At 64.1% G+C, this 57,671-nt stretch carries 50 protein-coding genes, 1 tRNA gene and 6 pseudogenes (2 of these 57 only partly in view); 42 read left to right on the forward strand and 15 right to left on the reverse strand.

Features of this window, described 5'->3' with window-relative positions; translation table 11 throughout:
* On the forward strand, positions 1-2,873 hold the 3' portion of the coding sequence (locus AU194_RS00540) for a bifunctional nitrate reductase/sulfite reductase flavoprotein subunit alpha (RefSeq protein WP_059087501.1). 943 nt of this gene lie to the left of the window's left edge; 2,873 of the gene's 3,816 nt are visible here — the last part of the coding sequence; the start codon falls outside the window, past its left edge; it ends in the stop codon at positions 2,871-2,873.
* Here the strand turns inward: AU194_RS00540 and AU194_RS00545 are convergent.
* A complete protein-coding gene (locus AU194_RS00545; RefSeq protein ID WP_059087299.1) occupies positions 2,870-4,066 on the reverse strand; it encodes a TerC family protein in 1,197 nt (398 codons plus the stop codon). The two genes, AU194_RS00540 and AU194_RS00545, sit on opposite strands and share 4 nt — an antisense overlap.
* Positions 4,067-4,124: 58 nt before the next feature.
* Here AU194_RS00545 and AU194_RS31580 point away from each other — a divergent pair, with 58 nt between their 5' ends.
* Together AU194_RS31580 and AU194_RS00550 are read left to right on the forward strand one after the other, a co-directional pair.
* Positions 4,125-4,397, forward strand: coding sequence for a hypothetical protein (locus AU194_RS31580; RefSeq protein ID WP_157575837.1), 273 nt, complete (start codon positions 4,125-4,127; stop codon positions 4,395-4,397).
* A 94-nt stretch (positions 4,398-4,491) separates the two neighbouring features.
* Positions 4,492-5,742 (forward strand): hypothetical protein, encoded by a 1,251-nt coding sequence (locus tag AU194_RS00550; RefSeq protein ID WP_059087300.1) that lies wholly within the window; start codon positions 4,492-4,494, stop codon positions 5,740-5,742.
* 155 nt (positions 5,743-5,897) lie between these two features.
* Here the strand turns inward: AU194_RS00550 and AU194_RS00555 are convergent, their stop codons facing one another.
* Both AU194_RS00555 and AU194_RS32360 read right to left on the reverse strand, forming a co-directional pair.
* Entirely contained in the window at positions 5,898-6,332 is a 435-nt protein-coding gene (locus AU194_RS00555) for a type II toxin-antitoxin system VapC family toxin (RefSeq protein WP_059087301.1), read from the reverse strand.
* A 3-nt stretch (positions 6,333-6,335) separates the two neighbouring features.
* A pseudogene (locus tag AU194_RS32360) lies at positions 6,336-6,790 on the reverse strand (type II toxin-antitoxin system Phd/YefM family antitoxin).
* A 408-nt stretch (positions 6,791-7,198) separates the two neighbouring features.
* Between AU194_RS32360 and AU194_RS00565 the strand changes: the two are divergent.
* The gene (locus AU194_RS00565) at positions 7,199-8,455 is read left to right on the forward strand and encodes a DDE-type integrase/transposase/recombinase (protein WP_176215952.1); all 1,257 of its coding nucleotides are present in this window, start codon (positions 7,199-7,201) and stop codon (positions 8,453-8,455) included.
* Between the two features lie 260 nt (positions 8,456-8,715).
* Here AU194_RS00565 and AU194_RS00570 read toward each other — a convergent pair whose 3' ends face one another.
* From AU194_RS00570 to AU194_RS00580, 3 genes and pseudogenes are all read right to left on the reverse strand, one after another.
* Positions 8,716-9,294 carry a carboxymuconolactone decarboxylase family protein gene (locus tag AU194_RS00570; RefSeq protein ID WP_036428816.1) on the reverse strand — a complete coding sequence of 193 codons (579 nt, stop codon included), beginning with the start codon at positions 9,292-9,294 and terminating at the stop codon, positions 8,716-8,718.
* Positions 9,291-10,427: a zinc-binding dehydrogenase gene (locus AU194_RS00575; protein ID WP_059087302.1), complete on the reverse strand. Its 1,137-nt coding sequence runs from the start codon at positions 10,425-10,427 to the stop codon at positions 9,291-9,293. The genes AU194_RS00570 and AU194_RS00575 overlap by 4 nt, the downstream gene beginning before the upstream one ends.
* A pseudogene (locus tag AU194_RS00580) lies at positions 10,424-10,792 on the reverse strand (acetyl-CoA acetyltransferase); the annotation flags it as partial. The gene AU194_RS00575 and the pseudogene AU194_RS00580, both read right to left, overlap by 4 nt.
* Before the next feature lie 275 nt (positions 10,793-11,067).
* Here AU194_RS00580 and AU194_RS00585 point away from each other — a divergent pair.
* The 5 genes and pseudogenes from AU194_RS00585 to AU194_RS32365 all read left to right on the forward strand — a co-directional run.
* Positions 11,068-11,592, forward strand: coding sequence for a TetR/AcrR family transcriptional regulator (locus AU194_RS00585; RefSeq protein WP_008256180.1), 525 nt, complete (start codon positions 11,068-11,070; stop codon positions 11,590-11,592).
* Positions 11,593-11,645: 53 nt separating this feature from the next.
* Positions 11,646-12,083, forward strand: a complete 438-nt coding sequence (locus tag AU194_RS00590) for a PaaI family thioesterase (protein WP_046286743.1) — start codon at positions 11,646-11,648, stop codon at positions 12,081-12,083.
* Positions 12,083-12,994: an alpha/beta fold hydrolase gene (locus AU194_RS00595; RefSeq protein WP_046286740.1), complete on the forward strand. Its 912-nt coding sequence runs from the start codon at positions 12,083-12,085 to the stop codon at positions 12,992-12,994. The genes AU194_RS00590 and AU194_RS00595 overlap by 1 nt, the downstream gene beginning before the upstream one ends.
* Before the next feature lie 92 nt (positions 12,995-13,086).
* Positions 13,087-13,665: a TetR/AcrR family transcriptional regulator gene (locus AU194_RS00600; RefSeq protein ID WP_174682934.1), complete on the forward strand. Its 579-nt coding sequence runs from the start codon at positions 13,087-13,089 to the stop codon at positions 13,663-13,665.
* 147 nt (positions 13,666-13,812) lie between these two features.
* Positions 13,813-14,237 (forward strand): annotated as a pseudogene (locus AU194_RS32365) (IS1380 family transposase); the annotation flags it as partial.
* 68 nt (positions 14,238-14,305) lie between these two features.
* On the opposite strand, the gene AU194_RS00605 reads toward AU194_RS32365, so the two are convergent.
* Positions 14,306-15,271 carry a helix-turn-helix transcriptional regulator gene (locus tag AU194_RS00605; RefSeq protein WP_059087303.1) on the reverse strand — a complete coding sequence of 322 codons (966 nt, stop codon included), beginning with the start codon at positions 15,269-15,271 and terminating at the stop codon, positions 14,306-14,308.
* Between the two features lie 162 nt (positions 15,272-15,433).
* Here AU194_RS00605 and AU194_RS00610 point away from each other — a divergent pair, with 162 nt between their 5' ends.
* The 7 genes from AU194_RS00610 (at position 15,434) to AU194_RS00640 (ending at position 23,233) form a co-directional block, all read left to right on the forward strand.
* Positions 15,434-15,754 (forward strand): 2Fe-2S iron-sulfur cluster-binding protein, encoded by a 321-nt coding sequence (locus AU194_RS00610; protein ID WP_012394830.1) that lies wholly within the window; start codon positions 15,434-15,436, stop codon positions 15,752-15,754.
* Between the two features lie 71 nt (positions 15,755-15,825).
* Positions 15,826-17,166: a cytochrome P450 gene (locus AU194_RS00615; RefSeq protein WP_046285458.1), complete on the forward strand. Its 1,341-nt coding sequence runs from the start codon at positions 15,826-15,828 to the stop codon at positions 17,164-17,166.
* A complete protein-coding gene (locus AU194_RS00620; RefSeq protein WP_046285459.1) occupies positions 17,163-18,365 on the forward strand; it encodes an NAD(P)/FAD-dependent oxidoreductase in 1,203 nt (400 codons plus the stop codon). The genes AU194_RS00615 and AU194_RS00620 overlap by 4 nt, the downstream gene beginning before the upstream one ends.
* A gap of 261 nt (positions 18,366-18,626) precedes the next feature.
* Complete coding sequence (locus AU194_RS00625) at positions 18,627-19,037, forward strand: SCP2 sterol-binding domain-containing protein (protein ID WP_016889191.1); 411 nt, start codon at positions 18,627-18,629, stop codon at positions 19,035-19,037.
* Between the two features lie 48 nt (positions 19,038-19,085).
* Complete coding sequence (locus tag AU194_RS00630; RefSeq protein ID WP_081288818.1) at positions 19,086-20,702, forward strand: fatty acid--CoA ligase; 1,617 nt, start codon at positions 19,086-19,088, stop codon at positions 20,700-20,702.
* 46 nt (positions 20,703-20,748) lie between these two features.
* On the forward strand, positions 20,749-21,855 hold the full coding sequence (locus AU194_RS00635; RefSeq protein ID WP_046188899.1) for an NDMA-dependent alcohol dehydrogenase: 1,107 nt from the start codon (positions 20,749-20,751) through the stop codon (positions 21,853-21,855).
* A gap of 277 nt (positions 21,856-22,132) precedes the next feature.
* Positions 22,133-23,233, forward strand: a complete 1,101-nt coding sequence (locus AU194_RS00640) for a BtrH N-terminal domain-containing protein (RefSeq protein ID WP_046188921.1) — start codon at positions 22,133-22,135, stop codon at positions 23,231-23,233.
* Between the two features lie 333 nt (positions 23,234-23,566).
* Here AU194_RS00640 and AU194_RS32930 read toward each other — a convergent pair whose 3' ends face one another.
* Entirely contained in the window at positions 23,567-23,851 is a 285-nt protein-coding gene (locus AU194_RS32930) for a hypothetical protein (RefSeq protein ID WP_012394823.1), read from the reverse strand.
* Here AU194_RS32930 and AU194_RS32815 point away from each other — a divergent pair.
* Positions 23,819-24,196 (forward strand): PaaI family thioesterase, encoded by a 378-nt coding sequence (locus AU194_RS32815; RefSeq protein WP_016889187.1) that lies wholly within the window; start codon positions 23,819-23,821, stop codon positions 24,194-24,196. The two genes, AU194_RS32930 and AU194_RS32815, sit on opposite strands and share 33 nt — an antisense overlap.
* A 162-nt stretch (positions 24,197-24,358) precedes the next feature.
* On the opposite strand, the gene AU194_RS00655 is transcribed toward AU194_RS32815, so the two are convergent.
* Entirely contained in the window at positions 24,359-25,048 is a 690-nt protein-coding gene (locus AU194_RS00655; RefSeq protein ID WP_012394821.1) for a TetR/AcrR family transcriptional regulator, read from the reverse strand.
* A 73-nt stretch (positions 25,049-25,121) separates the two neighbouring features.
* Between AU194_RS00655 and AU194_RS00660 the strand changes: the two genes are divergently transcribed.
* Positions 25,122-25,991: a metal-dependent hydrolase gene (locus AU194_RS00660; protein WP_012394820.1), complete on the forward strand. Its 870-nt coding sequence runs from the start codon at positions 25,122-25,124 to the stop codon at positions 25,989-25,991.
* A gap of 166 nt (positions 25,992-26,157) precedes the next feature.
* Here AU194_RS00660 and AU194_RS00665 read toward each other — a convergent pair whose 3' ends face one another.
* The gene (locus AU194_RS00665; RefSeq protein ID WP_046188895.1) at positions 26,158-26,721 is read right to left on the reverse strand and encodes a TetR/AcrR family transcriptional regulator; all 564 of its coding nucleotides are present in this window, start codon (positions 26,719-26,721) and stop codon (positions 26,158-26,160) included.
* Positions 26,722-26,919: 198 nt separating this feature from the next.
* Here AU194_RS00665 and AU194_RS00670 point away from each other — a divergent pair, with 198 nt between their 5' ends.
* The 10 genes from AU194_RS00670 (at position 26,920) to AU194_RS00710 (ending at position 39,384) form a co-directional block, all read left to right on the forward strand.
* The gene (locus AU194_RS00670) at positions 26,920-27,786 is read left to right on the forward strand and encodes an SDR family NAD(P)-dependent oxidoreductase (protein ID WP_012394818.1); all 867 of its coding nucleotides are present in this window, start codon (positions 26,920-26,922) and stop codon (positions 27,784-27,786) included.
* A 1-nt stretch (position 27,787) separates the two neighbouring features.
* Positions 27,788-28,711 carry a hypothetical protein gene (locus AU194_RS00675; protein WP_012394817.1) on the forward strand — a complete coding sequence of 308 codons (924 nt, stop codon included), beginning with the start codon at positions 27,788-27,790 and terminating at the stop codon, positions 28,709-28,711.
* On the forward strand, positions 28,708-30,207 hold the full coding sequence (locus AU194_RS00680) for an NAD(P)/FAD-dependent oxidoreductase (RefSeq protein WP_046189498.1): 1,500 nt from the start codon (positions 28,708-28,710) through the stop codon (positions 30,205-30,207). Before AU194_RS00675 ends, AU194_RS00680 begins: the two co-directional genes overlap by 4 nt.
* A 49-nt stretch (positions 30,208-30,256) precedes the next feature.
* Entirely contained in the window at positions 30,257-31,774 is a 1,518-nt protein-coding gene (locus AU194_RS30830; protein WP_046189499.1) for an NAD(P)/FAD-dependent oxidoreductase, read from the forward strand.
* Positions 31,771-32,736, forward strand: a complete 966-nt coding sequence (locus AU194_RS00685) for an alpha/beta hydrolase (protein ID WP_059087304.1) — start codon at positions 31,771-31,773, stop codon at positions 32,734-32,736. Before AU194_RS30830 ends, AU194_RS00685 begins: the two co-directional genes overlap by 4 nt.
* A gap of 61 nt (positions 32,737-32,797) precedes the next feature.
* Positions 32,798-34,333: an NAD(P)/FAD-dependent oxidoreductase gene (locus tag AU194_RS00690; protein WP_046190475.1), complete on the forward strand. Its 1,536-nt coding sequence runs from the start codon at positions 32,798-32,800 to the stop codon at positions 34,331-34,333.
* 115 nt (positions 34,334-34,448) lie between these two features.
* Positions 34,449-35,906 (forward strand): cytochrome P450, encoded by a 1,458-nt coding sequence (locus AU194_RS00695; RefSeq protein WP_046190476.1) that lies wholly within the window; start codon positions 34,449-34,451, stop codon positions 35,904-35,906.
* Complete coding sequence (locus AU194_RS00700; protein WP_046190477.1) at positions 35,903-36,556, forward strand: transglutaminase-like domain-containing protein; 654 nt, start codon at positions 35,903-35,905, stop codon at positions 36,554-36,556. Before AU194_RS00695 ends, AU194_RS00700 begins: the two co-directional genes overlap by 4 nt.
* A 14-nt stretch (positions 36,557-36,570) precedes the next feature.
* On the forward strand, positions 36,571-38,196 hold the full coding sequence (locus AU194_RS00705; RefSeq protein WP_046190478.1) for a fatty acid--CoA ligase: 1,626 nt from the start codon (positions 36,571-36,573) through the stop codon (positions 38,194-38,196).
* Between the two features lie 66 nt (positions 38,197-38,262).
* Entirely contained in the window at positions 38,263-39,384 is a 1,122-nt protein-coding gene (locus AU194_RS00710) for an acyl-CoA dehydrogenase family protein (protein WP_016889182.1), read from the forward strand.
* A 139-nt stretch (positions 39,385-39,523) separates the two neighbouring features.
* Here the strand turns inward: AU194_RS00710 and AU194_RS32935 are convergent, their stop codons facing one another.
* Entirely contained in the window at positions 39,524-39,988 is a 465-nt protein-coding gene (locus AU194_RS32935; RefSeq protein WP_369804010.1) for a transposase, read from the reverse strand.
* Between the two features lie 354 nt (positions 39,989-40,342).
* On the opposite strand from AU194_RS32935, the gene AU194_RS00715 reads away from it, so the two are divergent.
* A complete protein-coding gene (locus AU194_RS00715; RefSeq protein WP_046190487.1) occupies positions 40,343-40,879 on the forward strand; it encodes an HD domain-containing protein in 537 nt (178 codons plus the stop codon).
* Between the two features lie 10 nt (positions 40,880-40,889).
* Here AU194_RS00715 and AU194_RS00720 read toward each other — a convergent pair whose 3' ends face one another.
* Together AU194_RS00720 and AU194_RS00725 are read right to left on the reverse strand one after the other, a co-directional pair.
* Positions 40,890-41,357 (reverse strand): NUDIX hydrolase, encoded by a 468-nt coding sequence (locus AU194_RS00720; protein WP_046190479.1) that lies wholly within the window; start codon positions 41,355-41,357, stop codon positions 40,890-40,892.
* 6 nt (positions 41,358-41,363) lie between these two features.
* Positions 41,364-42,167: an XRE family transcriptional regulator gene (locus AU194_RS00725; RefSeq protein WP_046190480.1), complete on the reverse strand. Its 804-nt coding sequence runs from the start codon at positions 42,165-42,167 to the stop codon at positions 41,364-41,366.
* 254 nt (positions 42,168-42,421) lie between these two features.
* Here AU194_RS00725 and AU194_RS30840 point away from each other — a divergent pair, with 254 nt between their 5' ends.
* The 4 genes from AU194_RS30840 to AU194_RS30845 all read left to right on the forward strand — a co-directional run bounded on the left by AU194_RS30840 (position 42,422) and on the right by AU194_RS30845 (position 47,624).
* Entirely contained in the window at positions 42,422-42,766 is a 345-nt protein-coding gene (locus tag AU194_RS30840; RefSeq protein ID WP_011893911.1) for a hypothetical protein, read from the forward strand.
* Positions 42,767-42,855: 89 nt separating this feature from the next.
* Positions 42,856-44,289, forward strand: a complete 1,434-nt coding sequence (locus AU194_RS00730) for an FtsK/SpoIIIE domain-containing protein (RefSeq protein WP_012394805.1) — start codon at positions 42,856-42,858, stop codon at positions 44,287-44,289.
* Positions 44,286-45,791 carry a replication initiator gene (locus AU194_RS00735; protein ID WP_012394804.1) on the forward strand — a complete coding sequence of 502 codons (1,506 nt, stop codon included), beginning with the start codon at positions 44,286-44,288 and terminating at the stop codon, positions 45,789-45,791. The genes AU194_RS00730 and AU194_RS00735 overlap by 4 nt, the downstream gene beginning before the upstream one ends.
* A 186-nt stretch (positions 45,792-45,977) precedes the next feature.
* Positions 45,978-47,624, forward strand: coding sequence for a recombinase family protein (locus tag AU194_RS30845; protein WP_082698416.1), 1,647 nt, complete (start codon positions 45,978-45,980; stop codon positions 47,622-47,624).
* Here the strand turns inward: AU194_RS30845 and AU194_RS00740 are convergent.
* Positions 47,606-47,691 (reverse strand) — tRNA-Leu (locus AU194_RS00740). The two genes, AU194_RS30845 and AU194_RS00740, sit on opposite strands and share 19 nt — an antisense overlap.
* Before the next feature lie 77 nt (positions 47,692-47,768).
* Here AU194_RS00740 and AU194_RS00745 point away from each other — a divergent pair.
* Positions 47,769-49,103: a M20/M25/M40 family metallo-hydrolase gene (locus AU194_RS00745; protein WP_059087305.1), complete on the forward strand. Its 1,335-nt coding sequence runs from the start codon at positions 47,769-47,771 to the stop codon at positions 49,101-49,103.
* A gap of 28 nt (positions 49,104-49,131) precedes the next feature.
* The gene (locus AU194_RS00750) at positions 49,132-49,668 is read left to right on the forward strand and encodes a YbhB/YbcL family Raf kinase inhibitor-like protein (RefSeq protein ID WP_059087306.1); all 537 of its coding nucleotides are present in this window, start codon (positions 49,132-49,134) and stop codon (positions 49,666-49,668) included.
* A gap of 87 nt (positions 49,669-49,755) precedes the next feature.
* Here the strand turns inward: AU194_RS00750 and AU194_RS00755 are convergent, their stop codons facing one another.
* A complete protein-coding gene (locus tag AU194_RS00755; RefSeq protein WP_157575838.1) occupies positions 49,756-50,529 on the reverse strand; it encodes a GntR family transcriptional regulator in 774 nt (257 codons plus the stop codon).
* 76 nt (positions 50,530-50,605) lie between these two features.
* Between AU194_RS00755 and AU194_RS00760 the strand changes: the two genes are divergently transcribed.
* The 7 genes and pseudogenes from AU194_RS00760 to AU194_RS00790 all read left to right on the forward strand — a co-directional run.
* Positions 50,606-51,436 (forward strand): inositol monophosphatase family protein, encoded by an 831-nt coding sequence (locus AU194_RS00760; RefSeq protein ID WP_059087308.1) that lies wholly within the window; start codon positions 50,606-50,608, stop codon positions 51,434-51,436.
* Positions 51,433-51,711 carry a hypothetical protein gene (locus AU194_RS00765; RefSeq protein WP_059087309.1) on the forward strand — a complete coding sequence of 93 codons (279 nt, stop codon included), beginning with the start codon at positions 51,433-51,435 and terminating at the stop codon, positions 51,709-51,711. The genes AU194_RS00760 and AU194_RS00765 overlap by 4 nt, the downstream gene beginning before the upstream one ends.
* Positions 51,712-51,850: 139 nt before the next feature.
* Positions 51,851-52,948, forward strand: a pseudogene (locus AU194_RS00770) (sodium:solute symporter); the annotation flags it as partial.
* A gap of 349 nt (positions 52,949-53,297) precedes the next feature.
* Positions 53,298-54,537 (forward strand): annotated as a pseudogene (locus AU194_RS32385) (M20 family metallo-hydrolase).
* A gap of 83 nt (positions 54,538-54,620) precedes the next feature.
* Positions 54,621-55,943, forward strand: a pseudogene (locus tag AU194_RS32090) (amidase family protein); the annotation flags it as partial.
* Positions 55,940-56,869 carry a phosphotransferase gene (locus AU194_RS00785; RefSeq protein WP_059087311.1) on the forward strand — a complete coding sequence of 310 codons (930 nt, stop codon included), beginning with the start codon at positions 55,940-55,942 and terminating at the stop codon, positions 56,867-56,869. The pseudogene AU194_RS32090 and the gene AU194_RS00785, both read left to right, overlap by 4 nt.
* A 2-nt stretch (positions 56,870-56,871) precedes the next feature.
* Positions 56,872-57,671, forward strand: partial view of a phosphotransferase gene (locus tag AU194_RS00790; RefSeq protein ID WP_059087502.1) — the 5' portion only. The gene runs 163 nt beyond the window's last position; the window shows 800 of its 963 coding nt (coding positions 1-800); its start codon is at positions 56,872-56,874; the stop codon falls past the right edge of the window.

The raw sequence follows: 57,671 nt of genomic DNA on the forward strand, positions 1-57,671 counted from the left end.
ACCTGCACCTGGCCACCGGCGCGATCTGCCGTCCAGGGGCGGGCCCGCTGTCGCTGACCGGGCAGCCCAACGCGATGGGCGGTCGCGAGATGGGGTACATGGGGCCCGGCCTGCCCGGACAGCGGGCGATCACCTCGGCCGGGGACCGGGCGTTCGTCGAACAGCGGTGGGGGCTGGCCCCGGGGACCATCCGCGACGACGCCGGCCCCGGCGCGGTCGACATGTTCGAACGCCTGGCCGCGGGCGCGATCAAGGCCTGCTGGATCATCTGCACCAACCCGGTGGCCACCATGCCCAACCGCGCGACGACGATCGCCGGTCTGGAGGCCGCCGAACTGGTGATCACCCAGGACGTCTACCGCGACACCGCCACCAACCGCTACGCCGACATCGTGCTGCCCGCGACGCTGTGGGCCGAATCCGACCAGGTGATGGTGAACTCCGACCGCACGCTCACGCTGCTGCAGCAGGCCGTGCCGCCACCCGGGCAGGCCCGCCCCGACTGGCGGCTGATCTGCGAGGTCGCCGCCGAACTGGGCTTCGGCGCCGACTTCGCCTACACCGACAGCGCGCAGATCTTCGACGAGATCCGCGAATTCAGCAATCCGCGAACGGGTTTCGACCTACGCGGTGCCGACTACGAGCGGCTGCGCCGGACCCCGCTGCAGTGGCCCGTGCCGCCCCGGGACGCGCCCGGTGGGCAGGACGCCCGGCATCCGATCCGCTACCTCAACGACGGGGTGAGCCAGGCACTCCACGTCGACGCCGACGGCCACCGGCCCCGGCTGGCGTTTCCCACCCCGTCGCGGCGCGCGGTGTTCCACGCCCGCCCGCACACCGACGCCGCCGAACTGCCCGACGCCGACTATCCGTTCGTGCTGAACACCGGCCGGCTGCAACACCAGTGGCACACCATGACCAAGACCGGCCGGGTCGACAAGCTCACCAGGCTCAACGGCCGCCCGTTCGTCGAAGTCCACCCGCACGACGCCGCCACGCTCGGCGTCGTCGACGGGCAGCCGGTCGAGATCGCCTCCCGCCGTGGACGCGCGGTGCTGCCCGCCGCGATCAGCGACCGGGTCATGCCGGGCAACTGTTTCGCCCCCTTCCACTGGAACGACGAACACGGCGAGTACCTCACCGTCAACGCCGTCACCAACGACGCCGTCGACCCCGACTCGCTGCAGCCGGAGTTCAAGGTCAGCGCGGTGGCGTTGCGCCCCGTGCAGACCGTGACCACACCCGTGTCGACGCGGCGCGCCCCGGTCCTCCAGGTCACCGACGGGCCGCTGGTGCTGTGGGCGTCGCAGACCGGCACCGCCGAGGAGTTCGCGACCGCGGTGGCCGCCCGGCTGCCCCGCGCGCAGCTGGTCACCATGGACGAGCTGCCGCTGCCCCGGTTGGCCGAGGCCCGCGAGGTCGTGGTCATCACCAGCACCTTCGGCGACGGCGGCCCACCCGACAACGGCGCGGACTTCTACGACCGGCTGCAGGGCCCGGACGCGCCGAAACTCGACCGGGTGCGGTTCGCGGTGCTGGGTATCGGCGACCGCGCCTACAGCGACTTCTGCGGACACGCGAGGTCCCTCGACGGGCGGCTGGCGGCGCTGGGGGCCACCCGCATGCTCGACCGCGTCGACTGCGAGGCCTACGACCGGGACCGGTTGGAGCGCTGGGCCCAGCAGATGAGCCACCTGCTCGACCCCGACGGCGACGGCGCCACCGGCGGGGGTGTGGCGACACTGACGCGCACGGTCGCCGCCCCGTTCACCCGGGCGCGGCCACTACTCGCGCCGCTGTCCCGCAACACCCTGCTCACTCCGACGCACGCGCGAAAAGAGGTGCGTCACTTCGGGTTCGACATCTCCGAACACGACGTCACCTACGCCGCAGGCGACTCGCTCGGCGTCCACGCCACCAACAGCGCCGCCGCCGTGGACGGCTGGCTGGCCGCGACCGGCCTCGACGGCGCCGAGACCGTCGACGTCGACGGTGCCGCGCTGGCGCTGCGGGAGGCGCTGACAGTCAGCTACGACTTCTGCCGCCTCACCCCGGATCTGCTGCGGTTCGTGGCCGAACAGTGCCGCGACCGGGCTTCGGTCAAGGCGCTGCGCGCGGCGCGCGAAGATCTCGACGCGTGGTCGGTCGGCCGCAACGGACTGGACGTGGTGCGCGAGTTCACCGTTCGAGCCGCACCGCAGCAGTGGCAGGAGGTGCTGGTGCGGCTCACGCCGCGGCAGTACTCGATCAGCAGTAGCCCGCTGGTCAGCCCGCACGAGGTGCAGTTGACGGTGTCGGTGGTCCGGTACCGCGGCCGCGACGGCGGGGCGCGCGGGGGAGTGGCGAGCTCGTTCCTGGCCGACCGCGCCACCGCGCCGGTGCCGGTGTTCCTGCAACGCTCCCCGCATTTCCGGCCGCCGCACGATGCGCGGACCCCGATGATCATGATCGGGCCCGGCACCGGGGTGGCGCCGTTCCGGGCGTTCCTGCAGGAGCGTCGCGCGCTCGGCCACACCGGCGACAACTGGCTGTTCTTCGGGGATCGCCACCGCGCCGAGAACTTCTACTACCGCGACGATCTCGAGGACATGGTCACCGACGGCTTCCTGCGTCTGGACCTCGCGTTCTCCCGCGATCAGCCCAAGCCGGTGTACGTCCAGCACCGGATGCGCGAACACGGTGCGCAGCTGTGGCGGTGGCTCGAGCGCGGGGCGCACCTGTACGTCTGCGGTGACGCCACCCGGATGGCCAGAGACGTCGACGACGCACTCACCGCGATCATCCGCAGGCACGGCGGGATGTCGGAATCGGCCGCGCGCGAATACAAGAAGGGCCTGGTCGCGGACAAGCGCTACGTGCGCGACGTGTACTAGTGCGCCTCTTCGGCGAGGTACCGGTCGTGTTCGGCGTGCGCGCGGCGCAACAGGTCCATCAGCTCGTCCTCGCGGCGGATCATGGCCCGGTACTTCGGCGGCATCTCCTTGATCTGCTGCTCCTCGGAACACAGCTTCGCGAACGCCTTCTCCCGTTCGGCCGCGTCCGCCCCGTAGTAGGCCTTGTCGAGGTAGCTCTTGGCGTGCCGCTGGGCGTTGCCGATCGCGTTCTTGACCTTGCCCTTCGGGGAGACCAGCGAGGCCACCGTCGTGAGCACCAGCAGGCCGATGATCACGCCCAGTGAGACGGGGGTGCTGACCTCGACGACGTCGACGGGTTCCCCGTTGTTGACGAACGGGACGTTGTTCTCGTGCAGGGCGTGCAGGAACAGTTTGACGCCGATGAACGCCAGGATCGCCGCCAGCCCGTAGTGCAGGTAGATGAGCCGGTCCAGCAGCCCGTCGATCAGGAAGTACAGCTGGCGCAGACCCAGCAGGCTGAACGCGGTGGCGGTGAAGACGATGTAGACATCCTGCGTGAGGCCGAAGATCGCCGGGATCGAATCGAGTGCGAACAGGATGTCGGTGCCGCCGATCGCGACCATCACCAGCAGCATCGGCGTCAGCATCCGCTTGCCGTCCTGGACGGTGAACAGCTTGTCGCCGTCGTACTCGTCGGTGGTGCGCAGGAAGCGGCGGGCCAGCCGGATCACGATGTTGTCGGCGCCGCGGTCGTCGTCGGAGGGTTTGATCAGCTGGCCGGCGGTCAGCAGCAGGATCAACCCGAACAGGTAGAAGATCCAGGCGAACGCGTTGATCAGCGCGGCGCCGACGAAGATGAGGCCGGTGCGGGCGATGAGCGCGAAGACGATCCCGAACAGCAGCACCTTCTGCTGATCCGCGCGCGGCACGGAGAAGCTGCCGATGATGACCAGGAAGACGAACAGGTTGTCCACCGAGAGCGCCTTCTCGGTCACGTAACCGGCGAAGTACTCGACGCCGGCGTCAGTGCCGCCGAAAACCAGTACGGCGAATCCGAACAGCACCGCGACGCCGATGTAGAACGCCGACCACACCGCGGCTTCCCGCAGCGTCGGGATGTGGGCCTTTCGGACGTGGAAGACGAAGTCGAACAGGACGAGCGCGGCGATGAGGGCGATCGTCAACGCCCACACCCACTGCGGGACGTTCACGGGACCGGGCAGTCGAGGGGCATGACCGCAGAGTGCCCACGATCAGTACGGGTCACGCATGTCCGTCGCTGACACCTGCTTGCCCGTGCGCATCACCGGACGACCAGAATTGAGGCGGGATGACGGCTGGCGTTATTTGCCGACGCGGAAATTTGCTGCTTGTTTGAATTTGCATATTCATTGGTCCGGCGAAGATGGGCGGACCACGGTTTGCGGACGTTACGCGCGCGTCTATTTGCTGCCTTCGGCGGTCTACGGTAAGTACCGTTTTGACGTCGTGCTATGCCAGGCTTTGCGGTCCAGCGACGGCATGCGGATGGTCTTCTCGTAGTGCGAATCGAGTTTCCTCGAACCGCACTGATGAAACCCTACCGGGCGGTAAGTTGACGTCCCGATCGAGCAATTTCGAGGAGAGGAAGTTTGCAATGAACACGGCTGCTCGTTCGTATCTGACCACCGGCGTGGCGTTGGTGGGAGCCGGCGCCATCGCGGTCAGTCCCGTGGCGCCACCGATTCCGGCCGCCGAGCCCGTCGCGGCGCCGGTCGTCGCGGCCGCGGATCTGCAGCTGTCCGCGTTGGCCAACCCGTTCGCCGTCTACGGCCAGGTTTTCGAGAACACGCTGGAGAACCTCGGGCTTCTCGGCGAACGCATCCTCGACGACCCGGCTCCGATCCTCGCCCAGATCCTGCGCAATCAGTGGAGCAGCGCGGAGACGTTGATGGGCGCGCTCGACCGGGCCGGCGAGAGCCTGGCCAACTCCTTCTCGGCCGACAACCCGTTCGGGGTGCCCGCTCTGCTGCGGGCGGCCGGTGACGACTTCGCGGCGGGTGACCTGGAAGGCGCGATCAACAATCTGTGGCAGGTCGCGATCACGCCACTGCTCGGCCCGGCCGTCGAGCTGATCCCGGCGATCAATGCGGTGATCCGGCAGCCGGTGCAGAACATGCTCAATGTCATCGATCAGACCCAGCTGCCGATCACGCTGTTCGCGATCGGCGTGTTGAGCCCGATCTACGCCGGTGCGGTCAAGGCCGGGGGCGCGTTCGTCCAGGACGTCTTCGACGCGGTGCGCACCGGCGACCTCGAAGGGCTCGCCAACGCGTTCATCACCGGACCCGCCGCGATGATCGACGGATTCCTCAACGGCGACGAAATCGACGCGGGCTTCCTCAGCCCCGGGCTGGGCACGATCAGCGGGTTGCTCAACATCCGCGACGCCATCGCCAACGCGCTGAAGCCGCCGTCGACGGCCGGGATCGCGGCCATCGACTCGACCACCACGGATACGACGGCCCGCACGGTGTCGGTGACCGTGGAGGCGCAGGCGGAGGAGAGCGAGGGCTCGGGTAAGGATCCCGAGCCTGTCGCGAAAGCCGCTGTGCTCGACGGTGATTCGACCAACGCCGACGTGTCCGAGGCCGCCGAGGAGCCGTCCGACGAGGTGACCGATGAGGAGGTGACCGATGAGGACGTCACCGACGAGGAGCCGTCCGACGAGGAGGTGACCGACGAGGAGGTGACCGATGACGAGGTGACCGATGAGGAGGTGACCGACGACGAGGCCGCCGCGGACGACGACTCCGATTCCGACTCCGCCGCAGATACCGGCGGTGACTCCGACCCCGGCTCGGACGCCAACTCGGACTCCGGCTCGGACTCCGGCACCACCGAATAGCAAGCGATGGGCCCCGGCTTCGTCGAAGCCGGGGCCCATCCGCTGGTGTCCGAGGGGGGACTTGGCCACTTACGACACGGGTTCTGACCTGGCGAATCGGTACCTGATCGTCATCCATGCCGGGGTCGACCCACCTCTGACGTCGAGCGGTCGGATTAGCGGTCGAGTTGGGCGGGGGCGAGTCGGCACCCGGCGGCTTGGGCTCCGGCGTGCAGGCGTCGGTCCCAAACGGCGACGATCAGGCCGGGGTCGCCGACTGCCAACGCGCTGGCCAGATGGACAGCGTCGGCTCCGCGCAAGGCATGGGCGCGGGCGAGGCGGCCGGCGTGCTGTTCAATTGTCGCGGTGAGTTCGACTGGGCGGGTGGCGGCCCAGAAGTCCTCCCAGTCACGCTCGGCAGCGGCGAGCTCGGATTCAGTTAGGTCGTGATTGCGGGCTGCTGCAGCGAGTGCGGCGCGGACTTCGGGGTAGGCCAGACGGCTGGACAATGCGGCGTCGCAGCCGTCCCATAGCGCGGACGCCAGCGAGCTCCCTGTCTCGGTGGTGAGAAGTTTGACGAGGGCGCTGGCGTCGAAGTAGACGAGCGGCACCGGTCAGCGCCGCTGGTCGCTGACCTGGTCAGACACCGGCCGCCGCGGCCTGGGCCGGGACCGTCCCGCAGCGACGGGCCGCTGCGCGGTGGCCCTGCCAATCACGCCTTCGGCCGTGAGACGCTCCAAGGTGCCTGCGCTGTCCAGCGCAGCGAGTCGCGCGACCGGAATCCCGCGGTCGGTGATGACGACCTCACCACCAGCCCGAACTCGATCGAGCCAATCGCTAAGGTGCGCGCGCAACTCGGTCACGGATACCTCCACACCGTGAACTGTACACTCGCTGAACCGTGATTTGTACATGTCACTCCTGAGTGTGGCAACGACGACCTGAGAGATTGACCTGCGCAAGCCGGAGGCGAGGTGGCAACGGGCCGGTACACCGATTCGTCCGCGGTGCTGGCGACGCCGAGACGGTCGATATCATGGTGGCTGGTGGCCTTCCGTCCAAGCTGCATCCGAAGGTGTTGCGGCGGAAGGTGTTTGCCGTTCCCGGTGGGACTTCGGCGCAGCTGGCGTTCGTGGTCAGCTGCATGGAGGCGGCAGCGCCTCGGTGTCGGACGCCGGGTCTAGCTTGCAGCAGCGGACTCTTGAATTCTCTGCTTGAGGTGCTGTGTGCGGTGACTGCTGGCGATCGCCTTCATTGGCGTTCTGTTGCCAGCGACCCGATTGAACGACTCTCCCAGTAGTAACAGTTGGCCTGAGTCGCGAAGAACCTCGACATGCCTTGGATCGTATTCGTATGACGGAGCGTGCTTCAGCTGGCGGCTTGACTCACGAAAAGTGCCCGCGAAACGCCCTCGGTGCCTCACGTAAGAATGCCCGCGAAATGGTGATCGTCGTGGAGCATGGGAAGTGGGTTGTCGATGGCGTCTCGTGCCGAGGTCACCGCCAGGTACGCCAAGGCGTATGTGAGGGCTTCGAAGAAGGACCGGGGCCGGATTCTGGATCAGGTGGTCGAGGTGACCGGCTGGTCGCGTGATAACGCCCGCCGGCGGCTCACGGTAGCGGCCAGGCGCCCGCCGGGTGCGGGCCGCAGTGTCGCAAAACGGCCGCGCAAACCGCGCTCGCCGAAGTACAGCTATGACACCCGTAAGGTGCTGCAGAAGGTCTGGGCCGCCTCGGGTGGGCAGTGCGGCAAGTACCTGGCTGCTTCGATGGCCCTGCAGCTCGACGGGTTGGAGCGCCACGGCGAGTTGGTCTTTGGCCGTGACCGTTACAGCCCGACGGTGCGCGAGGAGCTGTTGGCGATGAGCGCGGCGTCAATCGACCGCTATCTGGCGCCGGTGAAAGCCAAAGACCAGATCAAGGGCAAGTCCACCACCAAGCCCTCGCCGCTGTTGCGCTCGTCGGTCAAGATTCGCAAGGCCACCGACGAAATCGAAGCTGCGCCAGGCTTTTTCGAAGGAGACACCGTCGCGCACTGCGGGCCGACGTTGAAGGGCGAGTTCGCCCGCACCCTCAACCTCACCGATGTGCACACCGGCTGGACTTTCACGCGGACCGTGCGCAACAACGCCCACACCCACATCCTGGCCGCCCTGAAAGCAGGTGTGCATGAAATACCGTATGAGGTAACTGGTTTGGACTTCGACAACGGCACCGAGTTCCTCAACAAAGCCGTCATCAAATGGGCCGGGCAGATGGAGATCTTCTTCACCCGCTCCCGGCCGTACAAGAAGAACGACCAGGCCACCATCGAGTCCAAGAACAACCATCTCGTCCGCAAGTACGGGTTCTACTACCGCTACGACACCGACGAGGAACGTGCGGTGCTCAACCGGCTCTGGCCTCTGGTCAACGACCGGCTCAACTACCTGACCCCCACCATCAAACCCATCGGCTACGCCAGCAGCGGTGACGGCCGGCGCCGCCGTCTCTACGACCAGCCCAAGACCCCACTGGACCGGCTACTGGCGGCCGGCGTCCTCTCACCAGCCCAAGAATCGGAGCTCCTGACCTACCGCGACAGCCTGAACCCGGCCGCGATGGGACGCCAGATCGCCGACCTGCAGAACCGACTTCTCCAGCTGGCCAAGGAGAAAACCGAACAGCTCTACCTCGCCAGCATCCCCACCGCCCTACCCGACACCCGCAAAGGCATCCGGATCAAGGCCTCCTGACCCAACGCCGTTTCGCGGGCATTCTTACCTGAGGCATGGATCAGATTTCGCGGGCATCTTGATCTGAGGCATCACGGCTGGTGTAGGCGTCCCAGAACAGTTGGCTCCACATGTTTAGTTGGTGGCATTACCCCGAGACCGTGGCTATGAGACCGAAATCACAACTACCCGTTTGAAATTCAATAGCCCACAACTGACTAGGAACATAAGGGGTAACCGAGCTTCAACTTGGGTGCGATTGCTGAACAACCGGTTTTTACTCAATCGTCACGTCGAGGGGCTCGCCCATCGGGCGGCCAGGAGTCGGTACCCGACTCAAGCGGAATATTCAAGGATCGAAGCAGGATCGAAAAGAGCCGCCAATTGGCGATCGCTCCGACAAGTTCGACCAAAACCGCGTGATCGCCATTGAATGCCTTGTGGCACGCGGCCCAGTTTTCCTCGGCAATGACCCCGTCACGTACCACATCATCGGTCGCCGCCAGGACTGCACGCTCGGCATGGCCCAGACGATTGGAACTTTGCCAGTCACGCACCGCCAGAAGGTCATCCGAAGCCACACCGAGCAGCGTCGCGATTCGCCAATGCTGTGTCCACTCATATACCGACCCCGTTACCCAGCCGATGCGCATGATGATCAATTCGCGTAGCCGGGCGTCGAGCACACCGTTAAATAGCAGCGCCTCGAGCATTCCGTACAGGGCCACTGCGAGGCTCGGCTGGTGAAGTGCCACGCGAAATACTGACAGTTCTGCCATCTCTTCGGGCAGCCCACACTCGGCAGCCCGCAGCCGGGCCTGCTCAAGGTCGAGCATCGGTACGCGTTCCGTCCTCGTCACGTGACCTTTCTCTGTTGAAGCTCCGCATGCTGTGAGGGCGTGGGCACGAAGACGTTGTGCAGGGCCGCACTCGATTTGGCATTTTCATCTGCAAGCGAACTGAGCAGCGGCGCGAGACCAGCGAATCCGGTTGATTCTCTTGTGATCCGGTCGAACGGCCAGCGGCGCGTGGCCAGAATCTCGAGGGCTGCCCGGTAGGCGGGATACTCCACGCCGAGTGCACCGGAGATGTGTAATTCCTTATACACCAGCGTGTCTGGTTCAAAGCCGGGCGCGCCGCCTCCGCCGCGGGTGCCGGCAACCACGACCGTGCCGCCAGGCCTGGCAAGGGCGACGGCGTCGGCGAACGCGGAGGGTGCTTTGGCGGTGACATCGACGACCACGTCGGCAAGCTGTCCGCCTGTCTCACGCTGGAGCGCTGTCACTGCATCGTCCTGCGATACGTCGATGGGCAGGTCGACACCGAATGATCTGGCTATGGCCAGTCGCTGATCGTCGCGTGGACCGATGCCGGTCATCGCGACGAAAGCGGCTCCCGCCTCTTTCGCCGCCACCGCCGCGCAGATCCCGCGGATGCCCGGTCCCAGTATCGCTACGATACCCCCCGCCTTGGTGTCGGGAAGAGATTTCCCCCATTGGATACCGGCCCCGAGAGGGTTGAACAACGTGGCGAGAACGGGGTCCATGTCTTCGGCAATCGGGAGTAGCATCGCGTCCCACGGAAGCTCCACATGGGTGGCGTATCCGCCCCATAACCCGGCGCCGATCTCCACGTCGACGAACCCGAACATGGTGGCGATGCCGTTCACCGCACATCGCCGGTATTCGCCGCGGCGACACTCCGGGCAGTCTCGGCAGGACCGGAACACCTCGACGGCCACGCGCTGGCCGGCCTGGACGCACAAGCGTTCGCTGGCCGCATTGCCGACATGTTCGACGATGCCGACGATTTCGTGACCTGGAACGAATGAGAAGCCGGCAGGCAGGTGTCCGGTGAATTGTTCGTGATCTGTACCGCATAGACCACATGCTTCAACTCGCAGGATCGCACCGCGGTCACCGACGTCGGGGATGGTCATCTGGCGCCGCTCCAGATTCCGCGGTCCGGTCAACACCATGGCCTCGGCGATCATGGAAGCTCGAATCCCGTGGACGACCCTGTGTTTCGGAGGCAAACCGTTCTGCCAACGTACATCTCGCCCGCCATCGCCTCGGCAATCTGCGGATCGTCGCTGCGTGCGACGACTCTTCGCCCGTCGGACAGGTGCGCGATGATCGGTGTCCATCGAGGTCGCCCGTCTCGGTCGTATTCGACCGTGTACCCGTCCACTGTCGCGCGACCGGTCGCCTCGTCGACGCCTGCGACGGCCAGCCGCGATGAATCGATCTGAGCTTGTTCGTCTGCCGTGTCGATCAGTCGCCACCCGGTTGGTGGAGGGGTGGCCGACCACACACCGACCGAATGTTTCGTCGAATACCAACCGAGGCCGGTGACGACGTCGTCCCCGCGATGGGTTACTTCGCCTACGCCGACCACCACCGGAGTACGCGCTTCTACCGACAATCGATCACTCGCTCAGGGCCACGGGCTGTTGTGAGACACGAATGCGATGGTGTCATATCTGCAGTCAAGCCACAATGGTGTGCGCCCGCGGCATACTGGCTGTTGTGTCGACGAAGTTGGTGCGATGGGGTGCCGCCGCGCCGTCAGATCGTGGTTCCGCTCGCGACCGATTGCTAGATGCTGCCGAGCGGTGCCTAGAGAGTTGCGGCGTGGTAGGCACGACCATGGAGGACATCGGCAGAACAGCGGGTGTCTCCAGGGCAACGGTGTATCGCTACTTCCCTAATCGGGAGGCGGTGATGTCGGGCGTCATCATTCGCGCCGCCGAGCGCTATCTCGATCGCATCAACCCCCGGATCGCGGAGCACACCGATCTGGGCTCCGCTCTCGTCGATTTCGTGGAATACACAGTTGAGGCCGCGCGCCGCGAAGAGATCATCGGATTGTTGTTCGGCAGCGACGAGGAACTCGCCGGCGTTGGCCTCGCGGCGGGGACCTCGACGTCACTCTTCGAACTCGTCACCGAGTTTCTCCGTCCCATCTTCAGGAGACACTGGAGTTACGTAGAACCGGGCGTCTCCGTCGACGACGCCGCCGAGTGGGTTCTCCGCACGATACTGAGCCTGCTGACTGTTCGAGGACCGCGGGAGCGCAGTCGTGACGGGCTCCGGACATTTCTTTCAAGGTTTCTCCTTCCCGCAATCCTGGCGAGCGACCATTGTCGACCGATGTGACAGACAAGGCGTAATGTCTCAACCACAGCTGAGGTAGGAGGCCGGACATGTCTGTGCAGTTCACCACGTTCAACCAGCAGGTCGCTGAACAACTGCAGAGCGCAGCAGAAACCACGGGCGGGTTGGCCGGTTACCTCGGCTTCCGGCACACTGACTTCACTGCTGGACGGCTCGTCGCGGAGATGGACGCACGCGACGACCTGAAGACGCCTTTCGGCAACTTGCATGGCGGCTGCTTGTCGGCCATGGTCGACCATTGCCTTGGAGTGGTGTTTTATCCCGTGATTCCGATGGGATCCTGGGTCGCGACGACGGAGTTCAAACTGAATTTGCTTCGTCCAGTTTCCAGCGGAACCTGTGTAGCCACGGCTGAGATCATCTCGCTGGGCAGAACCAGCGGTGTGGCACGTATCGACATCTGCAACGACGGCAGAGCGGTGTGTGCGGCGCAGGGCACCGTCACCGTCGTCGCACCGAAGGCCATCTCTTGATGTCTGCAAACAGAGCACATGATTTGTCCGCTCCTGTCGTCGAGCGCGTGCCCACGGTGGATGGGCTCTCGCTGGCGGTCGACTTCTACCGCTGTGACGGACCGCGGGCGGTCGTGTTGCTCCTTCACGGCGGTGGTCAGAGCCGGCACGCCTGGGATGTCACCGCCCAACGATTGCATCAGCGGGGCTACACCGTTGCCGCCTACGACGCAAGGGGACATGGTGACAGCGACTGGGATCCAGACGGACGCTATGACATCGAACGGCTGGGGTCCGACCTGTTGGCCGTGCGCGCGTACGCCGGCTCCGCCCGCCCAGTTGCCGCGATCGGGGCATCGTTGGGCGGTTTGACCATCCTCGGCACGCACTTGCTCGCCCCATCGGAGCTATGGCAGGCCGTCGTCCTGGTTGACATCACTCCGCGAATGCAGATGCACGGCGCCCGCCGAGTCCTATCGTTCATGTCGGCCCATCCCGAAGGTTTCGACAGCCTAGAGTCGGCCGCTGACGTGATCGCCGCCTACAACCCGCACCGCCCTCGCCCCGAAAACGTCGACGGCCTTCAAAAAGTCCTCCGCCGACGTGGAGACGGTCGCTGGGCCTGGCGATGGGATCCGGCGTTTGCGACGTCGAATTTTCAGTTCCTGCAGAGTGATTCAGACGACGGCGCAGAGGAGTTCGAGATGATGAGCGCATTCCTTGTCGATGGCGCGCGACAGGTGTCCGCGCCGGCGCTGCTGGTCCGCGGCCTGCTGTCGGACATAGTCTCCGAAGAGACAGTGAAGGATTTCCTCACCTTGGTTCCCCACGCGCAAACCGTTGACGTGTCAGGCGCGGGCCACATGGTTGCTGGCGACAACAACGACGCATTCTCGACGGCGGTCGTCGACTTTCTCGACCGTACCGTTTGACGCCAGTCGTCGGGCTGCGCGGGAGATCCCAGTTCGCCACCTATTCTGCTCGTATGCCAACTGATTCGGCGCGGATGTCGTTTCGCCGACATATCCGCGAGCAGGTCTTGAGGGCGACACGGGAACTCACCATTGAGAAGGGCTGGGAACAAGTCCGAGTGAGTGAGGTCGCCGAACTTGTCGGCGTCTCCCGACCGACGCTATACAAGGAGTTCGGCGATAAGCAGGGACTTGGTGACGCGCTCGTGGTGGCCGAGGGTCAGCGCTTCCTGGAGGGTATCCACGCCATTCTCGCCGAACACACCGGCGACGTTCAGGGCGGCATCACCGCAGCGGTGCGGTTCACCCTGCGTGAAGCAGAAGCCAGTCCGCTCCTGAAGTCGGTGCTGACGTCCAACCACTCAGGGGATGATCGCGCCGGTGCGCCGACGACGGGCGTTCTTCCTCTCCTGCCGACATCGGCGTCCCTGCTCCAGCTCTCCTCCGCGGCTTTGGTCGCGTGGTTTCACGACCACTTCGCCGATCTCGACTCCGAAGACGTCGAGGAGGTCGCAGACGTTCTGGTGCGGCTCACCGTGAGTCACGTCGTTCTTCCCTCCGCGGACATCGCCACCACGGGTGCGCGGATCTCGCGGGTGGCGCTCCGCTACCTCGGCGTTGGCTATAGATAGCTGTGACTTGAGCGGTCTTGGCCTCGATCCACTGACAATGGACTGTTTGTCGGGGTGTCGGGATAAGGAAAGTGCGTTCTGAGCTGGGAAGATTGATATTGTTCAGGCAACAATCGGTCCAGTTCGAGAACGGCACTTCCGGCGCGAGTGTCCCACACGTTCACCCCGCGGTCCGATGTGTTCGATGAGGATATCTGGTGTCGTGCGCGGGCCTGGTGCCGGTGATGGCGCTGGCTGAGCAGGCAGGCCTATCGGAGTTGTTGGCCAACAAGATTCACATCGCAGCTCCCAGGGTCAAGTCGAGGTCGGCCAATCCGGCTCCGAAACTGGCCACCCTGATCGCGAGCATGTAAGCGGGCGCGGATTACATCGATGATGTCGACCTGGTCCGCGCTGGCGGCATAAATCCCTTTTTCCGCCGGGTGTATCCCCCGTCAACGATGGGAACGCTGTTGCGGGAGTTCACTTTCGGTCATGCCCGCCAATTGGATTCGGTGCTGGCCGAGCATCTGGCCGGCTTGTGTGACCGGGTGAATCTGCTGCCCGGCGCGCAGGCTCGGGCCTCCATCGAACACCCGGGGAGAGGCGACGCTGCAGAAAGACGCCGCAAAGGTCGGATCTCCGGACCCGCCGGGACAGCTCAATGTGGTGAGAGCCGGAACTCGCTCGGAGAGCGGCCGGTCCATCGCTTGAAGGCGTGTGAGAAGTTGGCGAGGTCGCTGTATCCGAGATCCGTGGCTATCTCACTCACCGATAGGGATCGGTCGAGTAGCTGCAGCATCGCGCGCTCGCGCAGGAATGCTTGGCGCAACTCGCGAAAGGTGGTCTCCTCTTCGGAGAGGCGCCGCTTGAGTGTGCTGGTGGACATTGACAGCTCATGTGCGAACCAATGTTTACTTCGGCGTCCGGGCTCCTTCTGCAGCAGCCGTCTCACCTTCTCCGAGAACGACGTGGTTTCGCTCCGCTGGTCGAGAGTTCGCTGCAGATCGACGATGGCGAGTCGGTATGCGACGGGATCGGAGAACCGGCACACCTCGTTGAGCGTGTCCGCGGGAACATGGAGGAAGGACATCGGAGCGTCGAAGAACAGGCGCCCGGCGGTAAGGTCGTCCTCGCGATCTTTCAAGGCGGCGGGCGCTGGCCAACTCAAGTGGAGTGTGAGGGTCGGCGCCGCACGGACGAGCATGTCCAGCAGTCGCAACAACGCCAACCCGGCGTACGTGACGGCGAGGCAGTCCAGGGCCCGATCGCTGGTGTGTCCCCAGAGCCCGACGGTGAGGCCTTGGTCATCTGGATGAAACTGTGCTTTGACAGCCGTCGTGATCAACGGCAGATAAGTCAGCAGCTCTACGATCTCGGCCACTGAGCCCGCGCTGACCAGCGGAACACTCAGCGGGCCGAAGGACGTCAACTGTGCCTGTTCGGCTAACGCAAATCCGAGCAGCGTTGCCTGATCGATGTCTAGACCGGGGTACGCCTCACGAAACCACCGTAACGGGGCCTGGACATCACGCTGAATCAGCGTCGCCTCGTCGGTTCCTTCGCGAGCCATGATGTTGCGAAGCCGCGCGACGGCGTCTGGGTCAAACGCCGGGCTCTCGAGCATTTGCACGAATGCGAGTGGGGGCACACCCGCGTCATTGGGGTTCACTGACCATGGCCCCTTTGAGCCGAAATCACAAGTTTCTGACTCCGGCGAACATAGCCGCAGCGCTCATCTGGCGCAAGACTTGTGTCAAGTAACTGAGGACACGCAAGGAGCCTGGCTATGGCAGTTGTCACATTTGTCTCCCACGGCGGCGAGAAGTATGAGGCGCCTCTCGAGGAAGGTCAGTCACTGATGCGGGTCGCGACCAACAATGCGGTGCCCGGCATCGACGGCGACTGCGGAGGCGAAGCCGCGTGCGGCACCTGCCATGTGATCGTCGATCCGCAATGGTCCGATCGGGTCGGCCTCTCCGGGGCCAATGAAGAGGAGATGCTCGCGATGAACCCCGAGCGTCAGCCGACCTCCCGGCTGTCCTGCCAGATGCAGGTCTCTGAGGCGTGGGACGGTTTGATCGTCCATCTGCCCGAGTTCCAACTGTGATGACGAAAGAGAGGTGAGACGTGAGCAATATTCGCGAGGCAGTCACTGCCAAGGCTCAGGCAACAATTCCGATGGACCGAATAATCCAGGGCGCCCACCTCTACGACAGAACGCGGCGCTGGGTCACCGGCACCAACGGTGAAAAAATCTTCATCGAGCGACCGATCCCGCCGGCTGACGAGGTTGAACTGACCGACATCGACCTTAGCAATCCTTTCCTCTATCGTCAGGGTCGCTGGAAGTCCTATTACGAGCGCCTACGCAACGAGGCTCCCGTGCACTATCAGGCCCACAGCGCGTTCGGCCCGTTCTGGTCGGTGACGCGGCATGCCGACATCGTGGCCGTCGACAAGAACCACGAGGTCTTCTCCTCCGAGCCGTTCATCGTCATCGGGAGCCCGCCGCGCTTCCTCGACATTGCGATGTTCATCGCGATGGACCCCCCGAAACACGACCGGCAACGGCAGGCTGTCCAGGGTGTGGTCGCACCGAAGAACCTGCGTGAGATGGAGGGCCTCATCCGCGAGCGGGTGGTAGACGTGCTCGACGCTCTGCCGCTTGGCGAACCGTTCAACTGGGTGCAGCACGTCTCGATCGAGCTAACCGCGCGCATGCTGGCCACGCTGCTGGACTTCCCGTACGAGCAGCGGCGCAAGCTCGTCCAATGGTCCGATCTCGCCACCTCCATGGAGCAAGCCAACGGTGGGCCCTCGGACAACGACGAGATATTTCGCGGCATGGTCGATATGGCTAGAGGTCTCAGCGCTCACTGGCGGGACAAGGCAGCCCGGAAAGCTGCCGGAGAGCTGCCCGGCTTCGATCTGATCACCATGTTGCAGAGCGACGAGAGCACCAAGGACCTGATCGATCGCCCGATGGAGTTCTTGGGCAACTTGGTATTGCTGATCGTGGGTGGCAACGATACGACCCGCAATTCCATGAGCGGTGGTGTTCTGGCGCTGAACGAGTTCCCTGACCAGTTTGAGAAGCTGAAGGCGAACCCCGAGCTGATCCCCAACATGGTCTCGGAGATCATCCGGTGGCAAACCCCGCTCGCGCATATGCGCCGGATCGCCAAGGCCGACACTGTGCTCAACGGGCAGTTCATCCGCAAGGGCGATAAGGTCCTGATGTGGTACGCCTCGGGCAACCGCGACGAGCGCGTGTTCGATCGGCCCGATGACCTGATTATCGACCGGGCCAACGCCCGTAACCACATCTCCTTCGGTTTCGGCGTGCACCGCTGTATGGGTAACCGGCTGGCCGAGATGCAGTTGCGGATCCTGTGGGAGGAGCTGCTTCCGCGGTTCGAGAACATCGAGGTCGTCGGTGAGCCCGAGTACGTGCAGTCCAACTTCGTGAGGGGGATCAGTAAGCTGATGGTCCGCCTCATCCCGAAAGGTGGCGCATGACCGTGCAGCGAGCGGTCATCGCGGGGGCCAGCCACGCGGGCACCCAGCTCGCCGCCAGTCTTCGCCGAGAAGGGTGGGACGGCGAGATCGTCCTCGTCGGCGATGAGTCGGCGTTGCCCTACCAGCGGCCCCCGCTGTCCAAGTCGTACCTGGCCGACAAATGCGAACTGGCCGAACTCGCGATCCGCAACTCGGATTTCTACGCCAAGCAGCGGATCCGACTCCTGGATGCGACGGTGGCGGCGATCGACCGCTCGGCTGGTCATGTCGTGCTGAGTACCGGCGACGCACTGCCCTACGACAAGCTCGCGCTGTGCACTGGCGCCCGGCCTCGTCGGCTCCCCACCCCGGGAGCGGACCTGGCCGGAGTCTTCTACCTACGCACCGCCGCGGACGGCGAGATGATCCGAGAGGCCGCCGGCCCCGGGCGTCGGGCGGTGATCGTGGGCGGCGGCTACATCGGACTGGAGACAGCCGCCTCGTTGCGTGCACTGGGTCTGGAGGTCACCCTGCTCGAGGCGACCGGGCGCGTCCTTGAACGGGTCACCGCCCCGGAGGTATCGGAGTTCTTCGACCGGATCCACCGGGAGGAGGGCGTCAACATCCGGACGGGCACGCTGGTCGAGGCTCTGTCCGGCGACGGCAGGGTCCGCGAAGTAATCCTGGCCAGTGGCGAATCAATTCCCGCCGACCTCGTCATTGTCGGCATCGGCGTGGAGCCGAACACCGAGCTCGCCGCCACCGCGGGCCTGGTCGTCGACAACGGCGTCGTGATCGACGATCGGGCCCGGACTAGCGACCCCGACATCGTGGCCGCCGGGGACTGCGCCAGCCACGACATGGCCCGTTACGGCCGTCGCATCCGCCTGGAGTCCGTGCCGAGCGCGGCCGAGCAGGCCAAGGTCGCCGCCGCGACCGTCTGTGGGAAGTCCAAGAAGATTGCGGCCCTTCCATGGTTCTGGTCAGATCAATACGACCTCAAGCTCCAGATCGCCGGTCTCAACACCGGGTACGACGAGGTCGTCCTCAGCGGCGACCCGACCCGGGACCGCGACTTCACCTGCTTCTACCTCCGTGCCGGCGAGCTCATTGCCGCCGACTGCATCAACCGTCCCCGCGACTTCATGTTCAGCAAGCGGGTCATCACGCAGCAAGTCGCCGTCGAACGGGCCGAACTGGTGCTCGCCGGCTCGGACTGAGGTGCCGGCGGTGCGTAGGCGGTGGGAACGACGACGGCGGATGCGACGCGTGTCTTGGAGAGGTACTTCAGTGACAATTGCCATCCAGCCCCGCTGGCAAAGGAACGCTAGCGGCTGCCCGGCGGTCGCCTTGGCGCAGCGCATCAGGACCTAGTGGGGTTTCCCAACGAGCATGACGATTCTATCCGGAGGAGCAGCGTCAGAAGTCGGTGCCTGTTCTGTTCTGTTCTGTTCTGACAATGAGGTTAGTTGAGGTTGACGGTGGCGGTATTTAGGGACGAGGACGAGGTCTATGCCTTCCTGGGCGGGATCTTTCGGCGGGGTTTGGAGAAGGAAGGTCTGGCGGACAAGCTCGCGAATTCGGGTGTGGTGTTGCGGGTGCATTACACAGATCCGGATGCGGTTGTGACGGTGGACATGCCGAACAAGGTGGTGGAGACCGGAGCGGCCAGTACCGCGGTGCCCAACGTGGAGTTGTTCATGTCGGCAGACACGGGGAACAAGTTCTGGTTGGGGAAGGTGAACTTGACGATGGCGATGGCCAAGGGAACGGTACGTGCGAAAGGTCCGGTGCCGAAGTTGATCAAGTTGATCCCGCAGGCCAAGAACCTGTTCCCCGAGTACCGGTTGATGCTGGAGAGCCAGAATCGGCAGGACCTCATCGATGCGTGACCCTCGCCTCACCGCGGGCTGTAGGGCGGGTGTGCGATGAGGAGCACGATGCAGGACGTTGCGTTGACTGTGCCCGCGATCGTGGCCCATGCTTCGGCAGTTCATGGCGATCGCGAGGTGCTGACTGCGCGCGGACCCCGGCAGATCTCTGGGGTGTCCTATCGCGAGGTGGGTGAGCGTGCGGCACGGTTGGCAAATGCTCTGCGCCAGATCGGCATCCGTGGAGATGAGCGTGTCGCGACGTTACAGTGGAGCAACCAGGAGCATCTGGACTGTTACGCGGCGGTGCCGTCGATGGGCGCGGTGCTGCATACGTTGAACCTGCGGCTGCCGCCGGAACAGCTGACGTGGATCGCCAATCATGCCGAGGATCGGGTGATCATCGTCGACAGTACGGTGCTGGCCCTTTTGGCGGCGGCGTTGCCGTCGATGACCTCGGTGCGCACGGTGCTAGTGACCGGAACCGGCGATCTTGCCGCGGTCGAGGGGTGCGGAAAGGACGTCCTACGGTACGACGATGTGGTGGCCGCCCAGTCGAGTACGTTCGACTGGCCCGACGTCGACGAGCAGTCGGCCGCAGCGATGTGCTATACGAGCGGTACCACCGGGCACCCGAAAGGTGTTGTCTACAGCCATCGTTCGACGTGGTTGCACTCGCAGGCGGCGTGCACCTCGAATGCCTTGGGCATCGGTCATGACGACACGGTGTTGGCGATCGTTCCGATGTTCCACGCCAACGCGTGGGGGTTGCCGTATGCGGCGATGATGGCCGGCGCGCAGCTTCTGCTGCCTGACCGTTTCCTGCAGGCGGGGCCTCTAGTGGAGATGATCGAGGCGGTGCGACCGACGATGGCGGGGGCGGTGCCGACGATCTGGACCGATGTTCTGCACTACCTGCGCGACAATCCCGGCCATGACGTGAGTTCGCTGAAGATGGTGGCCTGCGGTGGTTCGGCGGTTCCGCGGTCGTTGATGACCGCCTATGACGAGCTGGGCATCCGCATTGTGCAGGCTTGGGGGATGACTGAGACTTCCCCGCTGGCCTCGGTCGCTCTGCCGCGGAGTTCTGATACCCCGGAGAGGTCGCTTCACCTGCGCGCAACCCAAGGCCGGGTGGTGGCCGGTGTGCAGGCCCGCATCGTCGATGACAGCGGTGCAGAACAACCGTGGGACGGAAAATCGGTGGGGGAGATTCAAGTCCGCGGCCCGTGGATCACTCAGTCGTATTACGAGAATGACAGTCCGGCGGCGTCGCCGGACGGGTGGTTGCGTACCGGGGACGTCGGGACGATCAGCGCGGACGCGTTCATCGCGCTGACCGACCGCTCCAAGGATGTCATCAAGTCCGGGGGCGAATGGATCTCCTCGGTGGAATTGGAGAACGAGTTGGCCGCTCACCCTGCGGTGCGCACCGCCACGGTGATTGGAGTGCCCGACGACAAGTGGCAGGAACGGCCGCTGGCGGTGGTCGTCCTGGCTGCCGACCGCACCGCCACCGCGGCGGAGCTGACCGAATTTCTGCGTGCGCGGGTGGCCAAGTGGTGGCTACCGGAACGGTGGGCGTTCGTCACCGACATTCCGCTGACTTCCACTGGCAAGTTCGACAAGAAGAAGCTGCGCCGCCAGTTCGGCGACGGTGACCTCATCATCGAGACGCTGGCGTGAATCATCAATCCACTGCGACCGAAACACTGACGTTAAGGAGACACACATGAAGACACGTGCTGCAGTGCTGTGGGGCCTAGGAGAAAAGTGGGAAGTCGAGGACATCGAGTTGGATCCTCCCGGCCCCGATGAAGTGCTCGTCCAGCTGACCGCGACCGGGTTGTGCCATTCCGACGAACACCTCGTGACCGGCGACCTGCCCATTCCGCTGCCCGTCGTCGGTGGCCACGAGGGTGCCGGCACCGTGGTCGAAGTGGGTGCGGGTGTCGAGAACGTCGCCGAGGGCGATTCGGTGATCCTGACGTTCCTGCCGTCGTGTGGGCACTGTTCCTATTGCGCGCGGGGGATGGGGAACATGTGCGACTTGGGTGCCGCGCTCATGATGGGACCCCAGATCGACGGCACTTACCGTTTCCATGCCCGGGGTGAGGACGTCGGCCAGATGTGCCTGCTGGGCACGTTCTCGGAATACACCGTGGTCCCCAAGGCGTCTCTGGTCAAAATCGACCAGGGGACACCGCTGGACAAGGCGGCGTTGATCGGGTGTGGTGTGACGACCGGGTACGGGTCGGCGGTGCGCACCGGTGAGGTGCGTGCCGGGGATACCGTGGTAGTGATCGGAGCCGGTGGCATCGGCATGAATGCGATTCAGGGTGCCCGCATCGCGGGCGCGTTGAACATCGTGGCTGTCGATCCGGTGGCGTTCAAGCGTGAACAAGCCGGCGGTTTCGGTGCGACGCATGCCGTTGCCACGATCGACGAGGCCTGGTCACTGATCAGTGACATCACCCGCGGCAAACTCGCCGATGTCTGCGTCTTGACCACCGATGTCGCCGAAGGGTCCTACATCGGCGAGGCGCTGTCCTTGGTCGGTAAACGCGGCCGTGTGGTCGTTACCGCGATCGGGCACCCCGAAGACACCTCGATGTCGGGTTCACTGCTGGAATTGACGCTGTATGAAAAGCAGATCCGCGGCGCTCTGTACGGTTCGTCGAACGCCGCCCACGACATCCCGCGGCTCGTCGAGCTCTACAACGCCGGACACCTCAAGCTGGATGAGCTGATCACCCGTGAGTACACCCTCGATCAGATCAACGAAGGCTACGCGGATATGCGATCGGGCCGCAACATCCGAGGACTCATCCGATTCTGATAAAGCAGCCGAAGCGCGGGAGCGCGACCACGGGAGCAAGCGAGCTGAGTACAACGGTTGAGTGCTGCGCGTCTGTGGCTCTTACCGTTGACGTGTTGATGCAGGACTAGCGATCGAAAGTCAATGTGCCCCATCGCCATAGGCGGTCGAGATGCGCGGCTGAGGTTGGCTGCGGTCACGCGTGTTGGTGTTGGCACCTACTGTCAGCCGGGAAGCCGTGATGAAACGTAGCTTTTGACGAGTCTCAACAGTGCTACTGACAAGGAAGGAAGCGGCGATGACGAGGATTCAAATTCCCTATCCCCATAGGAGGGGAGGGCACTGTGGTTCCGGTGCGCTTCGTGACCTTACTGAATGGGCCCAACTCGGATGGGGGACAGAAGCACTCAGTGAAGGATTGGTCTTCACCCTCGGCGGAGCCTTGGACTTCTCGTACGTCCGCTCTACGCAGTTGTTCCCCCAGGTGTACCTGGTAGGACGAGGAAGCGACCTGGAACAGGATTACCTCTCCCGGGTTGGCGCAAAGTTCGTCGTGCGATCGACCGATGACCCGGACGTGGGATGGGCATTTGTGACCGACGAAATCGACAAAGGTCGACCCGTCATGGTCTGGGCTGACATCGGCGAACTTCCTTACCTGCGCGTCCGATTGCACATGAGCCGTCACGACATTGTCATCACCGGATACGATGACGAACAACGGGTCGCCTATGTGGTCGATAATGACCGCGAGACAACCCAGACGGTGGCCTACGACGACCTACGCCGGGCGCGGTCCTCGGTCGGGTTTCCCACACCTACCCGGCACACCACATATCACGTCGACTGGCCAGAGCGAGTGCCAGACCTTGGGCCGATCGCGGCCGCTGCACTCGCCGCGAGCGCAGCGTTCATGCGCGGCGGTGCCGTAGGTGCGCCGCTACTGCGCATCGAGGCAGCTGAAGTCGAATCTTCCGGTTTGAAGGGTGTGCAGGACTTCGCCGATGACGTAGGGCATTGGCCAACGCTGTTCGATGACGATGCCCTGACCGCGGCATTGTTCGGGCTCGGGGCGTTCATCGAGAAAGCCGGTACCGGCGGCGGGCTCTTTCGTACGCTGCAGGCAGACGGTTGCCAGAACATCGCCGATCTCCTAGATGACGCCGCCACTGCCGAAGCGGCTGCCGCGGCCCGACATGCTTCCAAAGCGTGGTCTACGCTTGCGGCCGCAGCCACGGATGCCGGCACATCGCTACGGAGTCGTAGTCTAGCTGCGGCCAAAGTCGCCGCGACGATCCCGGACGCCGAAACGCGCCTCGTCGAAGCCCTCGAAACGGCCAGTCGATCCGTTGGCACTGTCGATACCGGCATCGAAGCTCATCTGAAAGGCTATCCGTGAGTGGCACTTCAAATCAATCGAGTTTCCTGAAGACTACTGGTTTCTCGATTGGCAGCATGACGATGTTCAGCGCTTCGCCCAGAACGCGGTCGGTGACGTTCGTGACCCTTGTGCAGAAGGCGAGGTTGACCGTCACCGCTGTGGGGGACAGGATTTGGTATGACCCCTATAGCACCGACGACGACCCCGAGCATTATCGGGCGAGCTATGCGGCGACAGCGTCGAGGGCGTATTGCGGGGCAGGACCAAATGGCTGATAGTGACGGAACTGGAAGGTGTACCGCAGCGATGATCTCGGCGGGCTAACGAGTCCTTTACATACTCTTCGGGCGATCAGCCCAGCCGACGTCGGCGCAGTTCTTCAGTCGCATGGTGGTCCATGCACTGCGTGGTCCTATTTAGGAGGATTTCGTCATCGACGAGCAAGCGGAAGAAGATTCGGCCATCGCGTGGTGGCATAACTTTCAGAATCGTGTTATCGCCGCCGACGGCGACTACCTCGATGCGCACCATCCGTGGTGCCTTGGTTGCGGCACAGACAATCCGCACGGTCATCGCCTGCGAGCGCGTCGGCGTGGCGACGGGGTGGGCGCCAGGCATATCTTCGACGGCCGACATCGCGGCGCACCCGGGATCGCACACGGCGGCGCAGTCATGACGGTTCTTGACGACACGGTGGGCATGCTGCTCTACGTCGTCGGTGAGATGGCCGTCACCCGTAAGCTCGACACCGAGTTCTTCGCGCCGGTATTGCTGGGGGTTCCCTACGAGGTCAGCGCGGAGCTCGTGTCCAGAACCGGCCGGAAACTCGAAGTGCGGACAGAATTGCGCGAGGAAGCCACCGGCCAGCTGGTCGCGTCCGCGTCCGGGTTATTCGTCGTCGTCACGCTGGATCACTTCACTAGCTCCATACAGAAGGCGTCGTCAATACGCTGCACTGCGCGACCACCCTGGGAAGGATGACTCAACCCGTAAATCTGCTCATTTTTCAACCGGCGCAGGCTGCTCAGGATTGAACCGGGGCCGACAGGGGGTTTGCTAAGCAAACGCGTACTCGACCACATCGTGGTGTACCAGCCTTCGGTAGCGTGACGCCGCAGCGTGTCGGCGAAAATACCGCCGGTCTCATCTGTTGTGGCCCGCCGGGGAGTTGATATCGACCTGGATGTGCGAAGCGGCCGGGTCAGGTTTCTGGCCGAGGGTATACAGGCCAAGACTGCCGAGAAAACCCGCACAATGCTCGATAAGCACTTCGGTCGATAGGTTTAGTTGTCCGTCTATCCAGCGACGGAGAATCTCGAACAGGCCCCCGACACCGTAGGTAGCGGCGAGATCTGCGACCTGAATCACCTCGCTGGGTATATCGAGATGCAGGCGGGCCTCTCTGAGGACGAGCTCCGCAAATTCGGACATCAGTTCGCTTCGCAGCTGCCGAAGCAGGGGTTCAGCGCCCGATTCGACAAACAATATGCGGGCCATGCTGGGATCGTTCTCGATCATCTGAACCAGGGCCTTTATCGGAGCGTAAGCGAGTTCTTGAGGAGCAACGGTGTCATCCGGTATCGCCTTGGTGATCACGGCTTGGAAGGTGGTGGAGATCTTGGTGAACATCGCACGCAGGAGCGCGTCTCTGTCGCGAAACTGCTGGTAGAAGTACCGGCTCGTCACTCCTGACTCCGTACACACAGCGGTCACGGTGCACGCGGCGGCTCCCTGCTTGCCCATGAGCGCGACCGCGGCGTCAATCAGCAGTGCGCGGCGCTGCGCATCGCGTTGAGTTGCGGACAGCCCGCCATAAACACGTGCTGGACTCATGCCCTACATTCTGGCAGTCTCATGTGACAAGGCCTAAAGTCAGATCACGCAACGGAGGAAGGACCCCGTCAAGATGCCGGAAGATCGAGCCTCGACCAAGAGCCGTGTATTGCCAAAACCCCGGCGCGTTCGTTTCCCCATGCCCACCTCCACGAAGCGGCGACACTTCGTGGATGGCGACCTGGTGATGAGCCATTTCATCTCGGTGCTTTCTGCGACCTTCCCGGAAGGGGAAGACTTCTTCATCCGCTCGGTCAAGTATTTCCAGAGTTCCATCGACGATCCCCAATTGCTGACAGCGGTCAAGGGTTTCATCGGGCAAGAGGCCACACACCGACACCAGCATCGGCTCCTCAACGAACGGCTCCAGGCCATGGGTTATCCGACCGCGCGGATCGACCGCCACGTCGCACGCCTGATCAAGCGATTGGAGCGGCGCTTTTCGCCAGAAATGCGGCTGTCGATGACCTCTGCATTGGAGCACTACACCGCGACGCTCGCTGAAATCATTCTCACCAGCGATGACGCGCAGAAGCTCATCGGACAGACAGAGGTTCGACCGATTCTGCTGTGGCATGCGTTCGAGGAGTCGGAGCACAAAGCCGTCGCCTTCGACGCCTATCGGCTGATTGGAGGCACCGAGCGCACCCGCGTACGGGGCATGCGGATCGCCTCTGCAATTCTGTTCGGCGAACTCATTCTGCAGACTGCGCTGTCGATGGCCTCTGACAAGGCCTCGTATAACCCGGTCACGTTGGTGCGTAGCCTACGTCGCTTCAGTCGCACCCCGATGTTCACCGCCGATGCGCTGCAGCGATTCCGTTCGTACAACCGCCCCGGCTTCCACCCTGATGATTGGGACAGCACCGCGGTCCTGGAGCGATGGAGCAAGGAACTGTTCGACCAAGACGGCTCACAGAAGGTCATCGCTCAGCCGGGGTAGCAAAAGTGCGTGAGGAGGGCGACGCAGAAAGACACTGTTTCTGCGTCGTTCCTCCAAACAAGCGACAGCGCGCCTGTCGTCACGGATTGGATGCCCGGTGGCGGGTCAAGGCGACAGTCATACAGACAAGTGCAGTCGGCCTCGAAACTCACGGAAAGGTTAAGCCTCAGCCGCTGACGACGTAGCGTTGAGCCAAGGTTTCAGCCAGTCGGCTCGTGTGCGCGACCACTTCCTTTTCGGTCACCGCGAGCAAACCGGAGTGCCAGGCCGTGATGACTTCGACGAACCCCCCCACCGCAACCAAAGTGTCCATACGAAGGGCCGTCTCGTCGGCGTCTTCTCTGAGATGTGGCCGGCTTGCCTCGACGACCAACTGCGTTGCGTCCTGCAGCGCCACAGCGCGGCGATCTTGCAGCGGTGAGCTACCTACATGCTGAGCGAGGAGGATGTGCGCCCGGCCAGGATCGCGTGCGATCCGGTCGACCACGATGGCGATCGCCGCGGTGATGGTTTCGATCGGCGGCCGATCCACACGCTCGTCGAAGAGCGCGGAAACCTCGCCGAGCATGTCATTGCGAACGCCATCCCACGCTGCGACGAGAAGATCCTCGCGCGTCTTGAAGTCCTCGTAGAAGTATCGATCGTTGAGCCCTGTCCGGGCGCACACGCCGCGCATAGTCACTGCGGCCCAACCGCTCTCACTCCAAATCTCGGTCGCAGCCTCGATCAATTGCTGCCGTCGCTCTGCTCGACGCTCAGCACCGGTCCGACCACCCCAGCGCGTGTTTCTCGACCGCACATCAAACATCTTGACAAAACGTCGGGCTCACGACCAAACTGGTGGCATGCGACACCAATGGTGGCTGATGCCCCCAAATCAATGGTCTCCCGCACCGGAAATCAGTGTCGCGATCCGAAAGGCAAGCAGATGAGGTTCTTGCCGTTCGGTAGTTCACCAGGTAGAACCCACCGCGCCCACGCAGTAGTCACAGGCGCAGGGAGCGGTATCGGCCGCGCGTTCGCCGTTGAGCTTGCACGCCGAGGTGGACGTGTTGTGTGTGCGGACAAAGACCCCATCACTGCGAAAGAGTCGGCCGAGTTGGTGAGGCAGGCCGGCGGCGAGGGTTTCGACGTCGTATGCGACGTCACCGACCTTGAGCAGGTCCGTAACCTCGCTGATGCCAGTGAAGACTGGTTTGGCAAGGCGGCGAGCCTGGTGATCAACAACGCCGGAATCGGTGCGGGCGGCAATCGCATCGGCGCTACGTCGGTCGAGGACTGGAACGCTGCGATTTCTGTCAACCTTTGGGGTGTTATCTACGGGTGCGAGACTTTCGTTCCCCGGCTCCGGAGCAACGGCCGTGGCGGAGTGATCAATGTGGCGTCCGCCGCGAGTTTCGGCTCGGCGCCCCGAATGGGGGCATACAACGTGAGTAAGGCCGGAGTGCTCGCTCTGTCCGAGACCTTGGCGGCCGAACTGAGCGGTACTAACGTCAATGTCACAGTGCTTTGCCCCACCTTCGTCAAGACGAACATCGCCAAAAATCCTCAGATTGAGGAGTCGGCGGCGAAACTCGCGACCAACCTGATGAGGTGGACCGGCATTTCGCCGGATCAAGTGGCTCGAACGACCTTGAACGCGCACGATCGCGGACAAATCTATGTAGTGCCCCAACTGGACGCGAAAATTTTGTGGCAACTGAAAAGAGCTTTACCCGGTCAGTTTACGCGGGCGTTGGGGCTGGTGGAGCGCGTGGCCTCATGGAACGATCCAGCCGAACAGAGGGAGCAGTGAAATGGCGTTCGCATATAGCGACATGCTCGAGACGATCAAGAACAAGCAATGGGCTCTCGCCGATATCGATTGGGGCGCCCCTGGTGCGGAGTTGATCACCGACGAACAGCGTCCCAAACTCAAGCAATTCATGTCCGACGTGGTGTGGATTGAGCATGTCGGAGCGCGCGCCTTTGCTGCGATGGCCCCGAAGGCGCCCTTCGAAGCGCTCGGAGACATTTACCGTTACTTTCACGCCGAGGAGCAGCGTCACGCCAACGCCGAACTTGCTCTGATGCGTCGCTGGGGCATGATCGAGGAAGGCGAAAAGCCTGTACCGAATAAGAACATCCGTCTCGTGATCGAGTGGCTAGATCGGTACGCTGAGGCTCTTCCTCTGACTGTCATCGGCGCCGCGATTCCCGCACTGGAGACCGCGCTGGACGGGGCCCTGCTGAAATTTCTCCTTGATGAGGTCGACGACCCAATTTGCGGGGAAGTATTCAATAAGGTCAACAGCGACGAATCGCGGCACCTTGCAGTAGGTTTTCAAGTCCTGAATGACCTCGGCGCCAGTCCCATGCGAATCCATGCAATCCAAACGGTCGGCGCTGTGATGGACCCCCGTATTCTCACTGGCGCGTTGCTGTATATACCGCTTCTCACGCGCATGTTGATGAATCTCAACGCGATGGGGCTATCCGAAGAGAAGCTGTACAACGCGGTGACGCGATATGGCAATGTCGGGGACCGCAGTGAGCACACGCGGAGGGTGCCTGGATATCACATCTTGAAGGCCCACATGTCCTCCTCGATCAAGCGGTCCCAACCCCTTCACTTCGTTTCCCAGCGCTTAGGCAATGCGATCGACATCTTCCCCGTGCAAGTACTCGGGCGACCGCCTTCATGGACGGATGAACTGACCTATGAACCGGTCGCTAAATGACGGACACGGTAACGACTTTGATCGTCGGCGCCGGCTTCGCGGGTATCGGTACGGCGATGAGAATGCTTCAAGCGGGCGTTAACGACTTTGTCATCTTGGAGCGATCACATCGCGTCGGGGGCACCTGGCGTGACAACACTTACCCCGGCGCCGCCTGCGACATTCCGTCATTGCTGTACTCCTACTCGTTCGAGCCGAACCCAGGCTGGACTCGCGCATACTCGGGGAGCGCAGAGATCCTCGCCTATATCGACGCGATTGTCGCGAAATACGATCTTGGGAGGTTCATTCATTTCGGTGCGGACGTGAGTGCACTGGAATTCGACGAGGATGCCGGAGAGTGGGTTGTCGACACGACCGGCGGCAGGCGGTATCGGGGCCGTTCAGTCGTGATGGCTAGCGGACCACTTGCTGACGCCAGTTTCCCGGATATTCGTGGCATCGAGTCGTACGAGGGGAAAAAGATTCACAGTGCTCGGTGGGACCACTCCTATGACATGAGCGGTAAGAGGGTGGCGGTTATCGGGACCGGGGCGAGCGCTGTGCAGATCATCCCCGAATTAGTCGGGTTGGCGGCGTCGGTCAAGGTGTTTCAGAGGACGCCCGGTTGGGTGCTACCGAGGGTCAATTTCCGGCATCCGGCCTGGGCGCGTTCGACTTTCAAGCGCACGCCGGCAACCGAACAGGCCCTACGAGGTGCGTGGTTTTGGGCGCATGAGGTCATGGCCGTGGGCATGGTTTGGGATACCGCTGCAACATCTGTCATCCAAGCGGTCGCAAAGGCGAATCTGCGTCGGCAGGTGAAGGACACCTGGTTGAGACGTCAACTAACGCCGCAGTTCAGACCTGGGTGCAAACGCATGCTTATGACTAGCGACTATTACCCTGCGCTCCAGGCCGATAACTGCAAACTCGTCAGCTGGCCGATCGCCACACTGGCTCCGAACGGAATTCGAACCGCCGACGGCATCGAGCATGAGGTGGACTGCATAGTATTCGCGACAGGCTTCGATGTGTGTAAACGCGGTACGCCATTTCCGATCCGGGGGCGCGACGGGCGAAAACTCGAAGACGAGTGGTCTGAGGGGAGATTTGCCTACAAGAGCGTGAGTGTGGCCGGCTATCCGAATTTGTTCTTCACTTTCGGGCCTAATTCCGGTCCTGGCCACAACTCCGCTCTTCTATATATGGAGGCGGCAATCGATTACATCGTAAAAGCAATCGAGCTCTTGCGCGACCAAGGCAACGGAGTCCATACCCTGGATGTGAAAGAGAATAGCCAAAACGCGTACCACTCCAATATTCAGCGGCGGTTACGGCGCACCACATGGAACTCGGGTTGCAACAGCTGGTATTTGACGGAGGATGGCTATAACGGCACGATGTATCCCGGCTTTGCGACTCAGTTCATTAGGGAACTGTCCCGTCTGGATATGCGCGATTACGAGATCACTCGGCGTGACGATGCTGACCTGAAGTTGACACAAACACGCTGAACCGAAGCAGCGGATATAGGTTGGACATCGAAGCGCACGTGAGGAAGTAATGGGTTCTGAGTCTGGGCAGCACTACGAAATTGCAATAGTCGGAGCCGGGTTTTCTGGGATTGGTACAGCGATCAGCCTGTTGAAGGCCGGATTTACGGATTTTCTGGTAGTCGATGAAGCCGATGGCGTCGGCGGTACATGGCACTGGAATACGTATCCGGGAATAGCGGTCGATATTCCGTCCTATAGTTACCAGTTCTCTTATGAGATGCGAACATCCTGGTCACGAACTTATGCTCACGGGAATGAGCTGAAGGCTTATGCAGAGCGGTGCGTAGAAAAATACGGACTCCAAAATTACATCCGGTTCAACACGACTGTGGACGAGGCTTGTTTCGACGAATGCGCAGCACTATGGCGGCTGAGCTGCTCCTCTGGTCAGAATCTGACCGCGCGTTTTGTGATAAATTGCTCTGGCGTCCTCAGTCGGCCGAAGTGGCCTGATATTCCAGGAGTGCGCGACTTCGCCGGCGTGACGCTGCATACGGCCAGATGGGACCATACGAAAGATCTCACCGGTAAGCGGGTGGCGGTGATCGGGACTGGGGCATCTGCGGTGCAGCTGATTCCCGAAGTCGCGAAGATCGCATCAAGTCTGACGGTATTCCAGCGAACGCCGATTTACTGCTTGCCGAAGCCGGATTTCTCCATACCGAGCTGGGCCGCGACAGTGATGCGGTTGGTGCCGGGGGCACAGCTGATGACGCGCACTGCGAGTCAGGTGTTCGTCGAGTTCACATTTCCCATCGCAGCTCATTTTCACTCGTTGATCCCTGTGTCGGATCTCATGGAAGAGGCGGCGAAACGCTATATGCGTCGGGCGGTCGATGATCCGGTGACTCGAGACCAACTCATTCCTCGCTATTCGTTGGGTTGTAAGCGACCGAGTTTCCACAATTCCTATCTCGCGACGTACAACCGTCGCAATGTTTCGCTCGAGACCAGCGGCATCACCCATGTCGACCATGCCTCGGTTCACACTGAAGATGGCAAGAATTATCCGATCGATGTCATGGTCTTGGCCACCGGGTTCAAAGTGATGGAGTCGGGCAATATGCCGACTTATGTGCTGAAGGGACGCGGTGGAGTGGAGCAGTCTGCTTGGTGGGATGAGCACCGCCTCCAAGCCTTCGAGGGTGTGAGCGTCCCAGGGTTCCCGAATCACTTCAATATCTTCGGCCCCTATGGTTACAACGGCTCCTCGTACTTCACACTCATCGAGGCGCAAAGTCGGCATATCGTCCGCTGTCTTCGTCGTGCGCGCACGCTGAAGGCTGATCACGTAGAGGTCAGACAGCAGGCGAACGACCGCTACTTCGGTGACATGATTAGCCGCCGACATCGACAGGTTTTCTGGCAGCCGAGCTGTTCCAATGCCAACAGTTACTATTTCGACAAACACGGCGATGTTCCGTTGCGTCCGTCAACTACCCTGGAGACTTACTGGCGTAGCCGCACCTTCCGGCTCTCCGATTACCGATTTGAACGTCGCGCAGAATCCGTTGGCGCACGGTGACCAACACTGATGCGGCGGACCGGCGCCCCAGTCTTGCAAGTCATTTCGTGGCAATGACTTCGCGAAACACACTGCGTCCGCTGTCGCAACTCATCCCGTCGAGCGCCCACGGCCTCGCGGTGATGGATCGCGTACTCCGGATGGCGCTTGTGGGATCGCGGCCCCGCCGAAGCGTGGCGGTTCGCACAATAGATACCGAGTTCGCCGGGAATCAGATACGCGGGGATTGGATCACTTCTCCTGCGGTCGATCCACACGCGGTTCCGTTGCTCTATATTTATGGCGGCGCCTACTCCATGTGCTCACCGGCTACCCACCGCGGCCTGCTCGGTGAACTTGCCTCCGCGAGCGGTCGGCCCATCTTTGCCGTGAGGTATCGGCTAGCTCCACGCTATCCCTTTCCCGCTGCCGCCGACGATGCACTGAACGCATACCGCTGGCTCGTCACCGGGCAGCCATCGGCTTCCGGCGAACGCGGTGTTGCGGTGGCCGGGGACTCGGCGGGCGGCCAGCTCACGATGGCCACCGCCCTTGGCGCACGTAGTGACGGACTGCCGCTGCCGGATTCGATGCTTCTCATGTCTCCGGTCCTGGATCTGACATGTGAACTCGCGAGGGCACGCGAACTTCGCCGCCGTGATCCTTTCGCCTCTGCTCGGTCCGCGGCCCGCGCTCTTGACCTGTACGTGGCTGGTGCAGATCACCGCAATGAGCGACTCAGCGTGCTCGACGCAGACCTCAGGTCCATGCCACCGATCCTGATTCAGGTAGGCGGAAGAGAAATGTTGATCGATGACTCGAGGCATCTTGCCGACCGTCTCCGATCGGCCGGATCAAGCGTTGAGATACAGGTGTACCGGGGACAGATCCACGTGTTCCAAGCCATGTTCCGAATCCTGCCCGAGGCTCGTGAGGCGATCCACCGCGCTGGAAACTTCCTGAAAGCTTCGGCCCACCGGTGAAAGTGTTGGGACCGTGGATGCTCCACTGCCACCGCGCCATCAACTGCTTCTTAGCTGTCTCATGACAGGCGGCTTTGCGAGGGATCCCCGAGGACACGATCCGTCGATAGTGATCATCGGGGCCGGCGTCGCGGGTATCGCCATGGCCCATCAGCTGAAGAGAGACGGATTCACCAACTTCACCATGGTGGAACAGGCTGCAGACATCGGCGGCGTCTGGCGCGACAACACCTATCCAGGAGCGGCTTGCGACGTGCCGTCAGCGTTGTACTCACTCTCGGACAAGCCCAACACTCGTTGGTCGAGACGTTATGCAGAACAGCCCGAGATACTCCAATATCTTCGCCGACTCGTCCTGGCCGACGGAATGGACCTGCAGCTGCGCACGCGGACCGAAGTCGTCGAGATGACCTTCGATGAACAGGCCGGCCGTTGGCGTTTGGTGACCGGATCCAGCGAGACGATCTGGTGCGATGTCGTGATTTCGGCCGTGGGGCAGCTCTCGCGACCTCATACGCCGAATATTGCCGGCGAAGACACCTTCGAGGGGCCGCGTTTTCATTCGGCGCGTTGGGACCATTCGGTATCGCTGCGCGGCAAGGAAGTAGCCGTCATCGGGACAGGCGCAAGCGCGATACAGTTTGTGCCACGGATCGCACACGAGGCACAGCGCGTAACGCTGTATCAGCGCACGGCGCCTTGGATTTTGCCGAAGTGGGACAGCAGGTACGGACGTCTTCACCAACAGCTGATTAAGGTTCTGCCGCTGTGGCTGCGTCTTGAGCGTTTCGCGGTATGGCTGATTTTTGAAGTGCTCGCAGTGACGTTGGTCGACGCGAAGCCCTTGTCACGCATTCTCGGCGCGGTCGCCCGCTACCACCTCCATCGGCAGGTTGCCGATCCAATGCTGCGCCGGCAACTCACGCCATCAGATGCGCCGGGGTGCAAGCGGGTGTTGTTCTCGAATGATTACTACCCCGCGATTGCCAACGGTGAAGTCTCGTTGGTGACCAACGCGGTTGCGAAGCTTTGCGACAAGGGAGTCGTGACCGACGATGGCGTACTCCATCGCGCGGATGTCGTCATTTACGGAACAGGTTTCCGCGCTACCGACTTCCTCGCCCCGATGCGTGTTCGCGGCTGGGGCGGAGTGACTCTGGACGAGGTGTGGGGGACGCAGGCGCACGCATACCTGGGCATTACAGTCCCGATGTTCCCGAATCTCTTTCTCCTCTATGGCCCGAACACGAATGTCGGTTCCGGGTCGATCATTTACATGATCGAGTCTCAGGTCCGCTATGTCGGTGCCCTCATCAAGATTTTGGCGAGTGACCCAGGGCGTACGGTCGACGTCAGGCCAGACATCGAGCAAAGCTACAACACACGATTGAGCCGGCGGCTGCGAAGGTCGGTGTGGGCGCTTTGCGCGAGCTGGTACACGACCTCGAGTGGCGCGATCCCGACGAACTGGCCTGGGCCTACATTTGCCTACCGGATCCTCACCCGCAAACCACGCAGTCACGATTATCTATTCAGGCACGTTGAACGCCTTCAGTTAGACGGCCCGAGTGAGAACCGCGCGAGGCTGCGCAGATGATCCGGGTCGCAGGCGGTGTCTAACATTTCACTGTTAACTGTTCGAATATTGACATTCAGCACATCTATGTAAACTACTACCAGATATCCGTGCAGCAGAGCGCCCAGGAGGCATCGTGGCTAATCAGCTTCTCGCAATCACGCGTCACCCCAAGGAGCGGTTGACGTCTGTCCTGTTGGCGCCCGCCCCCCGCGTCGTCGATGACAAATGGCGACAGTGGAGTCGGGACTGGAGAGTCCGGGAACTTGCGCCGGCCCCCGCCGGATCTGGGCTGAGAGCCGTCCTAGGGGACGCTGGACTCCCGTTGCTGGGGCACACTGTCGACTACATCCGATTTGGTTCAGAATTCAGTCGGGAGCGTTACGAACGTTTGGGCTCGGTGTCGTGGATGGGCGCATTCGGTACCAAAATGGTGGTCATCGCCGGTCCAGACGCAACGCGTGAGGCGTTCACAAGCGAAGCCAAGGCCTTTTCTCAAGATGGCTGGTCCTTCCTGATCGATGCTTTCTTCCATCGCGGGTTGATGCTCATGAGCTTCGACGAACATTTGATGCACCGGCGCATCATGCAGGAGGCGTTCACGCGTCCTCGCCTGACCGGATATGTCGGGCAGGTGGCCCCGTGCGTTCGCGCAGCCGTGCCCGCGTGGCCGACCGGTCCGTCGGTCCGGATCTACCCGTTGTTGAAGAATCTCACCCTCGATATTGCCACGGATGTCTTCATGGGTGGCCGCGGCAAGGACGAGAGCGCTGCTGTCAACGAGGCGTTCGTGTCCACTGTTCGCGCGGCGAGTTCCTTTGTGCGAGTTCCACTCCCGGGCACCAGGTTCCGCGCCGGCGTGCATGGGCGGCGCGTGTTGGAGGACTACTTCTCCCGACACCTGCCGGCCGCGCGTGCAGGCGAGACCGACGATCTATTCGCCGCCCTCTGCCAGGCGACCACAGAAGACGGTGAACGGTTCTCCGACGAGGATGTGATCAACCACATGATCTTTCTCATGATGGCCGCCCATGACACCTCCACGATCACCACCACTGCTGTCACCTACTTCCTCGCTAAACATCCTGAGTGGCAGGAGAAGGCAGCGGCGGAGGCGCGGTCCTTCGGTCACGATTCGCCAGATATCGACGAACTGGAGCGGATGACGGTCCTCGATCTGATCCTCAAAGAAGCTCTGCGTCTGCTGGCGCCCGTTCCGCTGGTGATGCGCAAGACCGTCCGTGATGTCGCCATCGACGGCTATCACATCCCCCGTGAAACCTTGTGCGCAATCACACCCGCCGTAAATCACTTCGACCGCAGAATATGGAGCGACCCGGACCGTTTCGATCCGTCGCGCTTCGATGAGCCCCGGCGCGAGGACCAACAGCACCGATTCGCCTGGGTGCCGTTCGGCGGGGGGGCGCACAAATGCATTGGGATGCAGTTCGGCACACTCGAGGTGAAGGCAATCCTGCACCAGATGTTGCGTACCTACGCTTGGACGGTCCCAAACGACTATCACGTGCGTTGGGACAACACCTCGCTGCCCATTCCCGTGGACGGACTGCCTGTGACGTTGCGGCACCGATGAGCGGTGAGAACTCGCCTTACCTGGAGCCCACGGAGTTCCTCGATTGGCAACATGAATCGGTACGCGACTTCGTTGCATCGGCGACCCGCGGCGCGGTCGACGACACCATGAAGGCCATAGCCATCTTCACTGCGGTCCGCGACTCGATTTGGTATGACCCCTACACCGTGACCGATGACCCGCATGCGTATCGCGCCAGCACCATCGCAACTGCAGACCGCGCTTACTGCGTCCCGAAGGCGGTGCTCTTGACGGCGGCCTGCCGAGCAGCAGGCATCCCAGCGCGGCTGGGGTTCGCCGATGTCCGAAACCACCTTCAGACCGAGACATTGCGTGAGCGGATGGGCGGTACCGACGTCTTCGTCTACCACGGATACAGCCTCATGCATCTCTGCGGTGTCTGGGTCAAGGCAACTCCGGCGTTCAATCGCGAGCTATGCGCACGGTTCGGCGTCCCGCCAATTGATTTCGACGGGCGCACAGACGCCCTGCTGCACGGGTTCGCCGGTGACGGCACACAACACATGGAATATCTGAGGGATCGAGGCGCCTTCGACGATCTACCGCTGGCAGAGATCCTGCAAGCGCTCAGAACCCACTACGGGACGCTCATAGGCGATGCGAGTCGCCATCCAGACCTGTTCGCCTGAAGGGCCGATGCGTAATGCACAGCACGATGCAAGACGTCCAGCTCACAATCTCGGCAATTGTCCGCCATGCCGCCTCCATTCACGGAAACAGCGAGGTGATCACCCCCGACGGAATTGGATACCGAAGTATGTCCTACCGTAGCGTCCTGGGGCGAGCGGGCCGACTTGCCAATGCGTTGCGCGGGCTCGGAATAACGGCAGATCAACGGGTGGCCACTTTTCAGTGGAGTAACCAAGAACATCTCGAGGCCTACTGCGCGGTTCCCTCCATGGGCGCGGTGCTGCACACCCTCAACATTCGTTTGGCTCCAGAGCAACTCGCGTACATCGCCAACCATGCCAGCGATCAGATCATCCTGGTGGATGCGTCGGTTGCGCCATTGTTGGCTAGTGCGCTACCAGCGATGGAGTCGGTGCATACGGTCATCGCCACCGGGGGCGGCGACCTCGCTCCGCTGCAGCGATGCGGGAAGACGGTGTTGCGTTACGAGGAGATCCTGGCGCAGCAACCGGAGACTTTCGATTGGCCCGAGATCGATGAGCGTTCCGCCGCGGCCATGTGCTACACCAGCGGGACTACTGGAAATCCCAAAGGTGTTGTCTACAGCCACCGTTCGACCTACCTACATGCACTGACCGCCTGCACGTCGAACGCCCTGGCAGTGAGCGAGGCCGACCGTATCCTGGCCATTGTCCCGATGTTTCACGCCAATGCGTGGGGACTGATCTACGCGGCGTTGATGTCTGGTGCGGACTTGGTATTACCCGATCGCCATCTGCAAGCCGCGCCGCTGGTGTCGATCATCGAAGAGACTCAGCCGACTATCGCCGGTGCAGTGCCGACGATCTGGAACGATGTCGATCGATACCTGGAATCGAATCCCGCCCGGGACATCTCCTCACTTCGGCTGGTTGCCTGCGGCGGATCGGCAGTCCCCGTCTCGCTGATGCGGGCATTCGAAGACAAGTACAACGTGCCTATCGTGCAGGCATGGGGCATGACCGAAACCTCGCCGCTGGCTACCGTCGCACGCGCAGCGCACGGAGTAGGCGAGACCCGTGCGTGGGAGATGCGCGAAAGCCAGGGTCGGCCGATGTGCGGTGTCGAGATCCGGTTGCGTGACGACCACAAGAAGACAGTGCCGTGGGACGGTCGATCAGCGGGTGAAATACAGGCGCGAGGCCCGTGGATCACCGGCGCCTACTTCGGCGACGATGATCCGGACAAGTTCGACGGAGGGTGGCTGCGCACCGGCGACGTCGGCCGGATCGACCCGGACGGGTATCTCACGCTGACCGATCGTGGGAAGGACGTCATCAAGTCAGGTGGAGAATGGATCTCCTCAGTCGAGCTGGAAAACACGCTGATTGGTCACCCGGCGATCTACGAGGCTGCGGTGGTGGCAGTTCCCGACGACAAATGGCAGGAAAGACCGCTCGCCCTGGTCGTGGTTCACCGTGGAGCCGAGGTCGACATCGACCGACTGCGCGCGTTTCTGTTGGACAAGGTCGCCAAGTGGTGGATCCCGAAGCGGTGGAGCTTCGTGTCTGAGATTCCTCGAACAAGCGTCGGAAAATACGACAAGAAGGCCATACGCGCGCGTCACTCCGCCGGCGAGTATCAGATCGAAACGTCCTAAGAAATCAAACCCATTGATATTGAACAGCCGAGAGGGAATCCTGTGACAGCATCAATTTCTCCCTGGATGAGCGCCGAATTGCTCGAGCTTCGTGACCTTGCCGCGAAGTTCTTCTCGACCGAATTGGCACCACATGCGCAACGTTTCGCAGACCAGCACCAAGTTGACCGAGAATTGTGGCACAAAGCCGGCGAACTAGGCCTGCTCTGCATGTCCATACCCGAAGAATACGGCGGGGGAGGCGGCACATTCGCGCACGAAGCCGTCGTACTCGAAGAGCAAGCCCGAGTCGGGGACAGCTCATGGGGCGCAGGGCTGCACAGCGGAATCGTCGCGCACTACATCCTCCAGTACGCGGCCGAAGAACTACGGAGGCAGTGGCTGCCCAAGATGGCCTCAGGCGAAATGATCGGTGCTATCGCCATGACGGAGCCAGGGACCGGTTCTGATCTGCAGAGTGTCAAGACCAAAGCAATTCTTGACGGTGACGAGTACGTGATCACCGGCGCAAAGACCTTCATCACCAACGGTCAGCAAGCCGACCTGATCATCGTCGTCGCCAAGACAGATCCAAGTCAGGGCGCCGCCGGCATCTCGCTGATCGTCGCCGAAGCCGATCGACCCGGATTCCGGCGCGGCAAGGTCCTCGACAAAATCGGCCAACGCGGACAAGACACCTCCGAGTTGTTCTTCGACGACGTAAGAGTTCCCCGCTCGCACCTCCTGGGCGAGACCGAGGGTCAGGGTTTCATTCAGCTGATGACGCAGCTACCTCAAGAGCGGCTCATCGTCGCGGTTGGGGCGGTCGCGGCGATGGAACTTGCCGTGGAGCAGACACTCAAATACACCCGTGAGCGGGAAGCGTTCGGACGGCCCGTCTTCGGCTTTCAGAACACGAAATTCATCTTGGCCGAAGCTGCAACCGAAACGCGCATCGCACGAGTATTTTTGGACTACTGCATCGACCTACACCTCGCGGGCCAACTCGACGTCCAGACCGTCGCCATGGCGAAATGGTGGACCACTGAGCGAGCGATGAAGGTGCTCGATGACTGTTTGCAGCTCCACGGCGGATATGGGTACATGACCGAGTATCCCATCTCGAGATTGTGGGTGGACCAGCGCGTGCAGAAAATCTACGCCGGCACAAATGAGGTGATGAAGGAAATCATCTCGCGTTCCCTATGACCCTGAACGATTAGCCACCTGCACATTACTCACCTGGGAGGAGGATTGATGGCATCTACAGAGGTGCCATATCGCCACGAAATGGGTGGACATTGCGGATCGGGTGCCCTTCGGGAGTTGATACCAGATGCTCCTATCTTCAGGCAATGAGTTCGTTGGTTCTTCTGCTGGGTTGGCGGAGGGCATGGTAGATCTCGCGGGCGATGTAACGCTTGATGCAGCGCATGATCTCGTTCTTGGTTTTGCCTTCGGCCAGGCGGTGAACGAAGTAGTCGCGGGTGGGCTGGTGACGGCGCATGCGCACCACCAGGATGACGTGCAGGGCACGGTTGGCGTCGCGATTGCCTCCCCAATTGAGCCGGTGGCGGATCGTTTTGCCGCTGGAGGCTTCCAGTGGGCTGACCCCGCACAGTTTGGCGAAAGCGGCGTCGCTGCTGATCCGAGCGGGGTTGTCGCCGAGGGCGGTCAGCAGCGTGGCAGCGGTGTCGGGCCCGACGCTGTAGCTCGGGTGCGGCGGTGGCGGTGATGGTGTCGACGTGGCGTTCGAGTCGGGCGGCTGCGGTGTCGAGCTGGTGGCAACGTGCCGCCATCGACTTGATAGCAGTAAAGAAAGTTCTCACATCGCAGGCCAGCGGCGGTCAGGCGGGCGTTGGTCGCGCCTGCTGCCCGCGGCGTCTCGATGCGGCGAGGAGCGAGGAGTCCTGGCTTGTCGTGGTGCCAGGATGCCGTGGCCGTTGAGATGTACAGCGCTCGTCGTCGTGTGCAAGCTTGTGTGGCGGCGGACGGAGGGCGAAGCGTAGCGAGCGGCGCGGACGGGAGCGCCAGCGGACGGGAGCAGAGGGAGCGTAGCGAAGCCCGCAGGTAGCCGCCGGTTCCTCGCGGGCTATGGCGGCCCGGGCTCCGCTGAGCATCAGTTGCGGGTCCGCGCCATGGCGATGGGACTCGTAGGATGGCGGTTGTGAGCGGGATGCTGGCGCAGCGTGCACGGCGAGAGGCCGAGGCACGGCTGGCGGGGCAGCCTCGGCGGCTGGCGCATGTGCGGGGTGTCGCGACGACTGCCGAGCGGCTGACTCGGCGTTTCAATGCGCAGACAGCGGACTGTCTGGTGGCGGCGGCGTGGCTGCACGATATCGGCTACGCACCATCGGTGCGCCAAAGTGGGTTTCATCCGCTCGATGGCGCGGAGTTTGTCCGATCGGCCGGCTTTGGGGAGATGGTCGCCTCCTTGGTGGCGTTTCATACCGGAGCGCGCGTGGAAGCCTCCGAGCGGGGCCTGTCGGGTTTATCGGAGTTCGGCGAGCCGCCCAGCGATGTTCTGGATGCGTTGAACTATTGTGATCTAACGACCGGACCCGACGGGTCGCCGATATCGCCGCAGGATCGACTGGGTGACGTGTTGGCGCGCTATGGGCCCGAGGATCCGGTGCATCGAGCGGTCGGTGCGGGCCGCGAGGATCTGCTGGCGGCGGTGCGGCGGGTACGCCATTGGCTGTAGCAGCCGTAGGTCAGCCGAGGTAGGGGCGGTCGCGGTGCTGCAGGTAGTGCTCGATTCGCAGACGCATCGACGGATGCATGTCCAGGTTGGGGATGTCGTCGGGGGCAGTCCAGGCGATGTCGGTGCTTTCGTGGTCGATGGCCAGCTCACCGCCGAGCACGGTGGCGGTGAAGCACAGGGAAAATTGTTGGCGGACTTCACCGTCGGTGAACGCGACGACGTGGTGAGGGTTGGTGTAGACACCGACCAGGCCGGTGACTTCGACGTCGAGACCGGTCTCCTCTTTGATCTCGCGCACGGCGGTGTCTGCGATGGTTTCGCCGATGTCGTGTCCGCCGCCCGGTAGCGCCCACAGCGTATTGTCGCGGCGTTTGATCAGCAGGATACGACCGTGTTCGTCGGTGACGATGGCCGAAGCCGACGGGACGACACTGTTAGGTGCCGGAGCGTTGGGGTCGTTGTAGTAGTCGATGCGCATCGAGGGTCAGCCTTTCGCGGTCAGGGGTGTGGCGTGGTCCCAGACCTGGGTAAAGGCCTGTTCGAGAGTGGCCCAGAGCCGGGGTTCGTGGTGGCGCGACAGCGCCAGCACCGGGTTGTTGCGCCCGGGTGAGCCGTAGATGTGGAAGTTGACGATCATGGCGTCATCCACCCGAAAGATCGACGTGTACAGCATCGTGTCGTGGGTGCGAATGTCCAGGCCCGGTGTGCCGGCATGCGGGGCGAGTAGTTCCACGGAGGTGCGGCAGCGGGCTATGACGGCTTCGCCGATGCCTTCCTCCTCGCCGCGCAGGATCATGGTGGGCGTGTCGGGGTCACCGACGAGAAACCGCACCGCAACGCCGCGGGCGGCGGCGTCGAGCAGGGTGTCGAGGAATCCGTCGAGGGTGTCGAACAGGAACGTCGCCGCCAGGACGAGGATGTCGATGCCGGTGGTGGCGCCGGCGAAATGCTGCTGCCATGCAGTGATCGGTAACTGGGTGCGGCTGGCATACAGCGTCGCGGTGAACGGACCACCCAGCGACGTCGTCGCCAGCGCGCTCGCGGTAGGGGCAGGATACTGGTTGGGCCACAGGTTGTGCGGTGTGCAGCCAAGCAGCTTAGCGGCGCGGCGGGCGTTGTCCTCGCGGACGTTGTAGTCGATGTTGGCCAGCCAGCGGCGCACCGTCTTGATATCCACGCCCACCGCAGTGGCGAACCTCTGTGGGGAGAGTCCCTTGGCGTGCAGCCGTTGGGTGAGGCGATCGTTGGGGATCGTGGCGGCCTCGGCGTCGCCGTCCTGATCGCCCATCGTCTCAGCGCACATCTTTCCGTGTCATCCCTGTCCATCCTCAGCGCGTGGTTCCTAGTTTGCCATGCGACTGCCGCCGCCCCGCGGCGGTGATGCCCGTCCGATGCCCACGGGCATGTCCCTGTCGTGTCCGAAATGTCTGCGGCAGTGTCGGCAATGCCTGCCAACGTCCCTCGCTACGTCCGCGATGTCCACGTGAACTGAGCCCAGCGCCGCAACGGGCGCAAACAGATCACGAAAGGAACAGCGGGACAATGCGTTTAAGGATCGACACATCAGGCACACGGTTCATCGTCACCCGAGCGGCCGAGCCGCGGCTGAACTTCGAGACCGGCAGCCCAAAAGTGGACACCGCCACCGGCGTGCCACTGTATGCCGCGCAGCTGTTGGCGTTGGATGACACCGGTGGTGAAGTGCTCAACGTCACCGTCGCCGGGGATCCGAAAGTGACAGTCACCCAACCTGTTTCAGTCGCGGGTCTGGTTGCTATCCCTTGGGCTCAAGGTGATCGCAGCGGCGTGGCGTTCCGTGCCGACGCCATCACCCCCACCAACCCCGCGGCTGCGCCGAGCGATCAAGCGTCCCGCGCGCAGAAATAACCCCATTTGCTGGGGCGCGGCGCTCGTGGGTGTCGCGCCCCAGCACGTGAGCTGCTATCGACCATTCACTCACCAGAGGGACGCCTGTCATGGCATCAAACTACAAAAACAGCAAGAACTCTCAATCCAACGACGACGACTGGATCACCGACCTCATCCTCTCACTGTTCAAAGCGGCCGGGTATCTGCTGTGGTGGGCGGTCCTGTTCCCGGCCATCAGCATCCCGATCATCGCCAGCGTGGCGATGGCCATTACCCATGGCTCACGCGCGGGTCTGATCATCGGTATTGCTTTCGCTGCCGCGTATGCGGGCTGGGCGTGGCTGGACCCGCGATCGTTTCACGGATGGGTCACCGAGCCGGTGCGGCGGCGCTGGTTGACCTGGTCGCGCTACACCCGCACCTGGCAATCGGTGTGCACCCTGCACGGCCTGACCGCCACACTTGGCGAACGCACCTTGGTGCCGACCTTGCAGTCGGTGCGCATCGGCAAGACGACCGACGTCCTGGCGCTGCGAGTGGTCACCGGCCACTCCCTGGCTGATTGGCACAAGCAATCGGAGGCGCTAGCCGCCGCCTGGCGTGCCGACCGGATCGCCATCCGCGCGACCGCGCCCGGAGAGCTACGCATCACCCTGATGCGCGGCGACGTGCTGGCCGACCCGATTGCCCTGCCCATGCCCACGACGGCGACTGCGGTGGATGTGGGGTCGGTGCGGGTCGGGATCACCGAAACCCGCCACTGGTGGCACCTACCTCTGCTTGGCCACCACCTGCTCGTGGCTGGCGCGACCGGCGCGGGGAAAGGTTCAGTGTTGTGGTCACTGATCGCTGGCCTCGCCCCCGCCGTGAAAACCGGACAAGTGCGGCTCTGCGTCATCGACCCGAAAGGCGGCATGGAACTGGGCGCCGGAGCACCCATGTTCACGGTGTTCACCCACGACGCCACTGGCACCACCCTGTACCTGCTGCGGCAACTAGTGGAGGTGATGCACGCCCGCGCCAATCGGTTACGGGGCAAGACGCGCATGCACACCCCGACTCCGACTGAGCCGTTATTCGTGGTGGTGATCGATGAGATCGCCGCGCTGACTGCGTATGTGACCGACCGCAAGGTGCGCAGCGAAATTGAACAGCTGTTGGGCCTGCTGCTCTCCCAAGGCCGGGCCGTCGGCATTTCGGTGGTGGCAGCGGTGCAAGATCCGGCCAAAGACACCCTGCCGGTGCGGCAGCTGTTTACCGTGCGAATCGGGTTGCGGTTGACCGAAGCCACCCAAACCACCATGGTTTTGGGCCAGGGCGCCCGCGACGCGGGGGCCGACTGCGATCACATCCCCGACACCACTCCCGGTGTGGGCTACATGATGATCGATGGCACGGCCCAACCGGTGCGGGTACGGGCATTTCACGTCGCCGACCACGACATCGCCACTCTGGCAGCACGATTCCGGCCACCTCGTGCCGCGACCCGAACCAACCAGTCCAACAGCGGGCGCACCGACACCGCCCGGGGTCAACGGTGACTACTGCAACGACAGCCCCCACGCTGGTGTTGCCCGGGGTTCCCGGCTCGATCGACACCAATGCGGTGGTGGATCAGATGGTGCGCCGCGCGTCCTCGACGGGGTTCGAATCGTGGTGGCGGCGCGCGGAATCTGTTGGCTTCTGCGCCCACCCCATCCAACTCAGAGGTACCGACGAGATAGGCCGCGATCGGGTGGTGTGGACACGGTGCAACAACCGCCGCGCTCAGGTATGCCCATCGTGCTCAGACCTGTACGCCCGCGACACGTGGCAGCTCGTGCACGCTGGCACCGCCGGCGGCCACCACAACATCCCCGCAGCAGTGGCCGATCGTCCGCAGGTGTTCGTCACCCTCACCGCACCTAGCTACGGGCCTGTTCACGCCGCCGCGCGTGCAGGCGACAAGAAGCAGCGTGTGTGTCGCGACCACCACCACACTGGCGGCTACCGCCGTTGCCCGCATGGAAAACCACTGTGGTGCAGCACAACCCACGGCGAAGGTGATATCTATGCGGGACAGCCGATCTGCGCGGACTGCTACGACTACACCGGGCATGTCCTGTTCACATGGCACCTGCCCGAACTGTGGCGACGCTTCACCATCACCCTGCGACGCACACTGCGCCGAGAGCTACGCGCTTCGGGCGCCGACCCGGATGCGGTGCAGGTCAGCTTCATCAAAGTCGTCGAACTGCAAGCCCGGCTCATCCCGCACATTCATGCCCTGATCCGCCTCGACCCGCCCGACAGCGATGACTCTGGCGGTCATGACTGGCATGCGCCCCTTGCGGCAACCGAACTGGCCACCATCATCCAACAGGCCGTTCGAACCGTGGCCGTGACGGTCACCGACTCATCCTCAAATACAGCGACACGGGTGATCAGGTTCGGCACACAAGTCGACACCCAACCCATCGACAACCGGCACGCCGGCACGGACGGCTCTGCTGTGCAGGAGGATTCACCACACGGCGGGGTTCTTCCAGGCCGCCGCGTAGCTCGCTACCTCGCGAAATACGTCACCAAATCCTTAGCTGACGTCGGGATCAGCGCGCGACGCATCTCCACCGAGGCCATCGCTGACCTCGATGTCTGCGACCACGTTCGGGCGATCCTGACCGCCATCAGCCAACTCGCCGATAAGGGACTGGCCGGTGTCGGTCGGTGGCTGCACACCCTGGGCTACCGGGGCCACATCACCAGCAAATCCCGCCGCTATTCCACCACGATGACCGCGCTGCGCGAACGTCGCGCGGCCTGGACCCGTGAACAACGTTTAAAAAGCACTGCGCACCAACATGATCTCGGCCTCGACTCCACCGATGGCGATGATCTGGTGGCATGGGAATTCGATCGTGCCGGCCCCACCAGCCTCGGCGACCGGACCCTCATCTACTCCGCGGCCGTCCAACACATCCACACCCGCCGCATCGGACTGATCGAAGTCCGTGGCCAAGCCCGCAATCAACAATGGGATCCGCCAGGGGGAAGCGATGGCTGACAGGTCCCGAGCAGCACGTGCTCGCTCCGGGTGTGACGCTCGTCCCGATGCGCCGACGGTGTCAGAGGGGGGTGTTGAAATTGTTGTGCCCAACCAATATCGACTTCCGTCCGAGGCCAACCGCGCGCTGGTACACGTGATAATGGCTGTGCGGGACCGGATGCTTGGATCAGGGAGGGGAGTGGCGTGAGCCTGAGGTTCGCCTTCTATGGCCGAGTGAGCACGGAGGACGCTCAAGACCCGGAGGCGAGCCGCAGCTGGCAGAAGCGGCGTGCCATGGACCTGATCACTCCGCACGGCGGATTCATCGCCGCCGACTACTTCGATGTGGGACAGAGCCGTTCACTGCCGTGGAAGCGCAGGCCAGAGGCGTCACGTCTGCTTGCTGATGTCGCTTGTCGGGACCGTAGCTTTGATGCCGTAGTGATTGGGGAACCCGCCCGTGCGTTCTACGGGCCGCAGTTCGCGCTCACCTTCCCTGTCCTCACGCACTACGGAGTTGGCCTGTGGGTACCCGAGGTCGGCGGAGCGGTCGATCCCGGCTCCGAGGCACACGACCTGGTGATGACTCTGTTCGGCGGCATGAGCAAGGGAGAGCGCGCTCGAATCCAAATGCGCGTCCGTACGGCGATGTCAGCACTCGCGCAGGACACCGCCAGATATCTCGGTGGTCGACCACCCTACGGTTACCGGCTCGTCGATGCCGGCCCGCATCCAAACCCTGCCAAGGCCAATCTTGGGCAGCGGCTTCACCGCCTCGAACCCGACCCCGCGACATCTTCGGTCGTCGAGCGGATCTACCGCATGTACGCCGACGGAGCGGGCCTGCGCTATATCGCGCAACTGCTCACCGACGATGGTGTACCGTCACCGAGCCAGTACGACCCGGCACGGAATCGGCATCGTGACCCACGAGGATGGTCCCATTCGGCGATCCGCGCGATACTCGACAACCCGGCGTACCGCGGTATCCGTGTTTGGGGCAAGCAGGAGAAATACGAGGTTCTGGTCAACCCCGATGATGTCGCTGCGGGGTATGAGACTCGTATGCGGTGGCGTGATGAGGCCGACTGGATCGCACCAGAACGCCGCACGCATGAAGCGCTGATCCGTGACGAACTAGCGCAGGCTGTCCGTCTTCGGATGCAGGCGCGGCGGGGTCCCGGTCTTGTTTGCAGCAGAGAGTCAACAGTGCCATATGCACTGCGTGGGCTGCTGTTCTGTGCCGCATGTGGACGGCGGATGCAGGGCGCTGCCCGCGTCGGGAAGCGAACAACACGCATCCTCTACCGTTGTGAGCTCGGTAAGTCGCGTTCGGTACCCGCGGACCTGAGTGATCACCCGCGCACCGTCTACCTCCGTGAAGATGAGGTGACTGCGCGACTTGACGAATGGATCGCCACCCTGGCCGATCCGGCCGACTTGGCACGCGGGCAAGACGCGGACCCGGTAGCAGGGGCTGGCTACGCGGCCTTGCAGCGCCAGCTCAGCGAGGCGAATGCGAAGGTTGCTGCTCTGGTTACCGCCGTGGAGTCTGGTGTGGCCGTTGAGGATTTGACTGTTGCATTGCGCCGCCGCACCGCCGAGCGCGACGAGCTGAAGGTCCGTCTTGAGCAAGCGGAGCGACCTCGCGTCATGACTGCCGCACAAATCAGCGAGTTGGTTGAGGAATTGGGCGGGCTGTCAGCAGTGCTTGGTGAGGCAACCGGGGCGGAACGCGCTCAGGTATACGCAAGCCTGGGCCTGCGCCTCGACTACGACCCGCATCTTCAGCGAGTCACGGCGACTGCCGACTTAAGTCGTGTCGCCGGACGTGTCCGAGGGGGGACTTGAACCCCCACGCCCGTTAATAGGGCACTAGCACCTCAAGCTAGCGCGTCTGCCATTCCGCCACTCGGACCCGTCCCGCATCCCGTGCGGGCAGCTAAGGCTATCGGATGAGGCAGCCCGAACCCAAACCCGGTGTCCCTGGTACGAATGGTGATTGTGACAGGACCCGCCGATGAGGTGGTCGAGCTCGTCAGTCAGCTGATCCGCTTCGACACCTCCAACACCGGAGACCCGGCCACCACCAAGGGTGAGGGTGAGTGTGCCCGCTGGGTGCAGGCCCAGCTCACCGAGGTCGGCTACGAGTGCGAATACCTCGAGGCCGGTGCCCCGAACCGGGGCAACGTATTCGCCCGGCTGCCCGGCGCCGATCCGTCGCGCGGTGCGCTGATGATCCACGGCCACCTCGACGTGGTGCCCGCCGAACCCGCCGACTGGAGTGTGCACCCGTTCTCGGGGGCGATCTCCGACGGTTATGTGTGGGGCCGTGGCGCGGTCGACATGAAGGACATGTGCGGGATGATGATCGCCGTCGCCCGCCACTTCAAGCGCGAGGGCATCGTCCCGCCGCGTGACCTGGTGTGGGCGTTCGTCTCCGACGAGGAGCACGGCGGCACCTACGGCGCGAACTGGCTGGTGGACAACCGGCCCGACCTGTTCGACGGTGTCACCGAGGCGATCGGCGAGGTCGGCGGGTTCTCGCTGACCGTACCGCGCCGCGACGGGGGCGAACGCCGCCTCTACCTGATCGAGACCGCCGAGAAGGGCCTGACGTGGATGCGGCTGACCGCGCGCGGTCGCGCAGGCCACGGCTCGATGGTGCACGACGACAACGCCGTCACCGCGGTCGCCGAAGCCGTGGCCAAGCTGGGCAGGCACCAGTTCCCGCTGGTGCTGTCCGACACGGTGCAGCAATTCCTCACCGCGGTGGCCGAGGAGACCGGCTACTCGTTCGACATCGACTCCCCGGACCTCGACGGGTCGATCGCCAAGCTCGGCGGGATCGCCCGCATCGTCGGGGCCACCCTGCGCGACACCGCCAACCCGACCATGCTCAAGGCGGGTTATAAGGCCAACGTCATCCCGCAGACCGCCGAGGCCATGGTCGACTGCCGCGTGCTGCCCGGGCGCAAGGAGGCGTTCGAGCGTGAGGTCGACGCGCTGATCGGACCCGACGTGGTGCGCACCTCCGAGCGGGACCTGCCCTCGTACGAGACGACGTTCGACGGCGACCTCGTCGACCAGATGAACGCCTCGCTGCTGGCGCTGGACCCCGACGCCCGCGCCGTGCCCTACATGCTCTCCGGCGGCACCGACGCAAAGTCGTTCCAGCGGTTGGGAATCCGCTGCTTCGGCTTCATCCCGCTGCGGCTGCCTGCCGAACTCGACTTCGCCGCCCTGTTCCACGGCATCGACGAACGGGTACCCGTCGACGCCCTCGAATTCGGCGCGAAGGTTCTGCAACACTTTCTCGAGCACTGCTGAGCGGTTCCCTCACACGCGAAAGGACATCATGGCTTTTCCGTACAACCCTTACGAGTTCCTTCCGGAGCTGCCGTCGTTCACGCTGACCTCCGAGTCGGTCACCGACGGCCAGCCGCTGGCCAATGACCAGGTCAGCGGGCTGATGGGCGCAGGCGGCTCCGATGTGTCGCCGCAGCTGTCCTGGTCGGGCTTCCCGGAGGAGACCCGCAGCTTCGCCGTCACCGTCTACGACCCCGACGCCCCGACCGGATCCGGGTTCTGGCACTGGGCGGTGTTCAACCTGCCCGCCACGGTCACTGATCTACCCGCGGGCGTGGGTGACGGCAGCGCCAAGGGCTTCCCCGGCGACGCGGTGACGCTGGCCAACGACGCCGGGATGAAGCGCTTCGTGGGCGCCGCCCCGCCACCGGGCCACGGTCCGCACCGCTACTTCATCGTCGTGCACGCCGTCGACGTGGAGAAGCTCGACATCCCCGAGGACGCCACCCCGGCGTATCTGGGCTTCAACCTGTTCAGCCATGCGATCGCCCGCGCGATCATCCACGGCACCTACGAGCAGAAGTAGGGCGAGAGGGCTACCTCGCGACCAGACACAGATTCGCGTTCCGGCGCCTCGAATCACGCGATTCTGTGTCTGCTCGCGCGACAAGTGCTACCTCGGGCGGGCGCTGATCTGCGACTGGGACCGCACGTAGAGGCGCGTGCGGTCCGCGCGGAACAGGTCGATCGAGTACTCGACCGCGCGGCCGTGCTGGTCGTACCCCGTCCGCAGCACCTCGAGCACCGGGCTACCCGCCGCCCGGCCCAGTAGCGCCGCCTCCGCCGCGGGCACGGCCGCCACCTCGATGGATTCGTCGGCCACGCAGATCTGTAGCCCGAACTGGGTGCGCAGCGTGCGGTAGATCGAGCTCATCGGCGTGCGCAGGACGCCGGCGAGTTCGGGGAGCAGATACATCTGTTCCAGTGACAGCGTGTCCCCGTCGGCGTGCCGCAGCCGCAGCAGCGACACCGCCTGCTCACCGGCGGGCAGTCCCAGTGCCGCCCGGACGTCGGGCCCGGCGGTGACCATCCGCGCGGCGATCACCGACGTGCCGTCGGCGAAGCCCTGTTCGTGCAGGATCTCGGGGATGCCCTTGACCGTGTTCAGGCTGCGCAGCACGCCGCGGCTGCGGCAGTACGGCTGCGCCGACCGCGGCGACACCTCGCGCGCGGGCACACCGGTGAGGTAGGCGCCGCCGGCGCGGCCCTTGACCCGTTCGATGGTGCCGTCGTTCTCGAGCAGTTCGAGTGCCTTGCGCACGGTCGTGCGGGAGGTGCCCAGCCGCTCGGCCAGCGCCCGCTCGGTGGGCAGCCGCGCCTCGCCGCGGGCGGTCAACTCCTCGGCGAGGCGTTGCAGGGCGGTGTGCGCATGACTGAGCGCAGGCATGGTGTTCACGGTAGTGCCGACGGTGGTCCGCCGCAGTGCCGGCGCAGAGCGTTACGTGCAGTTAACACGAGGTCCCATGAACCAGAAATGGTTCAGCGCGATCGTGGGGACGATGAACGAGATCCGCAGCGAGCGCGTCCGGCTCGGGCTGGCCATGGCCGCCGAGGCCGGCCGGCTGTCGGACCGCTGGTTCGGCGCCCGCGGGCTCGACGTCGAGGTCAAGGCCGACGGCTCACCGGTCACGCTGGCCGACAGGGAGATCGAGCTGACCCTGCGCGACGCGGTGGGCGCCGCGTTCCCCGACGACGGTTTCTCGGGGGAGGAGTACCCCGACACCGACGGCGACAGCGGCTTCCGCTGGATCGTCGACCCGATCGACGGCACCAAATCCTTCGTCCGGGGCGTGCCGCTGTACGCGAATCTCATTGCGCTGCAGGAGGGTGACGAGATCGTGTTCGGCGTCATCAACCTACCCGGCGCCGGTGTCGTCGTACACGCCGAACGCGGCCACGGGTGCTGGCGCAACGGCGTACAAGTGCAGGTGTCGGACCGGCCCGTCCTCGACGGCGCGTACGTGATGGCCACCTGGCTGGAGGACTGGGACGCCGGCCTGATCGGAGACCTGCACACCCAGGGCGTCGTATTGCGCACCTGGGGTGACGCATTCGGCTACGCGATGGTGGCGTGCGGCCACGCCGACGCCGTCGTCGACTACCGCGCGCACGCCTTCGACCTGGCGCCGATGCCGGTGATCATCGAGGAGGCCGGTGGCCGCTTCACCAGTCTCGACGGCCGCCGCGTCATCGACGGGGGCGACGGAATCGCGAGCAACGGGTTGATCCACGACGCACTGCTGCCGTGGGTCGCGCCCTCAGATATCCACCAGGAGCGGGGAGTTCGATCATGACGGAGTACATCAAGAGGCTGGACCGGCGCAGCATCGTCGTCTTCTTCGGCACGCTGTACGCGGTGGCGTTGCTGTTCGCCCTCTTCCCACCGCTGTACCTGTGGGGCAGCGGAATTCGGTACGAGGTGTTCGGGATGCCGTTCGCGATCTCGTACTGGATCATCGACGCGCTGGTCCTCGGGCTGACGCTGACCGCGTTCTACGTCGTCGAGGACATCCGCGGGGAACTCGACGACGACACCACCGAACCCGTGACCGAGATTACCGGAGGCTGATATGTGGGTGATGCTCGGCATGCTGGCGGCGTTTTACGCCGTGGTGGTCGCCATTCTGTATGTGACACAACAGAAGACGGCGCCGACGTTCGACGAGTACGCGGTCGGTGGTCGACGCTACGGGCCGTGGTACGTGGCGATGAGCTACGTCAACTCGTGGTGGCCCGGGTCCACCTTCATCGCGTTCTTCGGATTGGCCGCGGGCGCAGGTGTGTTCGGGATGTACGGGCTGGCATACTCGAGCCTGGGCGTGGCGATGATGTACTTCATGGCCACCAGGGCGTGGCGTTGGGGTAAGCGCTACGACCTGCGCTCGCAGCCCGATCTGCTCGGCAAGCGCTTCGACTCGTCCGCGGTCCGGGTGGTCGCCAGCGTCATCGGCATCGTGTCGCTGTTCCCCTGGGTGGTGCTCGGGATGCAGGCGCTCGGCACGGTGTTCGAACTCGCCAGCGACGGCGCCTGGTCGGTGACGACGTGCCTGCTCATCGGCCTCGCCGTCATCGTCATCCGCCAGTACTGGACCGTGCGGATGGGGATGCGCGGGCTGATCATGACCGACGCGTTCCAGGGCACCGTCGCCTACGTCTTCGCCGCGGTCGTCTGCGTGATCCTGCTCTCCGGGGCGGCCGGTGGACCGGTGAGCTTCGCCGCGCTGGGCGACGTCGCCGACGAATACCTGCTGCTGCCCGGCGACGGCGACGCCTACGGTCCGCTCTACATCTTCGCGCTGATCTTCACCGGCGTGGTCGGATCACTATGCTGGCCAACGAGTTTCCAGCGAATCTACACCGCCTCCAGTGTGCGGTCGGTGAAATCGGGCACGTTGTGCACGGTGCTGATCTCCGGGGTCTTCTACACCCTGCTCATGCTGCTGGGCATCGCGGCGACCGGGATGGCGAGTGTCGCGGACAATCCGCAGGACGGATGGTTCGCGATCATGAGCTCCTACGGCGGCACCTGGCTGCTCGGCCTCGGCATCACCATCGTGTTCGCGGCCTCCATGGGCCACATCGACGGCAGTGTGCAGGTCTGCGGTCTGCAGATCGCCAACGACCTGGTCAACACCGAGAAGCGGCCGCTGTCGGACAAACAGCTCACCTACGTGGCGAAAACCTCGATGATCGTGTTCATGGCGTTGGCCGGCATCGTCGCCTACGTCACCTTCAGCATGACCCGGCTGCAGTTGCTCGCCCAGATCTCCTATCAGGGTGTCGTCCAACTGGCGGTGCCGTTGTTCCTCGGCATCTTCTGGCGCGGCGGCAACAAACAGGGTGCGGTGGCGGGAATGGTCTCCGGCTTCGTCGTCGCGATGGTGCTGACGTGGATCTACCCCGACGACATCCGGGCGCTGGGCAGCCTCACCGGCGGCATCGTCGGGATCGTCGTCAACCTCGTCGTGTATCTCGTTGCCGCACTGGTCATCCGGACCGACGACGCCGAGAAGGCCAGGGTCGCCGCGATGTTCGACGCGGCGAAGACGACGGTGCGCGGCGCCGCCCCGGTGCCCGACGAATCCCTCGACGAGCAGCTGCACGATCTGGCCGCCGAATCCCGCGAACGGCAGGCGCCGCGGAGGGGACGCCCTGATGCCCGCACCGCTCGACACGGCGGCGTTCCTCGCCGACTTCGCCGAACTGTCCGCGATCGGCGCGACCCCCGCGGGCGGCGTCCACCGCGAAGCCGCCACTCCCGCCGACGGACAGGCCCGGGAGTGGTTGCGCCGCTGGTTCGACCGACACGGGTTGCAGACCCGGATCGACGCGGTGGGCAACATGTTCGGGTGCGCGGAGTTCGCCCCCGACGCCCCCTACGTGCTCATCGGCTCGCATCTGGACAGCCAACCGACCTCGGGCCGGTTCGACGGCGCGTACGGGGTGCTGGCCGGGGCGTACGCCGCCGCGACCCTGGCGGCCGCCCCGCCCGACGGTGCCCGGTTCAACGTCGCGGCGGTGAACTGGTTCAACGAGGAGGGTTCGCGGTTCTCGCCCAGCCTCATGGGCAGCGCCGTCTACACCGGCAAACGCAGCGCTGACGAGGTGCTCGAGACCGTCGGATTCGACGGCGTGACCGTCCGGGACGCGTTGACCCACATCGGTTTTCACGGATCCGACGCACCACCGGAGGCCGCGTCGTTCCTCGAGATCCACATCGAACAGGGCCGCACCCTCGTCGACGAGGGCTTCGACATCGGGGTGGTGACCCAGAACTGGGCGGCCTGCAAGTACGCGGTGACCGTGCTCGGAGCAGTCGCACACGGGCGCCACGCACATGCGTTACCGTCACGACGCCCTCGTCGGCGCCAGCCGGGTGGTCCTGGCGGTGCGGGCGGTCGCCGAGGAGTTCGGCGTACTCGGCTCCGTCGGATACTTCACCGTCGAACCCAATTCGCCGGTGGTGGTGCCCTCGCGGGTGCGCCTGGCCGCCGACCTGCGGTCACTCGACGCCGACCTGCTCGAGCGCGCGCACCGCGCGCTGCTGGAGCGGCTGAACACCGTCACCGCCGACGGCGAGGTCGAGGTACGGGTCGATTCGGCGGCCCTGCGGCAGGCGGGCCCCTACCACTCCGCGGGCATCGCGGTGGCCGGCGACGTCGCCGACGAACTGGGCCTGCGGTGGCGGACCCTGCCGACCATGGCCGGACACGATTCGGTCAACCTGCGCGACACCGTGCCGACGGTGATGCTGTTCGTGCCCAGCATCGACGGGATCTCCCACAACGAACGCGAATACACCACCGACGAGCAGATGGCCGCGGGTGTGCGCATGCTGACCGCGACCGCCGGTGCGGTGGTCCGCGGAGCGCTCGAGGCGGCCGGCGTCCGATGACCGACCACCTGCTCGACGGTTCCGCCGACGCGCTGCGGGAGGCCTACCGCACCGGTGAGGCGACCCCGGAGGACGTGCTCGAGCACACGCTGGCGCGGATCGACGCCGCCAACCCGGCGATCAACGCGATGGCCTTCGTCGCGGCGGATGCGGCACGCGAGACGGCGCGGGAGTCGGCGCGGCGGTGGGCCTCAGGTGCGCCCCGCTCACCTCTGGACGGCGTGCCGGTCACGATCAAGGACAGCGTGCACGCGACGGGGATGCCCTGGCGCCACGGGTGCGCGGCCAACCGGTTCCTGCCGCATTCGACGGTCGACGCCCCGCCCGCCGCGCGGCTGAAGGAGGCGGGTGCGGTCATCGTCGGGAAGACGACCATGCCGGACTTCGGCATGATGGCCGCCGGGGTGAGCTCGCTCTACGGCGTCACCCGAAATCCCTGGGATCCGTCGCGCAGCACCGGCGGTTCGAGTGCGGGCGCGGGGGCGAGCCTGGCGGCGGGCATCGGTTTCTCGGCCGTCGGATCGGACATCGCGGGGTCGGTGCGGCTGCCCGCCGGCCACTGCGGGCTCGTCGCGCTCAAACCCACGCAGGGCCGCATCCCGCACCTGGCGCCGTCGACCATGCGCTCGGCCGGACCGATGGGCCGCACCGTCGACGACGTCACCGACCTCTACGACGTGCTCAGCGGCCCCGACCACCGCGACATCTGGAGCCTGGCGGCCGAGAACCGCCCGCCCTCACGGGAGCCGTTGCCGCCGAGTGGATTCCGAATCGGCGTGCTCACCGAGCTCGGCTACGGCGCCGAACCCGCCACCGCGGTGCTGGCGGCTCTCGAGGACGCGGCCGCCGCACTGCGTGACGGCGGCGCGACGGTGTCCGCGATGGCGCCGGTGTTCACCGACGACGCGCACCGGGCGCTCGACCGGGTGTTCCAGGTCCGGGCGCTGGCCGAGTTGCAGGCGATCCCGGCCGAGCGGCACGAACTGGTGCACCCGGTGATCCGCGCCTGGTGTGCCCCGGCCGCGCGGTACTCGGCCACCGATGCCACCCGCGACGGGGAGGCGGTCATGCGATCGGCGGAGCTGATGCGCAGCGCCTGTGCGGCCTACGATTTCGTCATCGCACCGGTCATCCCCGCCGTCGGGTTCGGCGCCGACGACACCGGACTCGACCCGCACGAACCGCTGGCCCACTGCGGGTACACCGCGTGGTTCAACCAGACCGGACAGCCGGCGTCGGCGCTGTGCTTCGGCCGCGCCGACGCGATGCCGGTCGGCATCCAGGTGATCGGGCCACGCTTCGCCGACCGGGACGTCCTGCGCCTGACCAGCTGGCTCGAGGCCCGGCGGGCGTTCACCCTCGACTGGCCGGTGCGCGCGGCCCAGACGACAGGAGGCCGACCATGACGACCGTGACCGAGCCCCCGGTGGCCACGCGGCTGCGGGCACTGGGACTGTTCTCGGGCGCCGACATCGCCGCCGACCCCACCCCGGTGATGGCCAGCCCCAGCTGGTGGGGTGCGGACTCCGAGGGCTTCGACGTGCACGCCGGCGACGAGCGGGCGTTCGTCAAGGCGATGGCGCCGCACGCGGGGGCCTACGTCGACATCACCCAGGCCTTCGCCGCGGCCACCGAAGCCGGCGAGTGCGGGGTGGGCCCGCGGGTGTACGCCGCCGATGCGGCGGAGTCGCTGCTGGTGCAGGAGTTCGTCGACGGCCACACCGCGACGCTGAACGTGTTCGACGACGATGCGCGGCTGGCCGACCTGATCGCGCTGCGCGCCCGGGTGCACGGATTCACGTCCATCACCCGGCGGGCGACGGTGTTCGACGACATCCGCGCGCTGTCGGCGCTGGCCGCCGCACGGTCGGTGGCACTGCCCGCCGACTTCAGGTGGATGTGCCGCCACCTCGATATGGCCGAGAAACGGATCGTCGCAACGGGTTTCGACACCGTACCCGCACACGGCGACGGCAACGTCTCCAACGTGCTGCGCACCGCCGAGGGCGGCCTGCTGCTCGTCGACTGGGACGTCGCGGCCGTGATGGATCCGCTGCAGGACATCGGCGCGCTGCTGGCCGAGGTGCGGCCCTTCGACTCCGACGCCCGCGTCGCCTTCGAGATGGCCTGGGGCAGTTTCGATCAGGCGTTGTTCGACCGCGCCCGGGTCTACGGCGTCGCCGATTGCGTGCGGTGGGGGCTGATCGGGGCGTACGCCGACGCCGCCCGTCCGGGGACCCTGGAGTACTCGAAGTTCTCGGACTGGCAGTTCCTGCGGGCCAGAGCCGGGCTGACCGATCCGCACTTCTGTGACCGATTGGGGAACCTGTGACCGTGACTGCCCCCGACGACACCGGCAACCGGACGCTGGGCACCGCGCGCACCGCCGTCGAGCGGCGGGTCGAGGACGTGCTGGGGCGGATACCCCGCTGGGCGGGCAAGGCGGTGCGCTACGCGCCGGTGCACGGCGGGCTGCAGAACAGCAACTGGCGCATCACCGTCGAGGGGGACGACCGCCGCTTTTTCCTCAAGATCCCCGGCGACGGGTCCGATGCGTTCATCGACCGGGCGCTGGCCAACGAGGCGGCCCGGCGCGCCGGCGAACGTGGAATCGGCGCGGAGGTGGTCTATTTCGACCCCGACAGCGGGGTGGAGGTGATCGAGTTCCTCGAGGGCCATCGCGCCTGCACCAACGGCGACTTCAAGGATCCCGAGATCCCGCACCGGATCATCGACATCTACCGGCGCATGCACCACGGGTCGCTGCTGAGCGGGACCAAGACGATGTTCGACATGATCGACGAGCATCTGGCCCAGGCCACCGAGATCGGGGTGCGGCTGCCCGCGGACTGGGAGCTGGTGGCGGGGGAGTACCGCGTGGTCAAGGCGGCCCTGACGGCGTCGGGCCTGGATCTGGTGGCGTGTCACAACGATCCGATGCCCGGCAACTTCCTCGTCGCCGACGGCGCCCCGATGCGGATGGTGGACTACGAGTTCGCGTCCAACAACGAACGCGCCTACGAGCTCGCGTTGCTCATCACGGAGAAGTTCTACGGCGAGCAGCAGATGCTCGCACTCGTCGAGGACTTCTACGGCAGCACCGATTTCGCCACGCTGGCGCGGGTGCAGGTGTG

The organism is Mycobacterium sp. GA-2829 (assembly GCF_001499965.1).
Classification (GTDB): domain Bacteria; phylum Actinomycetota; class Actinomycetes; order Mycobacteriales; family Mycobacteriaceae; genus Mycobacterium.

Coding starts and splice junctions, on each gene's coding strand:
- AU194_RS00550 (WP_059087300.1), top strand. CDS start 4,492: ATGAACACGGCTGCTCGTTCGTATCTGACCACCGGCGTGGCGTTGGTG.
- AU194_RS00620 (WP_046285459.1), top strand. CDS start 17,163: ATGACCGTGCAGCGAGCGGTCATCGCGGGGGCCAGCCACGCGGGCACC.
- AU194_RS30830 (WP_046189499.1), top strand. CDS start 30,257: ATGGGTTCTGAGTCTGGGCAGCACTACGAAATTGCAATAGTCGGAGCC.
- AU194_RS30840 (WP_011893911.1), top strand. CDS start 42,422: ATGCGTTTAAGGATCGACACATCAGGCACACGGTTCATCGTCACCCGA.
- AU194_RS00785 (WP_059087311.1), top strand. CDS start 55,940: ATGACGACCGTGACCGAGCCCCCGGTGGCCACGCGGCTGCGGGCACTG.
- AU194_RS00760 (WP_059087308.1), top strand. CDS start 50,606: ATGAACCAGAAATGGTTCAGCGCGATCGTGGGGACGATGAACGAGATC.
- AU194_RS00640 (WP_046188921.1), top strand. CDS start 22,133: ATGACGAGGATTCAAATTCCCTATCCCCATAGGAGGGGAGGGCACTGT.
- AU194_RS00720 (WP_046190479.1), bottom strand. CDS start 41,357: ATGCGCATCGACTACTACAACGACCCCAACGCTCCGGCACCTAACAGT.
- AU194_RS00700 (WP_046190477.1), top strand. CDS start 35,903: ATGAGCGGTGAGAACTCGCCTTACCTGGAGCCCACGGAGTTCCTCGAT.
- AU194_RS00595 (WP_046286740.1), top strand. CDS start 12,083: ATGTCTGCAAACAGAGCACATGATTTGTCCGCTCCTGTCGTCGAGCGC.
- AU194_RS00725 (WP_046190480.1), bottom strand. CDS start 42,167: ATGGGCGATCAGGACGGCGACGCCGAGGCCGCCACGATCCCCAACGAT.
- AU194_RS00755 (WP_157575838.1), bottom strand. CDS start 50,529: ATGCCTGCGCTCAGTCATGCGCACACCGCCCTGCAACGCCTCGCCGAG.
- AU194_RS00765 (WP_059087309.1), top strand. CDS start 51,433: ATGACGGAGTACATCAAGAGGCTGGACCGGCGCAGCATCGTCGTCTTC.
- AU194_RS32930 (WP_012394823.1), bottom strand. CDS start 23,851: ATGTCGGCCGTCGAAGATATGCCTGGCGCCCACCCCGTCGCCACGCCG.
- AU194_RS00635 (WP_046188899.1), top strand. CDS start 20,749: ATGAAGACACGTGCTGCAGTGCTGTGGGGCCTAGGAGAAAAGTGGGAA.
- AU194_RS00565 (WP_176215952.1), top strand. CDS start 7,199: ATGGCGTCTCGTGCCGAGGTCACCGCCAGGTACGCCAAGGCGTATGTG.
- AU194_RS00750 (WP_059087306.1), top strand. CDS start 49,132: ATGGCTTTTCCGTACAACCCTTACGAGTTCCTTCCGGAGCTGCCGTCG.
- AU194_RS00670 (WP_012394818.1), top strand. CDS start 26,920: ATGAGGTTCTTGCCGTTCGGTAGTTCACCAGGTAGAACCCACCGCGCC.
- AU194_RS31580 (WP_157575837.1), top strand. CDS start 4,125: ATGTCCGTCGCTGACACCTGCTTGCCCGTGCGCATCACCGGACGACCA.
- AU194_RS00710 (WP_016889182.1), top strand. CDS start 38,263: ATGAGCGCCGAATTGCTCGAGCTTCGTGACCTTGCCGCGAAGTTCTTC.
- AU194_RS00660 (WP_012394820.1), top strand. CDS start 25,122: ATGCCGGAAGATCGAGCCTCGACCAAGAGCCGTGTATTGCCAAAACCC.
- AU194_RS00575 (WP_059087302.1), bottom strand. CDS start 10,427: ATGATCGCCGAGGCCATGGTGTTGACCGGACCGCGGAATCTGGAGCGG.
- AU194_RS00605 (WP_059087303.1), bottom strand. CDS start 15,271: ATGCTCGAGAGCCCGGCGTTTGACCCAGACGCCGTCGCGCGGCTTCGC.
- AU194_RS00705 (WP_046190478.1), top strand. CDS start 36,571: ATGCACAGCACGATGCAAGACGTCCAGCTCACAATCTCGGCAATTGTC.
- AU194_RS00675 (WP_012394817.1), top strand. CDS start 27,788: ATGGCGTTCGCATATAGCGACATGCTCGAGACGATCAAGAACAAGCAA.
- AU194_RS00630 (WP_081288818.1), top strand. CDS start 19,086: ATGCAGGACGTTGCGTTGACTGTGCCCGCGATCGTGGCCCATGCTTCG.
- AU194_RS00690 (WP_046190475.1), top strand. CDS start 32,798: ATGACAGGCGGCTTTGCGAGGGATCCCCGAGGACACGATCCGTCGATA.
- AU194_RS00730 (WP_012394805.1), top strand. CDS start 42,856: ATGGCATCAAACTACAAAAACAGCAAGAACTCTCAATCCAACGACGAC.
- AU194_RS00655 (WP_012394821.1), bottom strand. CDS start 25,048: ATGAGTCCAGCACGTGTTTATGGCGGGCTGTCCGCAACTCAACGCGAT.
- AU194_RS00745 (WP_059087305.1), top strand. CDS start 47,769: ATGGTGATTGTGACAGGACCCGCCGATGAGGTGGTCGAGCTCGTCAGT.
- AU194_RS00610 (WP_012394830.1), top strand. CDS start 15,434: ATGGCAGTTGTCACATTTGTCTCCCACGGCGGCGAGAAGTATGAGGCG.
- AU194_RS00680 (WP_046189498.1), top strand. CDS start 28,708: ATGACGGACACGGTAACGACTTTGATCGTCGGCGCCGGCTTCGCGGGT.
- AU194_RS00615 (WP_046285458.1), top strand. CDS start 15,826: ATGGACCGAATAATCCAGGGCGCCCACCTCTACGACAGAACGCGGCGC.